Below are 57,671 nucleotides of genomic sequence, written 5' to 3' on the forward strand. Positions count from 1 at the left end.
CGCCGGACCCGTCACGGCGGCGCCGGCCGCCCCGGGGGTGCGCGCGGGGTGGTCGGGCGGCACGGTCAGCCCTGCCCCGGGGCCCGTTCCTCGGCGTACCGCTTGGCGTGGTGCAGCGTGGCCGTGCTGTTGGTGGACAGCGCCGTGTGCACGTACTCCCGGGCGTCCGCGACCGTGGCCCCCTCGCCCAGCACCCGGGCGATGTTCGCGGCGTTGAGGGTGACCGTGTGCTGGGAGGAGGCCAGCGTGCCCGCGGCGTCCTCGGTGAAGGTCCAGTAGCCGGTGTGCAGGGTCATCAGCGCCGGCAGCGTGGTCTGCTTGTAGGCGATCCGGCGCTGCGGGAACGTCACCCGGTACGACTTGGTGGTGTGCGTCGAACCGTCCTTGGCCCGGGTGTCCATCTCCAGCTCCTGGAGGCCCGGGGTGTCCTCGCGCAGCCGCACCGTGGCGACGTGCGGCAGCCGCTCGGACCACTTGTCGGCCTCGTTGACGAAGTCGTAGACGTCCTTGGCGGAGCCGTCGACCCGCACGGTGTCCTCGAAGGAGAACGTCAGCTCCTCCTCGGCGTGCGCCTTCTCGACGTTGGTCTTCAGGGCCGCCAGCTCGGAGCGGGAGTTGCGGTCGACGGCCCGGTCGATCCACTCCAGGCTCGCCGGGTCGTCGTCGACGGCGCGGTAGTCGTGCAGCAGGCGGACCCGGGAGACGGACGCGCCGAGCGGTTCGATGATCCAGGTGCCGCCCATCGCGGCGACGGGCGGGGCGGACACCTCCTGGCGGAAGGTGATCCGCAGCCCCTCCGGGTCCAGGGTGCGGCGCGACGTCCAGTTCTTGGCCTCGCCGTTGGCGGTGGCCCAGATCCGGATGCGCTCCGTGCCCTCGCCGCGCTCCAGGTGGTCGACGTAGATGGTCGGCGGGAAGACGCGCGGCCAGTTGGCCACGTCGGCGATCAGGCGGTACACGGCGGCGGCGGGAGCGTCGACGCTGATCTCGTGCTCCACTTCGCGCAGGCCGGGCTGCGACATGCTCGGACTCCTCGGGTGTCGGTTCGGTACGGCGGTGTGGGCGGGCGCCCCGGCGGCGTGCCGCGGCGGTACGGCGGGCCGTGGGCGCGGCCCGCCGGGCTCAGAAGTTGCCGAGGCCGCCGCAGACGTTGAGGGCCTGGGCGGTGATGGAGGCGGCGGTGTCCGAGGCGAGGTAGCCGACCAGCCCCGCGACCTCCTCCGGCGTGGAGTAGCGGCCGAGCGGGATCTTCGCCTGGAACTTCTCCAGGATCGCGTCCTCGGTGGTGTCGTAGGCGGCGGCGTACCCCTGCCGCACCCGCTGGGCCATCGGCGTCTCGACGTACCCCGGGCAGACCGCGTTGACGGTGATGCCGGTCGGCGCCAGCTCGTTGCCGAGCGCCTTGGTGAAGCCGACCACGCCGTGCTTGGACGCGGAGTACGGGGCGCCCAGCACCACGCCCTGCTTGCCCGCGGTGGAGGCGATGTTGATGATGCGGCCGCGCTCCTTGTGCCGCAGGCCGCCGGTGTTCAGGGCCGCGGTGGTGACCCGGAAGACCGAGTTGAGGTTCGTGTCGATGACGTCGTGCCACAGCTCGGGGTCGATGTCGGCGGTCACGCCGCCGCCGGAGCGGCCCGCGTTGTTGACGACCACGTCGATCGTGCCGAAGCGGTCCACGGCCTGCTGGATCCAGGCGCGCACGCTCTCCTCGTCCCGCACGTCCAGCACCCCGCCGTCGACCTCCAGGCCCTCGCCGGCGAGTTCCTTGACGGTCGCGGCGACGTTGTCCGCGTTGCGGGCTCCGATGAAGACCCGGTGGCGCTGCGCCGCCAGCAGCCGGGCGACGGCCAGGCCGATGCCGCTGGTGGCACCGGTGACGACGGCGACCCGCTTGTCCTGCTCCGACATGTGCTTCCTCCGAAACGCGAAAGGGCGGCCGATGTGGCCGGGGATGACGAGAGAAGAGGGGGAACGCCGTGGCGGGGGGGGTACGGGCGTCGGTGAACACGTCGTCGTCCAGGGTGATCCCGAACTCGCGCTCGATCCGGCCGCCGGTCTCCAGCAACGCCAGCGACTCGTAGCCCAGTTCCTCGAAGTCGGTGTCGAGGATGTCGCCGTCGAGGTCGACGGTCTCGTCCGCGCCGGCCCCTTCCCGCAGGATGCGCTTGAGGTCGTCGATGGTGAACTCCTGCTTGGACACGGTCGGTCCCTTTCTGATGGGGGGACGGGTGGGTGCGGGCCCGGGGCCGGAACGGCACCCGGGAGTTCGGGGCTCCAGGCGGTGCGAGCACCCGGAGGACAAGGGCGCCCGCGGCCGTCCCGGGGGATCGGACGGCCGCGGGCGCGGTGCCGGGCGGTGCCGGCCGGCACCGCCCGGGGGGAGGGGCGGACCGGCCGGCACCGCCGGATCGGGGGCGGGCGGCTCAGTCGACGGCCCGGAGCACCACGGCCGAGTTGAAGCCGCCGTGCCCCCGGGCCAGGACGAGCGCGGTCCGCACCGAGGCGGTCCGGGGCCGCCCGGCGACCAGGTCCAGGTCGCCGGCCGAGCCCGTACCGACGTTGATGGTGGGCGGGATCAGGCCCTCGCGGATGGCGAGGACGGCGGTCACCACGTCCACCGGGGCGCCGCCCGCCAGCAGCCGCCCGATCGTGGTCTTCGGCGCGGTCACCGGCACCCCGCCCGGCCCGAACACCGCGGTGATGGCACGGGCCTCCGCGGCGTCCGGCTCCGGGCTGCCGGCGGCGTCGGCGAAGACGACGTCCACCGCGGCCGGTGTGGTGCGCGCGTCCGCCAGGGCCAGCTCGATCGCCCGGCGCAGCCCCGGCTCCCGCCCGCTGCCCGGCGGCGGGTCGAGCGTCGCGCCGTACCCGGCCAGCTCGGCGTGGAGCGTCCGCGCCCCGCGCTCCCGGGCGCTCGTCTCCTCCTCGAGGATGAGCAGCGCGCCGCCCTCGCCGGGCACGTACCCGCCGGCCGTCGGCTGGAAGGGCGCGTAGGCGCGGTCCGGCCGGTCCGAACGGGACATCAGCCCGGTGGACAGCCGGGCCGCCCAGCCGAGCGGGGTCAACGACGCCTCGAAGCCGCCCGCCGCGACCAGCCGGCTGCCCCGGTTCAGCTCCCGGCGGGCCTGTCCGACGGCGTCGAGGCCGCCGGCCTGGTCGCCGATCAGCACCCCGTTGGGACCTCGGCTGCCCCCGCGGATCGCGAGCTGCCCGGTGTTCACCGCCGGGAACCAGGCGAACGACTGGTAGGCGGAGACATGGCCGGGCCCCAGCTCCCACAGCTCCCGCTCGCCGAAGGCCGCGCCGCCCGCGCCGACGGCGGTCACCACCCCCATGCCGTACGCCGGGAGGTCGCCCGGCGCCAGGCCCGCGTCCCGCAGTGCCCGGTCCGCCGCGACCAGCGCGAGCTGGGTCGTCCGGTCGGTCTGCGGGACCAGCGGGCCGGGCAGGTGGTCCGCGGCCGAGAACCCGGGGATCTCCCCGGCCAGCCGCGCCGGGTAGCCGGAGGCGTCGAACCGGGTCAGCGGGCCGATGGCGTTCCTGCCGACGCGGACGGCGGCCCAGAACTCCTCCACCTCCAGACCGTGCGGAGTGGCCACGCCCATCCCGGTGATGACCGTACGGCCACGGCCGCCGGCGGCGCCGCTCATCCGCCGCTCCGGCCGGGGCGCGTCAGCACCATCGCGCATCGGAAGCCACCGAACCCACTGCCGATGGTGAGCACGGCATCGGTGCGGTGTGCGCGGGCGGTCAGCGGTACAAAGTCGAGATCGCACTCGGGGTCCGGTGTGTGCAGGTTCGCGGTCGGGGGCACCACGTGGTGCTTCATGGCCAGGGCGCGGGCGGCGGTCTCCAGGGCGCCGATCGCCCCCATCGAGTGCCCCACCATCGACTTGATCGAGCTGACCGGTGTGCGGCGCGCGTGCTCCCCCAGAGCCCGCTTCAGCGCGGCCGTCTCGTGCCGGTCGTTCTGCCGGGTGCCCGTGCCGTGCGCGTTGACGTAGTCCACCGCCGTCGCGTCCAGCCGGGCCTCGTCCGGCGCCGCCCCGATCGCGGCCGCCAGGTCGGCGCCGTCCCCGCGCAGCCCCGTCATGTGGAACGCGCTGCCGCGCCGGGCCCAGTTCCTCCGGCACGAACACCGCCGCGCCCTCACCGAGGACGAAGCCCTTGCGGGACGGGTCGAAGGGGCGCGAGGCGGTCTCCGCCTCGTCGTTCAGCGTCGTCGTGGCCCGGATCGCGTCGAACGCCGCCAGCGTCAGCGGGGTGATCGGCGCGTCCACGGCGCCCGCGACCATGACGTCGGCGGTGCCGTCGCGGATCACCTCCACGGCGTGTCCGACCGCGTCGGTCCCCGCCGTGCAGCCGGTGGCGACCACCGTCGCCGGCCCCTGGGCGCCCGCCGTCCAGGCCACCTCGGTGGCGAGCGCGCCGGGCACGAACAGGTCGTACAGCCGGGGGAGGGCACCCCGGAGGCCGGCGGGCCCGCGCCGGCCGTCGTCGCCGAGCGCCCGGTACGCGGCCTCCGGACCGGTGACCGCGCCGAAGGCGGTGCCCACGCTCACGCCGGTCCGGCAGGGGTCGAGCGCGTCCGGGTCGAGACCGCTGTCCGCCACCGCCTGCCGTGCCGTCACCACGCCGAACAGGGCGGCCCGGTCCAGCCGCCCGGTCTCCTCGGACGTCAGCCCGTGCGCCGCCGGATCGAGGTCGACCTCGGCCGCCACCCGGGAGCGGAACGGGGACGGGTCGAAGAAGGTGATCCGGCGCGTCGCCGTGCGGCCCGCGCCGAGCAGGTCCCAGAAGCCCTCGACGTCCGCTCCGCCCGGCGCGAGGACTCCCATCCCGGTGATCACTACCCGGCGTCCCATCGCTTCGCCGCCCTCCTTCCGCTCCGGCCCGGTACTCGTCCACGGTCCGGCGGACAGGTCCTCGGCGGCACGGCCGCCGCGTCCGCCGCGGCCCCCGCGCACACCGCACGGGATCCTGAATCCAAGGTTCTTCGCCCCCGGCCGCCGTTTCAACGGCCCTGGTTCCAGGGCTTCGTCAGGTTCCCCAAGTCCGGGTCGGCACCTTCCCGCCTTCGCAAGGCGAGTGTCAGGAGCGGGTGAAATCCGCCCCGTACGACCGGGCGGAACGCGACAGCCGGCCCGCCGGAGGAGGGGCCGGGACACGGCACACTGCTCCTCGGGGGGCCGGCTGTCGCGGCGGTGCGGCGGTCAGGCCAGCAGCTCCACCTCCGCCAGGGTCGACTCGCCGTCCAGCACGAGCCGGTACTTCGCGTACGTCCCCGGCGTGGCGATGGTGAAGGCACGGGTCTGCCGGTCCCAGGCGAACGCCTCGCCCGAGCGGTGGTCCAGCGTCCGCCACCGCGTGCCGTCGACGGAGCCCTGGAGGGTCCAGCCGGCCGGCGCCTTCGTCCGGTCGGCCCCCGAGGTCAGCGTGTACTGCACGGGCCGTACGGGACCCGGGGCCGGCAGGTCCGCCGAGGTGACTACCGCGCTCGTGGCCGAGGTGTCGTCGAAGAGCGCGCCGTCACCCTTCAGCACGTCCGCGCGCGGTGCCGGCACCTTGTCGTCCCGGGTGACGGAGACCGGCGCCGCGTCCTCGCCCGAGCCCCAGGCCGACGGCTCGGCGCCCATGGAGAAGTCCAGCACCCCGCCCTTGGCCAGCAGCGAGTGGGGCAGCGAAGTCGACGTCCAGGTACGCCCGTTGACCTTCACGCCCTGCACATAGACGTTCTTCGCGCTGTTGCCGGGCGCCCGCACCACCAGATCCCGGCCGTTCTCCAGGTGCACGGTCACCTTCTTGAACAGCGGGGAGCCGATGGCGTACTCGCCGCTGCCCATGACCAGCGGGTAGAAGCCGAGCGCGGAGAACAGGTACCAGGCCGACTGCTCGCCGTTGTCCTCGTCGCCGTGGTAGCCCTGCCCGATCTCGCTGCCGGTGTAGAGCCGGGACAGCGCCTCGCGCACGTACGCCTGCGCCTTCCACGGCTGGCCGGCCGCGTCGTACATGTAGATGACGTGGTGCGCGACCTGGTTGGAGTGGCCGTACATGCCCATCCGGACGTCCCGCGCCTCGGTCATCTCGTGGATGACACCGCCGTAGGAGCCCACGTAGTCCGGGGAGGCCGTCTCCGGGGTGGCGAAGTACTCGTCCAGCTTGTCCGCGAGCCCCTGCCGGCCGCCGTACAGGTTGGCCAGGCCCCGGCTGTCCTGCGGGGCGGTGAAGGCGTAGCCCCAGCCGTTGGTCTCGGTGTAGTCGTGACCCCACACGCGCGGGTCGTACGCGGCGGAGGGCACCCGCCAGTCGCCCCGGGCGTCCCGGCCCTGGAAGAAGCCGGCCTTGGTGTCGAACAGCTTCACGTAGTCCCGCGCCCGGTTGAGGAAGTACTCCGACTCCTCCCGGTAGCGCTTCTCGCCCGTCTCCCGGTAGAGGGCCTCGCCCATCTTCGCGATGCCGTAGTCGTTGACGTAGCCCTCCATCGCCCAGGACAGGCCCTCGTGGGTGTCGGTCGTGGTGTAGCCGAGGAAGGGCGAGGTGGCCATGCCCTTGCGGCCCACGCCCGGCATGGGCGGCACGACGGTCGCGTTCTTCACGGCCGCGTCGTACGCCGCCTTCGCGTCGAACCTCACGCCCTTGACGTAGGCGTCGGCGAACGCCACGTCCGAGGAGGTGCCGGTCATCAGGTCCGCGTAGCCGGGGGAGGACCAGCGGGAGGTCCAGCCGCCGTCCTTGTACTGCTGCACGAACCCGTCGGCCATCTCGCCCGCCTGGGACGGCGTCAGGAAGGAGTACGCCGGCCAGGTCGTCCGGTAGGTGTCCCAGAAGCCGTTGTTGACGTACACCTTGCCGTCCACGATCCTCGCGCCGGTGTGCGTCGGGGTGTCCGGGCCCGGCATGGCGGAGAACGGCGAGGCGTAACGGTCCTCGCCGTCCACCCTCTCGAAGCCGGAGTTGGGGTACAGGTACAGCCGGTACAGGCCGGAGTAGAGGGTGGTGAGCTGGTCGGGGGTCGCGCCCTCCACCTCGACCTTGCCGAGCAGCCTGTCCCACACCTGCCGGGCGTGCGCTCGGACGCTGTCGAAGGAGGCGCCGTCCGGGACCTCCTGGCGCAGGTTGTCCTTCGCCTGGTCGACGCTGATCAGCGAGGTCGCCAGGCGCAGGGTGACCGTGCGGTCGGCGCCCGCGTCGAAGCGCAGGAAGCCCTTCACCCCGCTCGATCCGCCGTCGGTGACCGGCTTGTCGAACGTGCCGTACACGAACAGCCGGGTCGCGCCCGTGGACAGGCCGGACTTCACGTCCGAGTAACCGGTGACGGTCCCGTGCTCCCGGTCGAGGGTGAGACCCGCCTGCTCGGTGACGTTGTCGAAGAGCACGCTCGCGTCGTCACCGGGGTAGGTGAAGCGCAGCACGGCCGCGTGGTCGGTCGGGGTCATCTCGGCCTTGAGGCCGTTCTCGAACCGCACCCCGTAGTAGTAGGGCCGCGCGGTCTCGTGTTCGTGCCGGAAGGCCAGTTCGCGCGCCCGCGGGGCGGTGTCCGGGGTACCGGACGCGGCCGACGGCATCACCTGGAAGGTCTGCCGGTCACCCATCCACGGGCTCGGCTCGTGGCTCGCGCTGAACGCCTGGATCGTCGGCAGGTTGTCAGCGTTGTTCGCACGCGCGTACTCGTACAGCCAGCTCAGCGAGGACGCGTTGGTGACCGGCGTCCAGAAGTTGAAGCCGTGCGGCAGGGCCGTCGCCGGGAAGTCGTTGCCGCGCGAATAGCTGCCGCTGGAGTTGGTGCCGCGGGTGGTCAGCGCGTAGTCCGCCAGGTGTGCCCGGGGCTTCTCGGGCGCCACCGGCTTCAGGGAGACGTCGTCGAGCCAGCCGCGGAACTTCGCCGGGCCGGCGGGGGAGTCGTACGCCACCAGGATGCGGTCGACGGTCCGGCCGGCCGCCACCGCGCCGATCCGCGCGACCACGTCGTTCCACTGGTTGACGTACAAAGCCTTCGACGCGCCCTGTCCGCGCGGGGAGAGCGGGAAGCCGTGCTGGTCCACCGCGCCCAGGTCGCTCAGATAGGTGCCGTCGGTGAAGGCCAGGTCGACGGAGACGTTCGTCGCGTCGTAGTCGCGGTCGCCGTCGGCCATCGACGGGAAGAGACGGTACGAGAGCTGGGTGTCGCGGCCGACCTCGACGTTCACGTCGAAGACCCGGTTGGACGAGTACGCCCGGCCGGCCGCCGTGTGCCGGCCGGCGTAGCGCAGCGCGCGCTTCCCGGTGAACCCGGCGCGCGCCTTGGCGGTCGGGGAGCCGCTCGGGCCCTGGTCGACCAGGGACAGCATGTCCTCGGGCACCGGCCCGCCGCCGCCTCCGGTGGAGAACTGCACGTCCGCGAGTTGGAGGATGTCCGGGGCGCCGTTGTTCCCCGTCACCTCCAGCCGGAAGTGCCGGTAGGCGGCGGGCTCGGCGAGGTCGTAGGACCTGGTCTGGAAGCGCTCGGAGAAGTTCTCGCCCGAGCGGCTGTCCACCGTCTTCCAGTCCTCGCCGTCGGCGGAGCCCTTGAGGGTCCAGTCCCGGGGGTCGCGCGTGTCGTAGTCGTTGGCCGAGGTGAGCGCGTAGGTCGTTATCCTCATCGGCTTGTCCAGGTCGAACTCCGCCCAGCCGGTGGGGGCGAAGGTCAGCCACTTGGTGCCGGGCTCGCCGTCGGCCAGGTTCTCCTTGACCTCGCCGGCGCCCTCGTTCTCGCCGCTCGCCCGGACCCCGGTGACGTGGTCGGTGACGTTGCCCGGGATGCCGGTGCTGTAGCCGCCGTCGACGCCCGAGGCGCGCTTGCCGCCGTCCGGGCCGGTGTCGACGGTGTTCAGCCAGTCCGGTGCCGGCTCGCCCGCCTCGAACGAGGATGCGAACTCCCGGTCCGCCGCCGGGGCGCCGGCGGGCAGGGCGACCGCCGCGCCCTGCGCCCCGACGGCCATGGCAAAGGCGGCCGTGAGGACGACCGCCGGGCCCCATCTGTGCCGCTTTCTCCGCTGCATCTACGGATTACCCCTCCTGCGCCCCATCGGACAACGTTGTCAACTGCGGGCGCAGGAACCAGTAGGTGGTCAAGTGGTGCGTGATGTCAAGGGTGTTGGCTGCGGCATTCAGGGACTTATGTCGCTGGTTCTTCCGGTGCGGCACTCTTCCGGCGCTCATATTTCCGGGAGGTCTCAACTCGGAAAAGACCGATCGTGAACCTTGCATTCGATCTTGTCCGCTGACCGTAAGTGGACTATACCTGTCGGCGTTTCCCGCACGACCCTGCACTACCCGACAGCGGTGCCGGGGAGGATCCGGTTCACCGCCTGAGTCCTGGAGAGGGCGAGGACTTGAGCATGGGATCCACTGGGCACCACGGCGTTGAAGGTGTCGGCCGTCGTGATCTGATCAAGCGCTCGGCGGCGCTCGGTCTGGTCGCCGCGCCGGGGATGGGCCTGCTGTCCGCCTGCGCGAGCAGTGGCGGCGACGGACAGGACAAGGCCAAGGCGGGCAAGAAGACCGCCAAGAACCCGCTCGGGGTCAATGACGGCGCGGGCATGGAATTCGTCCTCTTCGACGGCGGCTTCGGCAAGGAGTACGCCGAGGACGCGGTCAAGATCTACCAGCACGACTTCCCCAAGGCCAAGGTGAAGTTCGCGGCCACGCAGAAGATCCAGTCCACGCTCCAGCCCCGCTTCAACCAGGGCGACCCGCCGGACCTCATCGACAACTCCGGTGCCGAGCAGATGGACATGGGCGTCCTCGTCGGCAAGAACCAGCTCGCCGACCTCACCCCGCTGCTGGACGCGCCGTCGTACGACGACCCGGGCAAGAAGGTCCGCGACACGCTGCGCCCCGGCATCGTGGAGATGGGCCAGTTCGACGGCGACCCGGTCTGGATCCTGTACTACGCCTACACGGTGTACGGCGTCTGGTACTCGCAGAAGGGGCTGGACTCGCTGGACGCGGCGTACCCCGAGACCTGGGACGAGATGCTCGCGCTGTGCGCGAAGGCCAAGAAGAAGGGCATCGCGGGCTGGACCTACGCGGGCAAGTACCCGTACTACATCCCCTTCTCGCTGTACCCGATGATCGGCAAGGTCGGCGGGCGCGAGGTGCTCGACGCCATCGACAACCTGGAGCCCGGCGCGTGGAAGCACCCGGCGGTCAAGGCGTGTTTCGAGGCGTACTACGAGCTGTACAAGAAGGGCTACGTCCTCAAGGGCACCCCGGGCCTCGACCACATCCAGTCGCAGACCGCGTGGGCCAAGGGCAAGGCGCTGTTCCTGCCGAACGGCTCCTGGGTGGAGAACGAGTCGGCCAACGTGATCCCGGCCGACTTCGGCCTCGCCGTCTCCGCGCCCTCCGGGCTCGACGGCTCCGACAAGCTGCCGTTCGGCACCATCTGGGCCTCGGGCGGTGAACCCTTCGTCGTCCCGGCCAAGGCGAAGAACTCCGAGGGCGGGATGGAGCAGCTGCGCATCATGCTCTCCGAGGCGTCCTCGAAGAACTTCACCGCCAAGGTGAAGTCGCTGACCGCGTTCAACGGCGGCACCACCGGCATCACCCTCACCCCGGGTCTGAAGTCGGGCGTGGCGGCCCTGGACAAGGCCGGGACCAACGTGGTGAACCCGCGGCTCCAGGACTGGTACGTGCAGCTCCAGAAGGAGAAGATCGGCGTGGCCGGCCTCGGCGAGATGATGGCCGGCCGGCTCACCCCGGCCGAGGCGATCAAGAAGATCCAGGGCTTCGCCGACGAGGCGGCCAAGGACACCTCCATCAAGCACTACAAGCACCAGTAATCCAGCGTTCCGACAGCACCGGAGTGGCGATGCGGCACGGCAAGTACCGGTTCATCGTGGGGTTTCTGGCACTTCCCCTGGGACTGTACGCGCTCTTCGTGGTGTGGCCGTTCATCCAGTCCATCTACTACTCGTTCACGGACTGGACGGGCCTCAGCCCCGATTTCGAGATGGTCGGGTTCGACAACTACGAGAGGATGCTCGACGACGACATCTTCTGGAAGTCGTTGCAGCACAGTCTGCTCTTCGCTCTCGTGCTGCCGGTGGTGACGATCGGACTGGCGCTGTTCTTCGCCTTCATGATCAATGTGGGCGGACGACGGAGAAAGGGCGGCCCCGTGATCTCCGGGGTCCGGGGCTCGTCCTTCTACAAGATCGTCTATTTCTTTCCGCAGGTGCTCTCGATCGCGATCGTCTCGCTGCTGTTCGCCTTCGCGTACAACCCGGACAGCGGCGCGATCAACTCGCTCCTGCGCGGCATCGGACTCGACGGCGTCCAGCCGCTGTGGCTGGGTGATCCGAACCTCGCGCTGTGGTGCGTGATGGCGGTGCTCGTGTGGTCCACGGTCGGCTTCTTCGTGGTGCTGTTCTCCGCGGGCATGGCCTCCATCCCCGCCGAGCTGTACGAGGCGGCGCTGCTGGACGGCGCGGGCCGGGCCACCACGTTCTTCCGCGTCACCCTGCCGCTGCTGTGGGACACCGTGCAGTCCGGCTGGGTCTACATGGGCATCCTCGCGCTCGGCGCGGAGTCGTTCGCGGTCGTGGGGATCATGACGACGGGACCGGGCGGGCCCGACTACTCGACCACGGTGATGGTCCTGTACGTGTACCAGAAGGCGTTCCGGGACGGTCAGGCCGCCTACGCCACCACCATCGGCGTCGCCCTGCTGGTCGTCACGCTCGCGTTCGCGGCGATCGTGATGCGGCTGGGCCGTCGCGAGCGGCTGGAGTTCTGAACCGATGAAGACGACCGAGACCCCCGTCCCGCAGCCGGCCGAGTCCGGCGCGACCGTCGCCGAGTTGGACGCGCACCCGGCCGCGCGCCGGCCCTCCGGGGGGAGGAAGGAGGGCGGCGTCCTCAACGTCTTCTCCCACGGCGTCCTCGTGATCTGGGCGATCATGGTGGTCATGCCGCTGGTGTGGGCGGTGATGACGTCGTTCAAGGACGACAGCTCCATCTTCGGCTCGCCCTGGTCCCTGCCGGACCGGCTGCACTTCGACAACTGGGCGCGGGCCTGGACCGACGCCAACATGAGCGACTACTTCCTGAACACCGTCCTGGTGGTCGGCGGCTCGCTCGTCGGCACCCTGGTGCTCGGCTCGATGGCGGCCTATGTGCTGGCCCGGTTCGACTTCCCGGGCAACCGCTTCATCTACTACCTGTTCGTCGGCGGCATGAGCTTCCCGATCATGCTCGCGCTGGTCCCGCTGTTCTACGTCGTGAACAACATGGGCATGCTCAACACGATCCACGGCCTGATCGTGGTCTACATCGCCTACTCGCTGCCGTTCACGGTCTTCTTCCTCACGGCGTTCTTCCGCACCCTGCCCGCCTCGGTGGCGGAGGCCGCCTTCGTGGACGGCGCTTCGCACACGCGTACGTTCTTCCAGATCATGCTGCCCATGGCCAAACCCGGCCTGATCAGCGTGGGCATCTTCAACTTCCTCGGCCAGTGGAACCAGTACATGCTGCCCACGGTGCTGAACACCGACCCGGACAAGAAGGTCCTCACCCAGGGCCTGGTCCAGCTCGCGGTGAGCCAGGGGTACAAGGGCGACTGGTCCGGCCTGTTCGCGGGGCTGGTCATGGCGATGCTGCCGGTGCTCGCGGCGTACATCGTCTTCCAGCGCCAGGTGGTGCAGGGACTGACCGCGGGGGCGCTGAAGTAACCGCGGCCGCCGGTGGGGGCGACGCCCCGTGACCCGGTGCGCGCACACCGCTGCCGGGATGTCGGGGCGGTGTGCGTTCCTGTGCCGGGGTACCCGGAAACGGTTCAACCTCTTGACGGAAAGCGCCCCGAACGGCTCAGCTTAGAGTTCACTAGTTGGACATACACGGGGCCTCGCTGAAGCGGCCCCGCGCTCAGGAGGTCGTCGTGGAGACTCCAGGGTCGCAGTCGTCACTGCACCGGGCCAACCTGGAGCGGGTCGTCCGGGCCGTACGCCTGGCCGGGTCCCTCACGCAGGCGGAGATCGCGCGGACGACCGGACTGTCCGCCGCCACCGTCTCCAACATCGTGCGGGAGCTGAAGGACGGGGGGACCGTCGAGGTCACCCCCACATCGGCGGGCGGGCGGCGGGCCCGCAGCGTCAGCCTGAGCGGGGACGCCGGGATCGTCATCGGGGTCGACTTCGGCCACACCCACCTGCGGGTCGCGGTCGGGAACCTCGCCCACCAGGTGCTGGCCGAGGAGGCCGAGCCGCTGGACGTCGACGCCTCCGCCGCCCAGGGCTTCGACCGGGCCGAACAGCTGGTCGAGCGCCTGATCGCGGCGACCGGCGTGGACCGGACCAAGGTGGCCGGCGTGGGGCTCGGCGTGCCGGGCCCGATCGACGTCGAGTCCGGGACCCTCGGGTCCACCGCGATCCTGCCCGGCTGGGGCGGCACCAGGCCCGCCGAGGAGCTGCGCGAGCGGCTCGGGGTTCCCGTGCACGTGGACAACGATGCCAACCTCGGCGCCCTCGGCGAGCTGGTCTGGGGCAGCGGCAAGGGCGTGCGGGACCTGGCGTACATCAAGGTGGCGAGCGGTGTGGGCGCCGGCCTGGTGATCGACGGCACGATCTACCGCGGGCCCGGCGGCACGGCGGGCGAGATCGGCCACATCACCCTCGACGAGTCCGGGCCGGTCTGCCGCTGCGGCAACCGCGGCTGCCTGGAGACCTTCGCGGCGGCGCGCTACGTGCTCCCGCTGCTCCAGCCCAGCCACGGCCCGGACCTGACGATGGAGGGCGTCGTACGGCTGGCCCGGGAGGGCGATCCGGGCTGTCGCCGGGTGATCGCCGACGTCGGCCGCCACATCGGCAGCGGAGTGGCCAATCTCTGCAATCTGCTGAACCCGAGCCGGGTGGTCCTGGGCGGCGATCTCGCCGAGGCCGGTGAGCTGGTGCTCGGGCCGATCCGGGAGTCCGTCGGCCGCTACGCCATCCCCAGCGCCGCGCGTCAACTGTCCGTTCTCCCCGGAGCACTTGGGGGCCGCGCCGAGGTGCTCGGGGCGCTCGCCCTCGCCCTCAGCGAGATGGGCGATTCGACCCTTTTGGAGGGTGCGCTGCCCGCGACGGCCCCCGCCTTCACTTAGAAAACGGATGGCACCGTTGCCATCTCGTTAAGGATTTACTTCTTGACGTCGTACGCGTGGCCGAGTTGACTTCCAGCCACCTCGGCCGCAACGACGCGGCCTCGTCAGGGAGGTTTCCAGAGTGAACACGCGCATGCGTCGTGCCGCCTTTGCTTTCTGTGCCACTGCCATGACCGTCTCGCTCGCCGCGTGCGGCAGCGCGAAGGAGTCCGGCGGCAACGGCGACAGCGGGAAGACGACGACCCACAAGGGTGACGACATCACCGTCGGTCTGCTCCTGCCGGAGAACCAGACCGCCCGCTACGAGAAGTTCGACAAGCCGATCATCCAGAAGCAGATCGCGCAGCTGACGAACGGCAAGGGCAAGGTCGAGTACCTCAACGCCAAGCAGGACGCGACCCTCCAGTCGCAGCAGATCGACACGATGATCACCAAGAAGGTCGACGTGCTGATCCTGGACGCGGTCGACTACAAGGCGGTCGCCCAGGGCGTCAAGAAGGCCAAGGACGCCGGCATCCCGGTCGTCGCCTACGACCGCCTGGCCGAGGGCCCCATCTCCGCCTACACCTCGTTCGACAACGTCGAGGTCGGCAAGACGCAGGGTGAGGCCCTGCTGAAGGCCCTGGGCGACAAGGCCAAGTCCGGCAAGATCGTCATGATGAACGGCTCCGTGACCGACCCGAACGCCGCGCAGTTCAAGAAGGGCGCGCACGACGTCCTCGACGGCAAGGTGAACATCGGCAAGGAGTACGACACCAAGGAGTGGAAGCCGGAGAACGCCAACGCCAACATGGAGGGCGCCATCTCCGCCCTCGGCAAGGACAAGATCGTCGGCGTCTACTCCGCCAACGACGGCATGGCGGGCGGCGTCATCACCGCGCTCAAGGGCGCGGGCCTCAAGACCCTTCCCCCGGTCACCGGCCAGGACGCCGAGCTCGCGGGCGTGCAGCGCATCGTGACGGGCGAGCAGTACATGAGCGTCTTCAAGTCGTACCCGCAGGAGGCCGAGACCGTCGCCAAGATGGCCGTCTCGATCGCCAAGGACGGCAAGGTCGACAGCTCCCTCGACGCCAGCACCGTCGACAGCGGCACCGAGAAGGGCATCCCGGCCGTCATCGTCCCGGTCGTCTCGCTGACGAAGGACAACATCCAGGACACGGTCGTCAAGCAGGGTTACTACACGATCGACGACATCTGCGCGGGCAAGTACAAGGCCGCCTGCGCCAAGATCGGCCTGAAGTAACACCCCCCGGGGGCCGTATCGTCCGCCCCCACCGGCCCGCACGGAGTCACGCGCGCACTGTCCGCGCGATCCGTGCCGGCACGTCCGGCGCCCCGCCGCCGACAGCCCCGCAGCACAACGGCGGGGCGCCGGACGGAACGCCCCTCACTCTTCATGTTCAACCTCCCGCCGGGGTCAGGCTCGGGCGGCGAAGGAGATGGTTCACGTGTCCGCTACGCCCGTGCTGGCGTTGCGCGGGGTCTCCAAGCGATTCGGTGCCGTCCAGGCGCTCACCGACGTAGAGCTTGAGGTCCACGCCGGAGAGGTGGTTGCCCTCGTCGGCGACAACGGCGCCGGCAAGTCCACCCTTGTCAAGACGATCGCGGGCGTGCACCCCATCGATGACGGTGTCATCGAGTGGGAAGGCCGGCCCGTCACGGTCAACCGGCCGCACGACGCCCAGAGCCTGGGCATCGCGACGGTCTACCAGGACCTCGCCCTGTGCGACAACATCGACGTCGTCGGCAACCTGTTCCTCGGCCGCGAGATCAAGCGCCGCGGTGTCCTGGACGAGGTCGAGATGGAGCGCCGCTCGCGCGAACTGCTCCAGACGCTGTCCATCCGCATCCCCAGCGTGCGCATCCCGATCGCTTCGCTCTCCGGCGGTCAGCGCCAGGTCGTGGCCATCGCCCGCTCCATGCTCGGCGAGCCCAAGCTGGTCATCCTCGACGAGCCGACCGCCGCCCTCGGCGTCGAGCAGACCGCCCAGGTCCTCGACCTCGTCGAGCGGCTGCGCGAGCGCGGCCTCGCGGTCATCCTCATCAGCCACAACATGGCCGATGTGAAGGCCGTCGCGGACAAGGTCGCCGTACTGCGGCTCGGCCGCAACAACGGCGTGTTCGAGGTCAAGACCACCTCTCAGGAAGAGATCATCTCCGCCATCACCGGCGCCACGGACAACGCCGTGACCCGTCGTGCGGCGCGCACCACCGCGGAGGCTCAGCAGTGAGCATCGACAAGTCCCAGACGGCGCCCGTCGAAGCGCCCGCCGTCGCGGCCGACGCCGCCCCCGCCGTCGACCCCCGCCTCCTCGTGCGCGAACAGGGTTTCGCGGGCTACGTCACCGAGTTCAAGCGCAAGATGCGCGCCGGCGACCTCGGCGCCCTGCCGGTCGTGGTCGGCCTGATCGCCATCTGCGCGATCTTCCAGAGCCTGAACTCGGCCTTCCTCGGCGCGGAGAACCTCAACAACATCTTCGTCGCCATGGTGGCCACCGGCATGATGTCGGTCGGCATCATCTTCGTGCTGCTGCTCGGCGAGATCGACCTCTCCGTCGGCTCCGTCTCCGGTGTCTCCTCGGCGATCACCGCCGTGATGAGCGTCACGCACGGAGTCAACGAGTGGCTCGCCGTCCTCGCCGCCCTCGCGGCCGGCGCGGTCATCGGCGCCCTGCACGGCTTCTTCTTCGCCCGGATCGGCGCGCCCGCGTTCGCGGTGACCCTGGCCGGCCTGCTGTTCTGGAACGGCTTCATGCTCCAGATCCTGGGCTCGAACGGCACCATCAACCTCGACGGCGACGGCGTGGTCGGCAAGCTCACCACGTACTACTTCTCGGACGTGGCCGCCGCCTACCTGCTGGCCCTCGTCGCGGTCGCCGGGTACTTCCTCTCGGCCTTCCTCGGCAACCGCCGCCGCGCCGCCGCGGGCATCCCGTCCCGCCCGCTCGGCGACATCGTGCTGCGCACCGTGCTGCTCGCGGTCCCCGCGTTCGCCGTCGCGATCATGTTCAACCAGTACAAGGGCCTGCCGCTCGCGGTGCTGCTCTTCGCGATCGTCCTGGTCGGCAGCGACTTCGTGCTGCGCCGCACCGCCTACGGCCGCAAGGTCTTCGCGCTCGGCGGCAGCGTGGAGGCGTCCCGCCGCGCCGGCATCAACGTCACCATGGTGCGCGTCTCGGTCTTCGCCATCGCGGGCCTCTTCGCCTCGGTCGGCGGTCTGTTCTGGGCCTCCAAGATCGCTGCCGCCAACCAGAGCGCCGGCTCCGGCGACCTGCTGATGAACGTCATCGCCGCGGCCGTCATCGGCGGCACCAGCCTCTTCGGCGGCCGGGGCCGCACCTGGAACGCGCTGCTCGGTGTCCTGGTGATCACGTCGATCCAGTACGGCCTCGCCCTCCAGGGCATCGCCACCCCGATCCAGTACATGATCACCGGCGGTGTGCTCCTCGCCACGGTCGTCATCGACTCGATCACCCGCAAGACCCAGAAGTCGGCCGGCCGCGCCTGAGCGCGTCCGACGCGTCCCGCCCTTGCCCGGCACCGTCCCACGGTGCCGGGCAGCGGCGTGTCCGAGGGGCGCCCGCACGGGTACAGCCGTTCGCGTGAGGCAAGTCCCACCGCCCGGCCGTCGGGCGCGCGGACGGAACATTAGACTCGTCCAAGCCCGGCAACAGCTCGATCAGCTCTACTGCAAGGAGGCACGGGTGCCGCTGCTGACCCGCATCAGGGGACCGCGCGATCTGGACCGGCTCAGCCTGGAGCAGCTGGACCAGCTGGCGGAGGAGATCCGGACCTTCCTCGTCCAGGAGGTCTCCAAGACCGGCGGGCACCTGGGCCCCAACCTCGGTGTGGTGGAACTGACCATCGCCCTGCACCGGGTCTTCGAGTCCCCGAAGGACAAGGTCCTGTGGGACACGGGCCACCAGTCCTACGTGCACAAGCTCCTCACCGGCCGTCAGGACTTCTCCCGGCTGAAGATGAAGGGCGGCCTGTCCGGCTACCCGGCCCAGGGCGAGTCCGCGCACGACGTCATCGAGAACAGCCACGCCTCGACCGTGCTCGGCTGGGCCGACGGCATCGCCAAGGCCAACCAGCTGCGCGAGCGGGACAGCCACGTCGTCGCCGTGATCGGTGACGGGGCGCTGACCGGCGGCATGGCCTGGGAGGCGCTGAACAACATCGCCGAGGCCAAGGACCGCCCGCTCGTCATCGTCGTCAACGACAACGAGCGCTCCTACGCCCCGACCATCGGCGGCCTCGCCAACCACCTGGCGACCCTGCGCACGACCGACGGCTACGAGCGCTTCCTCGCCCGGACCAAGGACATCCTCGACCGCACCCCGGTGGTCGGCAAGCCGCTCTACGAGACCCTGCACGGCGCCAAGAAGGGGCTGAAGGACTTCATCGCCCCGCAGGGCATGTTCGAGGACCTGGGCCTGAAGTACGTCGGCCCGATCGACGGCCACGACATCGAGGCGCTGGAGTCGGCGCTGACCCGCGCCAAGCGGTTCGGCGGCCCGGTCATCGTGCACTGCCTCACCGAGAAGGGCCGCGGCTACCAGCCCGCCCTCCAGGACGAGGCCGACCGCTTCCACGCCGTCGGCAAGATCCACCCGGACACCGGCCTGCCGATCGCCTCCTCCGGCGCCGACTGGACCTCGGTCTTCGGCGAGGAGATGGTCCGGCTCGGCGAGGAGCGCGACGACATCGTCGCCATCACCGCCGCCATGCTCCAGCCGGTCGGCCTGGACAAGTTCGCCAAGCGCTTCCCCGAACGGGTGTACGACGTCGGGATCGCCGAGCAGCACGGCGCCGTCTCCGCCGCGGGCCTGGCGTACGGCGGGCTGCACCCGGTGTTCGCCGTGTACGCCACCTTCCTCAACCGCGCCTTCGACCAGGTCCTGATGGACGTGGCCCTGCACAAGTGCGGGGTGACCTTCGTCCTGGACCGGGCCGGCGTCACCGGCACCGACGGCGCCTCCCACAACGGCATGTGGGACATGTCGATCCTCCAGGTCGTGCCCGGGCTGCGGCTCGCCGCGCCGCGCGACGCCGACCAGGTGCGGGCCCAGCTGCGCGAGGCCGTCGCCGTCGAGGACGCGCCGACCGTGGTGCGCTTCTCCAAGGGCGCCGTCGGCCCCGCCGTACCCGCCGTGGGCCGGGTCGGCGGCATGGACGTCCTGCGCGAGCCCGGCACCGACAGCCCGGACGTGCTGCTGGTCTCCGTGGGGGCCCTCGCCCCGATGTGCCTGGAGATCGCCGGGCTGCTGGACAAGCAGGGCATCTCCACCACCGTGGTCGACCCGCGCTGGGTCAAGCCCGTCGACGAGGCGCTGGCCCCGCTGGCCGAGCGGCACCGGGTCGTCGTCACCGTCGAGGACAACAGCCGGGTCGGCGGGGTCGGCTCCGCGATCGCGCAGGCCCTGCGCGACGCGGGCGTGGACGTGCCGCTGCGCGACTTCGGCATCCCGCCGCGCTTCCTCGACCACGCCTCGCGCGCCGAGGTGCTCACCGAGATCGGGCTCACCGCGCCCGACATCGCCCGCCAGGTCACCGGTCTGGTCTCCAGGCTCGACGGCACGGCCGGCCCCGTGGACTCCGTGGAGCCCGCGCGCGACTGACCCGGACCCGAGCGCCCCGACGGGCCGGTCCCGCCCCTCCCCGGTGGCGGAACCGGCCCGTTTGCGTGAACCTGCCTGTGCCGGGGAATCCGCTCCCCGGCCCTCTCGATCATGTCGAGGACGACAAGCGTGGGAGGTGGGCACGTGAGCAACGCGCTCTTCAGGACGAAGAACGTCGAGCAGTCCATCCAGGACACCGAGGAGCCCGAGCACGCGCTCAAGAAGTCCCTGACCGCCCTGGACCTGACCGTCTTCGGCGTCGGGGTCATCATCGGCACCGGCATCTTCGTCCTCACCGGCACGGCGGCCAAGAACACCGCGGGCCCCGCCGTCTCGCTGTCGTTCGTCGTGGCCGGTGTCGTCTGCGCGCTCGCCGCCCTCTGCTACGCCGAGTTCGCCTCCACGGTCCCCGTGGCGGGCTCCGCCTACACCTTCTCCTACGCCTCGCTCGGCGAACTCCCCGCCTGGACCATCGGCTGGGACCTCGTCCTGGAACTGGCGCTGGGCACGGCGGTGGTCGCCGTCGGCTGGTCGGGGTACATCCACTCGCTGCTCGACAACGCGGGCTGGCACCTGCCCGCGGTGCTCAGCGGCCGGGACGGCGCCACCGGCTTCGGCTTCGACATCCTCGCCGCGGCCCTCGTCGTGGGGCTCACCGCCATCCTCGTCGTCGGCATGAAGCTGTCCGCGCGGGTCACCTCCGTGGTCGTCGCGGTCAAGGTGATCGTGGTCCTCGTCGTCATCGTCGCGGGTGCCTTCTTCGTCCGCGGCGCCAACTACGACCCGTTCATCCCGAAGGCGCAGTCCGCCGCGGCCGGCGGCAACCTCAAGGCGCCGCTGATCCAGCTGATGTTCGGGTGGGCACCGCAGAACTTCGGCGTCATGGGCATCTTCACCGCCGCCTCCGTGGTCTTCTTCGCCTTCATCGGCTTCGACGTCGTCGCCACCGCCGCCGAGGAGACCCGCAACCCGCAGCGCGACGTCCCGCGCGGCATCCTGGGCTCCCTCGTCATCTGCACGGCCCTGTACGTCGCCGTGTCGATCGTCGTGACCGGTATGCAGAAGTACAGCTCGCTGTCGGTCGAGGCGCCCCTCGCCGACGCCTTCAAGAGCACCGGGCACCCCTGGTACGCGGGCCTGATCAGCTTCGGCGCCGCCATCGGACTGACCACGGTGTGCATGATCCTGCTGCTGGGCCAGTCCCGGGTCTTCTTCGCCATGAGCCGCGACGGGCTGCTGCCCCGCTTCTTCTCGCACACCCACCCGCGGTTCCGCACCCCCTATCGGTCGACCATCCTGCTCGGCGGGATCATCGCGATCGTCGCGGGCTTCACCAGCCTCAGCGAACTCGCCGAGCTGGTGAACATCGGCACCCTCTTCGCCTTCATCGTGGTCGCGATCAGCGTGATCATCCTCCGCCGCACCCGCCCCGACCTGCACCGGGCCTTCCGCACACCGCTGGTCCCGCTGGTGCCGGTGCTGTCCGTGCTCGCCTCGCTGTGGCTGATGCTGAACCTGCCCGCGGAGACCTGGCTGCGGTTCGCGATCTGGATGGTGATCGGCTTCGTCGTCTACTTCCTGTACGGCCGTTCGCACAGCCGTCTCGGGCAGCGGGAGCGCGGCGCGGCCGGCGGCATCCCGCAGCCGCCGGCCGGGCGCCCCCGCTGACCCGCCGGCACCCCCGTCCCGGCGCCCCCCGGCAACACTCCCGGCCCCCGACGTCCCGCCACCGGGCCCGCGGCTGCGGATAGCGTGCTGCCATGCTCGCCGCCCCACTCGCCCCCGCACGGACCGAGGTCACCCGGACGGCGTACTGGACCCGGCTCGGGCCCCTGCTGGCGGCCCTGGCCTGCGCCACCCGCATCCCCTCCTTCGCCCGCCCGCTGTGGAACCCGGACGAGGGCTACCTCGCCGTACAGGCCCGGCTGCTCGCCCAGGGCGGCCAGCTGTACGAGACGGTGGTGGACCGCAAACCGCCGCTGCTGCCCTGGCTGTACGAGGCCGCGTTCGCGCTCTGCGGCTCCGGCTCCCTCACCCCGCTGAGGGTGCTCGCCGTCCTCGCCCAGCTGCTCACCGCCGCCCTGCTGGCCTCCCTGGCCCGCCGCCGCTGGGGCGACCGGGCCGGCCGCACCGCCGGGGTGCTGTACCTGCTGGTGTCGGTCGGGCTCAACCCCGAGGACGCGCAGGCCGCCACCTTCGAGGTGTTCATACTGCCCGGCACGGCCGCCGCCCTGTGGTGCGCGGACCGCGGCCGGTGGGGCACGGCCGGGGCCGCCGTCGCCGCCGCGTTCCTGACCAAGCAGACCGGCGGCGCGGTGCTGCTGCCGGTGCTCTGGCTGCTGCACCGGCGGGGCGCCACGCGCACCGGGGCGCCCCGGCTCGCGGCCGGGTTCGCCGTACCCGTGCTCGGCGCGGCCCTGGCCACGAACCCGTCCGGCTTCCTGTTCTGGACGGTGACCGGCTCCGCCTCGTACGCCTCCCTCACCGGCTCCGGACCGCACGCCCTCGGCCGCGCGCTGGCCAACACCGCGATCCTGGCGGCGGCTTCGGCGGGGCTGCTCCCCCCGGTCGTACGGGCCCTGCGCGTCGCCCGCGCCGAAACCGCCGACCTCTGGGTGTGGCTGGCCTCCTCGGCCCTCGCCGTGATCGTCGGCTGCCACTTCTTCGGCCACTACTTCCTGCAACTCACCCCGCCGCTCGCCCTGCTGGCCACCGCGGCGCTGCACGTCCTGCCGGCCCGGCGGCGCCCGGCCGCCGTCCTCACCTCCGCCTGCGCCTGCGCCGTCTTCGTCGGCTGGGGCCTGCTCGCCCCGCGCTCCGAACTGGCGCACGCCCAGCGGCTGGCGGCGGCCCTCACCGAGCGCACGGCACCGGCCGACCGGGTCCTGGTGTGGGGCATACACCCGGAGACGTACTGGCTGGCCGGCCGCACCCCCGCCACCCGCTACCTCACCGCGGGCCTGCTCACCAACTACAGCGGCGGCCGGGACGGCCCCCGGGTCGGCGAGGAGTACGCCGTCGCCGGTGCCTGGCCGGTCTTCCGGCGGGAGATGACCGCGCACGCCCCCGCCCTGGTCGTCGACGACTCCCGGGGCGAGCCCTACGCCCCCGACCGCGTCCCCACCCTGCGCCGCCTGCTCGCGGCGGACTACACGGAGGTGGGCCGGGTGGACGGCGCGGTGCTGTACGCCCGGGTGCCGGGAACCCAGGCCGCGTCCGCGTGGCGGGCGCCGGTCAGCCCAGGACCGCGCGCGGCCCGGTCACCTCCGCGCCCAGCTCCGTCACCCGGCGCCGCAGTTCACGGTCGGCGGTCACCACCAGGCGGGCGCGGCCGGCGCTCGCGGCGGTCAGTTCCACGATCCGGTCGTCCCCGCTGCCCGGCGCCGACTCCACCCGCACGCCCGGTACCGACGCCACGCCCCGGGCCGCGCCCTCCACCACGAGCACGATCTCCACCGGCCCCGGGCGCCCGGGCAGGCCCTCGCCCGCCAGCCGGTCCCGCAGCCGCTCGGCCGCCCCCCGGCGGTCCCGCCACCAGCCGTCGGGCCGCGAGCCGACGACGTTCGCGCCGTCCACGATGACGAGCGGCGCGGCGGGGGAGGGCGATGCGTCCAGGGGGCCGGTCATACGGCAAGCCTGCCACGGCCGGGGCAGGGGCCGGGGGCCGGGCCCGGAGGCGGTGCCGGGCGGCTTACAGTGAACCGGTGAACGGCGACTGGCTCCTTCGCGGCCGAGACGGCCGGCTCAGTGTCTACCAGCTGTCGGGCGAAGCCGTCCTGTGCCGGGCGGAGCGCGGCCATGGCGGCCCCTGGTCCGCTCCCCGCAGGGTGGGCGGCGAACAGCGGCTGCACTCCGTCCTGGCCGTCGGCCAGGGCGCCGACGACTACGCCCACCTGGTCTCCTGGCGGCCCACCGTCAAGGGCGAGGCCGGGCTGGTGCACTCCACGCACTTCCGCCCGCATCTGGCGGCCCTGGACTGGCACCCGATCGGCCACCCGAACCGGAAGGGCGACCGCACCGGCACCCCCGCGGTCGCGGTCGACGCGCAGGGCCGCGCCCACGTGTTCGTCCCGAACCAGGGCGGCGGGGTGAGCATGCTCGGGCAGAAGGAGAAGGGCGGCTGGGGCCCCTGGCGGGACCTGAAGGGCCGTGAGGTGCGCGACGGACTGGCCGCGGTCACCGCGGAGTCCGGCACGGTGGAGCTGTACGCGGCCGTCCCCCAGGGCCTGCTGTACTGGCGTCAGGAGTCGCCGGGCGCCGTGCCCGTGCTCCAGGAGGCGCTTCAGGCCCCGGTCCGCCCGGGCACCCTGCGTGCCCTGGCCACCTCCCCGGAGAACACGACCGTCTTCTACACCGACACCTCCGGCGGCCTGTGCGCGTGGCGCCCCGGCGGCAAGCCGGCCACGCTGCTGCCCGCGGCGGGCCCCGGCCCGGTCGCGGCGGTCCGCTGCGACCTGGACGGCTACGACTGCACCCTGCTGCTCCAGCGCTCGGAGGACCGCCGGGTCGCCTTCGCCGCGTACCCGACCGAGGAGGAGTCGGCGGGGGCCTGGTGGACCGAGTCGGGTCCCGAACTGCCGCTGGACGCGCTGGTGTCGCTGACGACGGACGAGACCGGCCGGGTGGTGGCGGCGACGCTGTCCCCGTCGCTCGGACAGCTCCTGCTGACCCGGCGCAAGGACGAGCCGGGCCTGGCGCTGGAGGCGTGGCGGCAGGTCTGACGGCGAACCGCCGACCGGCCGGCCGCACGACCACCTGGCGGAGCACCCCGTGACGCGGGGCCACAACGCCGGTGCCCGGCACACCCGAGGGGTGTGCCGGGCACCGTGGGACCGTGCGCGGAGCCTTACGCCGGGACGCTCGCCACGCCCGGGGCCAGGAACCTCTTGCCGTTCACGCGCTCCGAGACGCCCTCGCGGTCCAGGTACGGCGTGATGCCGCCCAGGTGGAAGGGCCAGCCGGCGCCGGTGATCAGGCACAGGTCGATGTCCTGGGCCTCGGCGACGACGCCCTCGTCGAGCATCAGCCCGATCTCCTGCGCCACCGCGTCCAGCACCCGGGCCCGCACCTGCTCCTCGGTCAGCACCGTGTCGCCCTGCTTGAGCAGCGCGGCGACCTCCGGGTCCAGCTCCGGCTTGCCGCTGTCGTAGACGTAGAAGCCGCGCTTGCCCGCCTCCACGACCGCCTTGAGGTTCGGGGAGACCGTGAACCGGTCCGGGAATGCGCCGTGCAGCGTCTCGGAGACGTGCAGACCGATCGCCGGGCCGACCAGCTCCAGCAGGACCAGCGGGGACATCGGCAGGCCGAGCGGCTCGACGGCCTTCTCGGCGACCTCGACCGGGGTGCCCTCGTCGATGACGTTCTGGATCTCGCCCATGAAGCGGGTCAGGATGCGGTTCACGACGAACGCCGGGGCGTCCTTCACCAGCACCGCGGTCTTCTTCAGCTTCCTGGCGACGGCGAACGCGGTCGCCAGGGACGCGTCGTCCGTCCGCTCGCCGCGGACGATCTCCAGCAGCGGCAGGATCGCGACCGGGTTGAAGAAGTGGAAGCCGACGACCCGCTCGGGGTGCTTCAGCTTCGACGCCATCTCGGACACGGACAGCGAGGAGGTGTTGGTGGCGAGGATCGCATGCGCCGGGGCGACCGCCTCGACCTCCGCGAACACCTGCTGCTTGACCCCGATCTCCTCGAACACGGCCTCGATCACGAAGTCGGCGTCCGCGAAGCCCTCGGCCTTGTCCAGCACACCGGTGACCAGCGCCTTGAGGCGGTTGGCCTTGTCCTGGTTGACCCGGCCCTTGGCGAGCAGCTTGTCGATCTCGGCGTGGACGTAGCCCACACCCTTGTCGACGCGCTCCTGGTCGATGTCGGTCAGCACGACCGGCACCTCAAGGCGGCGCAGGAAGAGCAGGGCGAGCTGCGAGGCCATCAGACCCGCGCCGACCACGCCCACCTTGGTGACGGGACGCGCCAGGTTCTTGTCCGGGGCGCCGGCGGGACGCTTGCCGCGCTTCTGCACGAGGTTGAACGCGTAGATGCCGGACCGCAGTTCGCCGCCCATGATGAGGTCGGCGAGGGCCTGGTCCTCCGCGTCGAACCCCTGCTGGAGGTCCTCGTCGCGGGCGGCGGCGATGATGTCCAAGGCGCGGTACGCGGCCGGGGCCGCGCCGTGCACCTTGCCGTCGGCGATGAACCGGCCCCGGGCGACGGCCTGGTCCCAGGCCTCACCGCGGTCGATCACCGGGCGCTCGACCTTGACGTCGCCCTGGAGGACCCGCGCGGTCCAGATCAGCGACTGCTCCAGGAAGTCGGCGCCCTCGAAGAGCGCGTCGGCGATTCCCAGCTCGAAGACCTGCGCGCCCTTGAGTTGCTTGTTCTGGTTCAACGAGTTCTCGATGATGACCGAGACGGCCTTGTCGGCGCCGATCAGGTTCGGCAGCAGCGTGCAGCCGCCCCAGCCGGGGACCAGGCCGAGGAAGACCTCGGGCAGCGAGAACGCGGGGATCGCCTTGGAGACGGTCCGGTAGGAGCAGTGCAGGCCGACCTCGACGCCGCCGCCCATCGCCGCGCCGTTGTAGTAGGCGAAGGTCGGGACCGCGAGGCCGGAGAGGCGCTTGAAGACCTCGTGGCCGCCCTTGCCGATGGCGAGCGCGTGCTCGTGCTCCTTCAGCAGCTCGACGCCCTTGAGGTCGGCGCCGACCGCGAAGATGAACGGCTTGCCGGTGATGCCGACACCGACGATCCCGCCGTCGGCCGCCTCCTTCTCGACCTGGTCGATGGCGGTGTTCAGGTTCGCCAGCGAGGCCGGGCCGAAGGTGGTCGGCTTGGTGTGGTCCAGGCCGTTGTCCAGCGTGATCAGCGCGAACCGGCCGGCGCCGAACGGCAGCTCGAAGTGGCGTACGTGCGCGCTGGTGACGACCTCGTCGGGGAACAGGTCCGAGGCCTGCTGCAAAAGCTCGGCGGTGGTGCTCACTTGTCCCCCTCGAAGTGCGGGTTCTCCCAGATGACCGTCGCGCCCATGCCGAAGCCGACGCACATGGTGGTCAGGCCGTAGCGGACGTCCGGCTGCTCCTCGAACTGGCGGGCCAGCTGCGTCATCAGGCGGACGCCGGAGGAGGCCAGCGGGTGACCGAAGGCGATGGCGCCGCCGTACTGGTTGACGCGCTCGTCGTCGTCGGCGATGCCGTAGTGGTCGAGGAAGGCCAGGACCTGCACGGCGAAGGCCTCGTTGATCTCGAACAGGCCGATGTCGGAGATGGACAGGCCCGCCTTGGCGAGGGCCTTCTCCGTGGCCGGGATCGGGCCGTAGCCCATGACCTCCGGCTCGACGCCCGCGAAGGCGTACGACACCAGGCGCATCTTGACCGGCAGGCCGTTCTCGCGGGCGAAGTCCTCGCTGGCGATGATGGACGCGGTGGCGCCGTCGTTCAGACCGGCCGCGTTGCCCGCGGTGACCCGGCCGTGCACGCGGAACGGCGTCTTGAGACCGGCCAGGTTCTCCAGGGTGGTGCCCGGGCGCATCGGCTCGTCGGCCGTGACCAGGCCCCAGCCCGTCTCGCCGGCCTCGGGGGTGGTGCGGCGCACCGAGATCGGCACCAGGTCCTGCTGGATCTTGCCGTTGGCGTACGCCTTGGCGGCCTTCTCCTGCGAGCGCACCGCGTACTCGTCGGCGCGCAGCTTGGTGATCTGCGGGTAGCGGTCGTGCAGGTTCTCCGCCGTCATGCCCATGAAGAGGGCCGACTCGTCGACGAGCTTCTCGCTCACGAACCGCGGGTTCGGGTCCACGCCCTCGCCCATCGGGTGGCGGCCCATGTGCTCCACGCCGCCGGCGATGACGGCGTCGTAGGCGCCGAACGCGATCGATCCCGCGGTGGTCGTCACGGCGGTCAGCGCGCCGGCGCACATGCGGTCGATGGAGTAGCCGGGGACGGACGTCGGCAGGCCCGCGAGGATGCCCGCGGTACGGCCGAGGGTCAGGCCCTGGTCACCGATCTGCGTGGTCGCGGCGATGGCGACCTCGTCGATCTTCTGGGGGTCCAGGCCGGGGTTGCGGCGCAGCAGCTCCCGGATCGCCTTCACGACGAGGTCGTCGGCACGGGTCTCGTGGTAGATGCCCTTCGGGCCCGCCTTGCCGAACGGGGTGCGGACGCCGTCGACGAAGACGACGTCCCTGACGGTACGAGGCACGATGGCTCTCCTCCAGGGTGCGGGATGGCACTGCTGCGTTGCGCTGAGCGCGCGCTCAGAACCCATGCTACTTATGAGTAACGTAGCTGCACAGTCCCGGAGGCGGGAGCGGCGAAGGTCACACGAGATCACCACTCCCGGAGAGGGCGCGCTCGACCCCGCCCACGGGGCGGCTTCCGCGTTCCGCCACCCCGTGCCTCCCCCGGCGTCCCCGGGATCTTGGCGCGATCTCGACGTCCCCGCCCGGCCCCGCGGACGTTACGGCGCCTTCGCCGACAGCGCCTCCACCAGGACCGGCGTCACCAGGGCCGCCTGCCACGGACGCGCGCCGTACCCGGCCAGCGCTGCACCCACGGTCCGCTCGTCGGCGGGCGTCGGCGGCTCCCAGCAGATCCGCCGCACCGTGTCCGGGGAGATCACGTTCTCCTGCGGCATGCCGAGCCGCTCGGCCAGCGCCGTCACCCCCGCGCGGGCGGCGGACAGCCGGGCCGCGGCGGCCGGGTCCTTGTCGGCCCACGCGCGCGGCGGCGGCGGTCCGGTGACCGGCTGCCCCGGCTGCGGCAGCGCGCTGTCGGCGAGGCCCTTGGCCCGGTCGACGGCGGCCTGCCACTGCTCCAGCTGCCGCCGTCCCATCCGGTGCCCGAACCCGTTCAGCGCGGCGAGGGCGTGCACATTGCCCGGCAGGGCGAGGGCGGCCTCCACGATCGCCGCGTCGCCGAGCACCTTGCCCGGCGACACGTCCCGGCGCTGCGCGATCCGGTCCCGCGTCTCCCACAGCTCCCGTACCACGGCGAGCTGCCGGCGCCGGCGCACCTTGTGCATCCCGGACGTGCGCCGCCAGGGGTCCTTGCGCGGCTCGGCCGGCGGCGCGCCGGCGATGGCGTCGAACTCCTGGAGCGCCCACTCCAGCTTGCCCTGCCGGTCCAGCTCCTTCTCCAGGGCGTCCCGCAGGTCGACGAGCAGCTCGACGTCGAGCGCGGCGTACCGCAGCCACGGCTCGGGCAGCGGCCGGGTCGACCAGTCGACGGCGGAGTGGCCCTTCTCCAGGACGTAGCCGAGGACGCCCTCGACCATGGCGCCGAGGCCGACCCGGGGGAAACCGGCGAGCCGGCCGGCCAGTTCGGTGTCGAACAGGCGGGTCGGGACCATGCCTATCTCCCGCAGGCAGGGCAGGTCCTGGGTGGCCGCGTGCAGCACCCACTCGACGTCGGACAGGGCCGCGCCGAGGCCGGAGAGGTCGGGGCAGGCCACGGGGTCGATCAGCGCGGTCCCGGCGCCCTCGCGGCGCAGCTGGACCAGGTAGGCGCGCTGGCCGTAGCGGTAGCCGGAGGCGCGCTCGGCGTCCACGGCGACGGGGCCGGAGCCGGCGGCGAAGGCGGCGGTCACCCGGGCGAGGGCCGCCTCGTCGGTGACCACGGGCGGGATGCCCTCGCGGGGTTCGAGCAACGGAGTCGGCGCCCCCGTCACAGAAGATCCGGCGTCGTCCGGAGGAGTGCCTCCGGTGATGCGCAGGGAGCTGTCTGCTGCGGTGTCTTGGGCGTCGGTCACCTGTCAAGGGTATCCGTGTGCGGACCGCGCCCGTCGACGGAACGTTCCGTCGACGGGCGCGGGAGGGACGTAAACCAGTCAGCTCGGGGTTCGGCCTGGTTCACCCCGCGAACACCGGATTGCGCCGAAGGGGGCATCCGGTGGGCTCAGTGGATGATCCCGGTGCGCAGGGCGACGGCCACCATGCCGGCCCGGTCGCCCGTGCCCAGCTTGCGGGCGATACGGGCGAGGTGGCTCTTCACGGTGAGGGCGGACAGGCCCATGGACACGCCGATCGCCTTGTTCGACTGGCCCTCCGCGACCAGCCGCAGCACCTCGACCTCGCGTCCGGACAGCTCCCGGTAGCCGCCCGGGTGGCTCGGGGCGCCCGGGGGACGCCGGTGCATGCGGGCGGCGGCGCCGAGGGGGGCGGCGCCGGGCCGGGCGGGGAGCCCGATGTTGGTGCGGGTGCCGGTGACGACGTAGCCCTTGACCCCGCCGGCCAGCGCGTTGCGGACCGCGCCGATGTCGTCGGCGGCGGACAGCGCGAGCCCGTTGGGCCAGCCCGCGGCCCGGGTCTCGGACAGCAGGGTGAGGCCGGAGCCGTCGGGGAGGTGGACGTCGGCGACGCAGATGTCGCGCGGGTTGCCGATGCGGGGACGAGCCTCCGCGATGGACGAGGCCTCGATGACATCGCGCACGCCGAGCGCCCACAGGTGGCGGGTGACGGTGGAGCGGACGCGGGGGTCGGCCACGACCACCATGGCGGTCGGCTTGTTCGGGCGGTAGGCGACCAGGCTTGCGGGTTGCTCGAGGAGAACGGACACCAGGCCTCCTGGGTGGGGGACGGGGCCGGCTTGTGGGGAGGAAGCCGGGACGAACCGTGCTTTCAAGGTCACAGTCGTCTTCGGCAGCAAACTCGTCCGCCTTTAGGGAATGATCACGATCTAGTGAGTAACAATCTGTGCAATTCGGACACGCGATCGATCATGCGAAGATCGAGTCGGTTCGAGCCGGTGCGATTCGAGTGCGGAAAGTGGCCGTATCGACAAAGAGATGGTCAACACGGCGTTTCGCGGCGACCGCTCAACGGGACTGCGGGCCCCGGCGCTGCGGCAGGGTCACCACCGACGCGTCCCCCGGACCGGCCGGCGGCAGGCCCGCCACCTGCGCCAGCAGATCGCACCACGAGACCAGGTGCGCGGCGGTGTCCGGCACCCCGCCGAGACCCTCGCGCGGCGTCCACGACGCCCGGATCTCGATCTGCGAGGCGGCGGGCCGCTCCGCGAGCCCGCCGAAGTAGTGCGAGGCCGCCCGCGTGATCGTGCCGCTCGGCTCCCCGTACGCCAGCCCGCGCGCCTGGAGCGCCCCGGTCAGCCACGACCAGCACACCTCCGGCAGCAGCGGATCGGCCGCCATCTCCGGCTCCAGCTCCGCGCGCACCAGCGTCACGAGCCGGAACGTACCCCGCCACGCCTCGTGCCCGGCCGGGTCGTGCAGCAGCACCAGCCGCCCGTCGGCCAGCTCCTGCTCGCCGTCGACCACCACCGCCTCCAGCGCGTACGCGTACGGGGCGAGCCGCTGTGGCGCCGGCGTCGGCTCCACCTCGACCTGCGGCCGCAGCCGGCTGCCGCGCAGGGCCTCCACCGCGGCCCGGAAGGCCGGGGGTCCCGGAGTACCGGAACGCCGGTCCGCCTCCTCGCTGTTCTGCACGTCGCCCGTTCCATCAGCGCTGTCCGACATTCGTCCGTGAGCCGCAGCCATGCGGGGAAGGGTAAGGGGAACCGGGGCCCCGCGCAGGGCAAGACACCCCGCGCCGCCGGTCACCGATGTCGTGCGAGACTTGCCCCGTGACCGCGAACGACAGCACGCAGCAGCCCGCGACGTACGACAGCGCCTTCCTCAAGGCGTGCAGGCGCGAACCCGTGCCGCACACCCCCGTGTGGTTCATGCGCCAGGCCGGCCGCTCGCTGCCCGAGTACCGCAAGGTGCGCGAGGGCATCCCGATGCTGGAGTCCTGCACGCGGCCCGAGCTGATCACCGAGATCACCCTCCAGCCGGTGCGCCGGCACGACGTGGACGCGGCGATCTTCTTCAGCGACATCGTGGTCCCGCTCAAGGCCATCGGCCTCGACCTGGACATCAAGCCCGGCGTCGGCCCGGTCGTCGAGCAGCCCGTGCGCACCCGCGCCGACCTGGCCCGGCTGCGCGACCTCACCCCCGAGGACGTGCCGTACGTCACCGAGGCCATCGGCCTGCTCACCCGCGAGCTGGGCGGCACCCCGCTGATCGGCTTCGCGGGCGCGCCCTTCACCCTGGCGAGCTACCTGGTCGAGGGCGGCCCCTCGCGCACGTACGAGAACGCCAAGGCGATGATGTACGGCGACCCCGAGCTCTGGGCCGACCTGCTGGACCGCCTCGCCGACATCACCGCCGCCTTCCTGAAGGTGCAGATCGAGGCCGGCGCGAGCGCCGTGCAGCTCTTCGACTCCTGGGCCGGCGCCCTGGCCCCGGCGGACTACCGGACGTCGGTCATGCCCGCCTCGGCGAAGGTCTTCGACGCGGTCGCCGGGTACGGCGTCCCGCGCATCCACTTCGGCGTCGGCACCGGCGAGCTGCTGGGCCTGATGGGCGAGGCCGGCGCGGACGTCGTCGGCGTCGACTGGCGCGTCCCGCTCGACGAGGCCGCCCGCCGCGTCGGCCCCGGCAAGGCGCTCCAGGGCAACCTGGACCCGACCGTGCTCTTCACCGACAAGGACACCGTGGCGGCCAAGGCCCGCGAGGTGCTCGACGCCGCCGCCGGTCTGGAGGGCCACGTCTTCAACCTCGGCCACGGCGTCATGCCCAGCACCGACCCCGACGCGCTGACCCGGCTCGTGGAGTACGTGCACACCGCCACCGCGCGCTGACGCACCGGCCGGCTCACCAGGAGTAGTGGGGCCGCGCGCGCCTGCCGAACAGCAGGCCGGGCGGCTCCGGCGGGTCGGGCGTGCCCGGCTTGAGCGGCCAGGCGAGCAGCATGCCCGCCACGAAGCCCACCACGTGCGCCGTGTACGCCACCGTGCCGGTGCCGGACACCCCGTGCCCGGACGAGTACACCGCCTGGAGCCCGAACCAGAAGCCCAGCACCAGCCAGGCGGGCAGGCGCAGCGGTAGGAAGACCAGGAACGGCACCAGCACCCACACCCTGGCCTTCGGATACAGCACCAGATAGGCGCCGAGGACCCCGGCGATCGCGCCGGACGCGCCGATCAGCGGGTCGGCGGAGTCGGCGTTGAACAGCGCGAAGCCGTAGCCGGCCGCGTAGCCGCAGACGACGTAGAAGAGCAGGTAGCGGATGTGGCCCATCCGGTCCTCGACGTTGTTGCCGAAGATCAGCAGGAAGAGCATGTTGCCCAGCAGGTGCAGCCAGCCGCCGTGCAGGAACATCGCGGTGAACACCGACAGCGGCGGCGACTTGTCGTAGGACGGCGGCCGCACGACGCAGCCCGGGCCGTGCGGGCCGATGCCGATCTCCCCGGTCGGCACCAGCCGGGGCAGCGAGCCGTGGATCAGCTCCCGCGGCACCGCCGCGTAGTGGTCCATGAACGCCTGGAGGTGGCACAGCCGTGCCAGGTCGCCGCCGGCCACGGAACCGGCTGTGCCGGGCATGGTGAGGAACACCAGCACGTTGGCGGCGATGAGCGCGTACGTCACCCAGGGCGTACCGCGCACCGGGTTCACGTCATGGACGGGGATGACCACACAGGAGTACTGCCCCCGATCGGGCGGGTGAACCGGTGCGCGCGGCCGGCCGGGTGCGGGCGCCCGTCGGCGCGGGAGGCCCTCAGACGTCCCGGACCTTCGCCGTCGCCTTCCTCGCCGCCACCAGCACCGGGTCCCACACCGGGGAGAACGGCGGGGCGTAGCCCAGGTCCAGGGCCGTCATCTGCTCCACCGTCATCTGCGCGGTCAGTGCCACCGCCGCGACGTCGACCCGTTTCGCCGCGCCCTCCCGGCCGACGATCTGGACGCCCAGCAGCCGGCCCGTGCGGGTCTCGGCGAGCATCTTGACCGTCATGGGGGCGGCACCGGGGTAGTAGCCGGCCCGGCTGGTCGACTCGACGGTGACCGTCTCGAAGCGGAGCCCGACCCGGCGGGCGTCCTTCTCCCGCAGGCCGGTGCGACCGATCTCCAGGTCGCAGACCTTGCTCACCGCCGTGCCGACGACCCCGGGGAAGGTGGCGTAGCCGCCGCCCGCGTTGGTGCCGATGACCTGGCCGTGCTTGTTGGCGTGGGTGCCCAGCGGGATGTACTGCTCCTGCCCGGAGACCAGGTTCAGCACCTCCACGCAGTCGCCGCCCGCCCAGATGTCCTCGTGCCCGCGCACCCGCATCGCGAGATCGGTGAGCAGGCCGCCCCGGGCGCCGAGCGGCAGGCCGGCCGCCCGGGCGAGCCCGGTCTCCGGGCGGACGCCGATCCCGAGGACCACCAGGTCCGCGGGGTACTCGGCGTCCGCCGTGGCCACCGCCCGGACCCGGCCGTCCCCGCCGGTGAGGACCTCGGTGACCTCGGCGTCGTTCACCATCGTGATGCCCAGGCCCTCCATGGCCCGGTGCACCAGCCGGCCCATGTCCGGGTCGAGCGTCGACATGGGCTCCTTGCCCCGGTTGACGACCGTCACCTCGAAGCCCCGGTTGATCAGCGCCTCGGCCATCTCGACGCCGATGTAGCCGGCGCCCACCACCACGGCCCTGCGGCCACGCGTGCGGGCCAGCGTGTCCAGCAGCGCCTGCCCGTCGTCGAGGGTCTGCACCCCGTGCACCCCGCGGGCGTCCACGCCGGGCAGATCCGGGCGGACCGGCCGGGCGCCGGTGGCGATGACGAGCTTGTCGTACGGCGTCCACGACTCGGCGCCGGAGTCGACGTCGCGCGCGCGTACCCGCCGCCCGGCCGGGTCGATCTCCGTGACCTCCGTGCGCATCCGCAGGTCGATGTCCCGCCCGCGGTGCTCCTCGGCCGTACGGGCGATCAGCCGGTCCCGGTCCGGGACCTCCCCGCCCACCCAGTACGGGATGCCGCACGCGGAGAAAGAGGTGAAGTGGCCGCGCTCGAAGACCACGATCTCCAGCTCCCCGGGCCCCCTCAGCCGCCGGGCCTGCGACGCCGCGGACATGCCCGCGGCGTCGCCGCCGATCACGACCAGCCGTTCCCTGCCGCCCCGCCCATCGCTGATGCTCATGGGGACACGCTAAGGGGCGTCGGGGCCCCGGCCCCGCCCGGGCCCCCGCGCGGCGTCCGGTTCCGGACGGGCCGCGGGCAGCGGGCCCGGCGCCGCCGTCGCGGGCGCCGCACGGCGCGGCAGCCGCGGGCGGAGGACGCGCCGCCACACCACCGTCACCAGCGCGGCGAGGGCCGCGAACGGCAGGACGGCACCGAGTGCCAGGACGATCCAGCACAGCAGGGCGACGAACACGTGCCAGCCACCCGCCAGCGCGTCCGTGAAGCCGGGGCCGTCGTCCGCCGCCCGTACCGGGGTCCCGGACAGCGTCAGCGTGATGGTGGCCAGACCGGTGCGGTCCCTCAGGGACGCCTGCCGGGCCAGCAGCGCCTCCAGCTCGGCCTGCCGGTCGCTCAGCCCGCCCTCCAGCGCGACGACGTCGCTCAGCCGCTCCGCCTTGTCCATCAGCGCCCGGATCCGGTCGACGCCGGCCCGCTGCGACCTGATCCGGCTGTCCACGTCCACGACCTGGTCGGTGACGTCGGACGCCTTGGCCGTGCGGCGGACCAGCCGGCCGGTGCCCGCCAGCCCGGCGAGGACCTCGTCGTACTTCCCGGTGGGCACGCGCAGCACGACCTCGGTGCGCTCCCGGCCGCCGGAGTCCCGGCTCGTCGTCTCCTCGCCGACGTAACCGCCCGCCTCCTCGGCGCGCGTGCGGGCCTTCGCCAGCGCCCCGGGCACGTCGTCGACCTCGACGGTGAGGGCCGCGGTGCGGATGACCGCGTCCGGCACGAGCCGGGGCGTCCCGCCCGGGGCCGTCCCCTTCTCCGCCGCGCCGCCCGGGGCGCCGGCCCGCGCGGCGGCGGCGTCCGGGCGGGACTTCGCGGAGTAGCCCTTGTCGTCGGCGCCGCCGCACCCGGCGAGCGCGAGGCAGGCGGCGAGCAGAACGGCGGCCACGGCCCGCGGAGGGCGCGCGGAGCGCTGGGCGCGGACGGAGCCCGGTGCCGGGCGTGGTCTGCGGACGGAGCGTGGTGTGCGGCGCATGGGCGGGTACCCCCCGGGGTCTGTGCTCGATGACGCTCCTTCGACGGCGGCGCGGACGGGAACGTTCGGCGCCACCGGTCCCGGAGCGGTCACGGGCCGGTCTCGCCCCGGACACCGGGGCCCGGCGGGACCGTGGTCGCGGTCTGAGAGAGTGGGGTGCATGAGCACAACGGGTAGGGGCCTCGGGCACGTCGTCGTCATCGGGGCCGGCATCGCGGGGCTGGCCGCCGCGCACCGGCTGCTGGGGCGCGGCGCGCGCGTGACCGTACTGGAGGCCGGGGACCGGGTCGGCGGCAAGCTGCTGCCCGGCGAGATCGCCGGCGTGCGCGTCGACCTGGGCGCCGAGTCCATGCTGGCCCGCCGCCCCGAGGCGGTGGAGCTCGCCCGCGAGGCGGGCCTCGCCGAGCAGCTCCAGCCGCCGGCCACCGCCACCGCCTCGATCTGGACCCGGGGCGCCCTGCGCCCCATGCCCAAGGGCCATGTCATGGGCGTGCCGGGCACCGCCGCCGCGCTCGGCGGCGTCCTCACCGCCGAGGGCCTCGCCCGCATCGAGCGCGACGCCGACCTGCCCCGCACCGAGATCGGCGACGACGTCGCGGTGGGGGAGTACGTGGCGGCCCGGCTCGGCCGCGAGGTCGTCGACCGGCTGGTCGAACCCCTGCTCGGCGGGGTCTACGCGGGCGACGCCTACCGCATCTCGATGCGCTCGGCCGTCCCGCAGCTCTTCCAGGCCGCCCGCGCCCACACCTCCCTCACCGAGGGCGTCCGGGAGATCCAGGCCGGGGCCGCCGCCCAACGGCAGACCGGGCCGGTCTTCATGGGCATCGCCGGCGGCGTCGGACGGCTGCCGCTAGCGGTCGCCGAGTCGGTCCGCGCCCGCGGCGGCGAGATCCTGACCGGGACGCCCGCGCGCGCCCTGCGCCGGGACGCGGCCGGCGGCTGGCTGATCACCGCCGGCGAACGCCTGCTGCACGCCGACGCGGTGATCGTCGCCGTACCCGCCCCGGCCGCCGCCGCGCTGCTGCGCGACGAGTCCCCGGGCGCCGCCGCCGAGCTGGCCGCCGTCGAGTACGCCTCCATGGCGCTGATCACCCTCGCCTACCGGCGCGCCGACACGGAGCTGCCCGAGGGCAGCGGCTTCCTGGTCCCGCCCGTGGACGGCCGCACCATCAAGGCGTCGACCTTCGCCTCCCGGAAGTGGGGCTGGATCGCCGAGGAGGACCCGGACGTCGTCGTGCTGCGCACCTCGGTGGGCCGCCACGGCGAGACGGAGGTGCTCGGCTGGGACGACGCCGACCTGGTCGAGGTCTCCCGGCACGACCTGCGGGAGGCCACCGGCCTCACCGCCCGGCCCCTGCGCACCCGGGTCACCCGCTGGACCGACGGCCTGCCCCAGTACCCGGTCGGACACCACGCGCGCGTGGCCCGCGTCCGCGCGCACGTCGCCCGGCTCCCCGGGCTCGCGGTGTGCGGCGCGCAGTACGACGGCGTCGGCATCCCGGCCTGCGTCGCGAGCGCGTACGCGGCCGTCGACCAGCTCGCCGGCGACCTCGGCGGGGTCGAGGAGCTGACGGCCAACCCGGTGCAGAGCCTGCACGGCGGAGCGGGAGAATAGGGGCCATGAGTGACGACGCCCCCATCATTGAGACCGGCAGGATCCCGAACAAGGGCAAGCTGGCCAAGGACCTCAACGAGGTCATCCGCTACACCCTGTGGTCGGTGTTCAGGCTGAAGGACGTGCTCCCGGAGGACCGCACCGGTTACGCCGACGAGGTCCAGGAGCTGTTCGACCAGCTCGCCGCCAAGGACGTGACGGTCCGCGGCACCTACGACGTCTCCGGCCTGCGCGCCGACGCCGACCTCATGATCTGGTGGCACGCCGAGACCAGCGACCAGCTCCAGGACGCGTACAACCTCTTCCGCCGCACCAGGCTGGGCCGCGCGCTCACTCCCGTGTGGTCGAACATGGCGCTGCACCGCCCCGCCGAGTTCAACCGCTCGCACATCCCGGCCTTCCTCGCCGACGAGACGCCCCGCGACTACGTCAGCGTCTACCCGTTCGTGCGCTCCTACGACTGGTACCTGCTGCCCGACGAGGACCGCCGCCGCATGCTCGCCGACCACGGCAAGATGGCCCGCGGCTACCCGGACGTCCGCGCCAACACGGTCGCCTCGTTCTCGCTCGGCGACTACGAGTGGCTGCTGGCCTTCGAGGCCGACGAGCTGTACCGCATCGTCGACCTCATGCGCCACCTGCGCGCCTCCGAGGCCCGTATGCACGTCCGCGAGGAGGTCCCCTTCTTCACGGGCCGCCGCAAGGACATCGGGGACCTGGTGGCGGGCCTGGCCTGACGGGGCACCCCGGCGGGCCCGCCTACCCCCGGCCGGCCTTCCCCATGAGGGCGTCCCGCCGACCCCGGTCGCCGGCCGAGGCGACCGGGCCGGCGGAGGCGACCGGTTCGGGGCGCGGCGCGCAGGACGCGTGCCGCGCCGGCACCCGGCCTTCAAGCAGGTACGCGCTCAGGTGCCCGTCGACGCAGGCGTTGCCGCCGCCGGCGACGCCGTGCGTACCCGCGTCCCGCTCCGTCACCAGCACCGAGCCGGCCAGCCGCCGGTTCATCTCCAGCGCGCCCTCGTACGGCGCCGCGGCGTCCCGCTCGGCCGCCAGGATCAGCACCGGCGGCAGTTCACCCGGCCCGGTCCGCACGTCCAGCGGCCGCTGCCGGGGCGCCGGCCAGTAGGCGCACGGCAGGTTCATCCAGGCGTTGTCCCAGGTCTCGAAGGGCGCCACCCGCGCGAGCCGCGTGTTGTCGCGGTCCCACACCTTCCAGTCCGTCGGCCACGGCGCGTCGTTGCACTCGACGGCCGTGTACACCGCGCCGGCGTTCTCCGCCGCGACGGCCGTCCCCGGGTCCGGCACGGCCAGCCGGACCAGCGGCTTCGGATCGCCGCGCAGGTAGGCCGACAGGGCCGCGGCCCGGCTCGGCCACAGGGCGTCGTCGTATCCGGCCGCCAGGAACACGTTCTGGAGCTGGCCGGGACCGACCTTGCCGTCCGCGGCCCGGGCGGCCAGCCGCTCGCGCGCGATGTCGTAGCCGCGCCGCACCCGCGCGGGCGTCGTACCGAGCCGGTACACGGCGTCGTGCCGGGCGATCCACTCCCGGAAGTCCGCCCAGCGCTCCTCGAACGCCGCCGACTGGACCAGGTTGCCGCGGTACCAGATCTGGCCCGGGTCGGGGTTCACCGCCGAGTCCAGCACCATCCGCCGCAGGTGCGAGGGGAACATCGTCGCGTACAGCGCGCCGAAGTAGGTGCCGTACGACCCGCCCAGGAAGGTCAGCCGGCTCTCGCCCAGCGCCGCCCGCAGGACGTCCAGGTCCCGGGCGTTGTTGAGCGAGTTGTAGTACCGCAGCCGGGCCCCGGAGCGCTGGGCGCAGCCGCGCGCGTACGCCTTCGCCCGCGCGACGCGCTGCCGCTTGTACGCCTCGGACGGGTGCTCCGGCGCGTCGGTGGGCCCCTTGAAGAAGTGCGCGGGGTCCTCGCAGGACAGCGGCGCCGAGCGGCCCACCCCGCGCGGGGCGTAGCCGACGAGGTCGTAGGCGGCGGCGATCCGCTGCCAGTCCGGGACCGCGCCGATCAGCGGGAAGTACATGCCGGAGGCGCCCGGGCCGCCCGGGTTGTAGACCAGGGCACCCTGCCGGGGGACCTTCCGCTTGCTGTTGCGCGGGTCCCGCCCGGTGGCCGGGGCCCGGCTGACGGTCAGGGTGATCCGCTCGCCGCCGGGGTGCGCGTAGTCCAGCGGGACCGACACCGTGCCGCACCGCACACCGGCCGGCGCGCTCGGCACGTCGGCCGCGGCGCACGGCCCGAAGTCGATGCCGTCCGCCCGGGCCCGGGCCGCGGCCACCGCGGTGCCGCGCAGTTCGGCCGCGCGGGCGTCCGGGGCGCCGGGCGCGCCATCCGCCGGGGCCGCGGCCAGGGTGGTCAGCAGCAAGGACGCGGCGGCCGGACGGAGGACGGCAGCTCTCATCGCGTATCCCTTCGGCGCGCGGCGGCGGTGGCGGGGCTGCCACGGCATGGCGGGCACACCAGGGATGTTTCGTTCGGCCGCCGGGGAAGGCAAGCACCTCCCGGCGGGTGTCGGCGGCAGTGCCCCCGATGCGCCCCCGGAGCCGCCCTCACTCCCGCCAGGGCTGGTCGCGGTGGGTGAAGGCCGCGCGCAGTCGCGGCTCGCCGATGGCGCGGACGCCGCGGACGGCGACGGAGGTGAGGAACGACCGCTCGTCCCCGGCCGGCCTCCCGGTCAGCGCGCTCAGCAGCCGCTGCCCGGCCGGGGAGGCCCAGCGCGAGTACGGATGCGCCTCGAACCGGGCGATGGCCAGGCAGCTCAGCGTCAGTGTCAGGGGCAGGGCGAACCACAGGCCCACCAGCAGCCGCGGTGTCCCGGTCGGCACGGGCAGCAGCAGGGCCGTCACGCCCAGCGCCACCACGACCGGCACCGCGGCCCGCACCTGCCGGACGGCGGAACCCACCGTGGTCCCCGTGCCCTCGGGCACCGCGAGCCCGGCGCGCACCAGACCGTCGGACAGCCGGCGCACGGCCTGCGCGCCGGCCGCCCGCGCCCGCACCGGCGCGATCCGCGACTGCCCCTCGGGCCCGATGGCCCCTATGACGGACCGCTCCATCTCGTCGCGGCCGTGCGGGTCCACGACCGTCGCCCAGCCGGTGTGCGCGAGCAGCAGCCGCCGCTCGCGGGCCATCGAGACGAGCGTCACGTCGGCGACCCGCGCGGGGCCCCCGGAGAGGAAGGCCGCCTCGTACAGCGTCAGATCACGCGCGTCGTCGGCCGGAACGCCGGAGGCGTCCTCGGCTGCCGAGCGAACCGCCGTCAGGCACAGCCGGGCACAGGCCGTACCGGCGAAAGCCCAGGCCAGGAGCAGGAGAAGGACCCAGAACATGACGCGTTTCTATGTCAGGGGCCGGGGCGGAGGCCATGCCCTTTCCGGGAATTGAACGCAGTGTGGCCGGTATGTGATCTTCCGTTTCACGGGCCGGTCAGGCGCGGTCAGGGCCCGCCCGTCGTCGGCGTGACCGGTACGGCGGCGCTCGGGTCGACCTCCGGCGGGGCCGGCGCGGCGGACGGGGTGGACGCCAGGTCCCTGGCCAGCGCGCCGAAGTCGACGTACCCCGTCGCCTCCAGGACCTTGATGTGGTCCAGGACGGTCGCGTTCGCGTCGTCGGCGAGATCACGGACCAGGGAGTTCTGGGTACCGGCCCGGACCTCGGCGACCAGGGAGAACACCCGGCCGTGCGCGAGCCGCAGGATTCCGGCGAACCGGCGGTCGAAGTCCTGCCCCTCGGCCGTCTCCAGGGTGGCGAGCCACTGCTTCTGCTGCTCGTTCGGCTCGTTGGGCAGGCCCACGCCGAGCCGGGTGGCGACGGTCCGCACATGGGCGTCCAGGGTGGTGTGGCCGTCGACGAGGTGCCGCCCGGCCGTGCGGACGGCCGGTGTCGTGCCCTTGCGCCGCGCCAGCTCACCGGCCGGCAGCTCCCACAGCCCGGCCAGCCGGACCTTGGTGACGAAGTCGCGGTCCCGCGCCGAGAGCGGTCCGTACGGCGTCGTCACCGTCCGCGTGCTCAGCGGGGTCGCGTCCGCCGGGTCCGACGAGCCGGAGTACGACCAGAGCGGCGCCAGCAGGGCGACGGCCGTCACCGCGAGCGCGGTGACGATGAGCCAAGTGCCACCGAGGATGCCCCGGCCGGGAACGGGGGGACGCGCTCGCATGCTGCCTCCTGCCCCGCACACCGGGGGCGCCTGGCGGCGGGTGCGGGGTTGGCATGGTAACCGGGGCGCGGGGGACGGCTTTCGGGTGCGGGTACGGGGGCGGCGACTTTCGGGTGCGGGGGCCCGGCGGGAGCTGCGGGTGCGGGTGCGCTTGCCGGTGCCGGGGCGGCCTTCGGTTCGGGGTGCCCGTACGGTCCGGCTCTGGTTCGGGGTGCCCGTACGGTCCGGCTCTGGTTCGGGGTGGCCGTTCGGGTCGGTCGGTTCGGGCGGTCGCCGTGGGCCGCGGTCGTTCAGGGGTGGCGGCGCAGGGCTCCCCGCAGCCGGGCCGTCCATCGCGGCCTCGGCTTCCGGGGGGCCGGTCCCGCCCGGTCCAGCCACCACTCCCGCAGCTCCCGCCGGGCCCCGGCGTCCGCCGGTCGCCCCAGCTTCAGCAGGTGCCCGGCGAAGTCCAGCGCGTCCCGCCGGTACCCCCCGCTCATCGGCCGCTGCCGGGCGTACGCCAGGAACGCCTCCCGGTACCCGGCCCCGAGGATCCCCGGCAGCTCGGGAGCCACCTTCGCCACCACGCCCGCCCGCTTCGCCGCCAGCGCCCGCGCCTGCACCCGCATCCGCGCCCGGTCGAACCCCTCCGGCACCGGCGTCCCCGCCACCAGGGACGACAGCACGGCGGCCTGGGCCACCCCGAGCCGGTCCCGCACCTCGGCCACCGGCCGCGCCAGCACACCGACGCCCCCGGCCCCGGTGCGCGCGGCGCCCCCCGACGCCGTACCCGCCGTCGCCGGGCCCCGCCCCGAGCGCGCCCGGCCGGCCGCCACGGCCTTCCGGATCGTGCCCAGCTCCCGCTCCAGCTCGGCCGGTGCGGGGAAGTTCTCGTCCCGCTCCAGCAGCACCCCCGGCGGCGCGACCCGGGCGGCGAGGGCGGTCAGGATGTCGAGCACCGGGCGCGGCACCGGGTGGGCGTGGCTGTCGTGCCAGACGCCGTCGCGTTCGAAGCCGCCCGCGACATGGACGTAGGCGATCGCCTCCAGCGGCAGCCCGGCCAGCGCCTCGGCCGGGTCCTCGCCCCGGTTGACGTGGTTGGTGTGCAGGTTGGCCACGTCGATCAGCAGCCGTACGCCGGTCCGCTCGACCAGCTCCGACAGGAACTGCCCCTCGGTCAGTTCCTCGCCCGGCCAGGAGAACAGCGCGGCGATGTTCTCCACGGCCAGCGGTACCGGCAGTGCCTCCTGGGCGATGCGGACGTTCTCGCACAGCACGTCCAGCGCGTCCCGGGTGCGCGGCACGGGCAGCAGGTGGCCGGCCTCCAGCCGCGGGGAGGCGGTGCGCGGGCCGCCCGCCCGGACGAAGGCGATGTGCTCGGTGACCAGCGGGGAGCCGAGGGCCTCCGCCCGCTCGGCGAGCGCGACGAGCCGCCCCTCGTCGGGGCGGTCGGCGCCGCCGAGGCCGAGGGAGACGCCGTGCGGGACCACCGTCACACCCCGCTCGCGCAGCCGCAGCAGCGACGGCGGGAGGTGACCGGGGCAGACGTTCTCCGCCACGACCTCCACCCAGTCGATGCCCGGCATCCGCTCCACGGCGTCCGCGATCTCCGGCCGCCAGCCGATCCCCGTCCCCAGTCGCCGCATGGCGCCTCCCCCTCCTCGGCCGGTGCTCGTGCGCCGGGTGACGGGGATATGGCCCCGCCGGACGAGGGCGAATCCCCGCCCGCCGCGTTCAGAGCAACATTTGAGGTTGGGCCCGCCCGGCCCCCGTCAGCGCAGCGCGGGGTGGTCGGCGACGACCGTGCAGGAACCGGGCGCGATCTCCGTGAAGCCGGCGTCGCGGACCAGCGGCAGACCGCTGCCGGTGAGCCGGGGCCAGTCGGCCGGGCCGGCCGTGCGGACGGCCAGCGGGAAACCCGCCTCCCGCCACGCCGTGCGCTCCGCGTCGGACAGGGCCCACCACGCCAGCTGGGCGCCGTGACCGGCCTGGGCCATCGCCTTGCCGGCCGACATCTCCAGCTCCGGGTTGAGCCAGAGCACCGGCTGGGCCCGGTCGGCGGCGGCGGGCGGCTCCGGGTCGTCCAGCTCGGTGCCCGACACCTGGAGCTTCGCCAGGTCCTTGGGCCAGCCGTCCAGCGGGACCGGCGGGAAGACGCGGACCTCGGCGGACTTGCCGGTCACCGTGATGCCGGGCAGCGCCTCGGCACGCCGCCACTCCGCGCCCCGGGCCCGCCGGACGACCTTGCGGATCCGCGCGTCCTCCCAGTTCCGCACCGCCTCGGCCCACTCCCCGTCGCCGTGCGCGCGCTCGTCGCCGAGCAGGAGCAGCACGGCCCGGGCGGCCGTCTCCAGCGCGTCGGTCCGGGCGGGCGGGGCGCTGCGTTCGAGGCGTACGACGAGCGGCAGCACGAACTGCGGCGCCTCGTCGCGCGTGTCGTGCTCGGACCGGAAGGGACTGTCGGCGGAATCCGCTGGAACTTGGCTCACGGGAGCCCAGCCTACGAAGCCGTGGCCGGGCCGATCAACGCGCGGTCCGCGCGGAGGGGATTTGCGGCGGCCCGGCTCACCGGCCGCCGGTCACCCCGAGCAGGCGGTGCGCTGGGCCTCCTGCCACTCGCACACCGGGCACAGCGTGACGCCCTTGTACGACTCCGGGTACTCGGTCGGCTCCCGGCACAGCACGCACTCGGCGTACGGCGGGCCGTCGGCCGTGGCCGGCTTCACCGCGTCGGTGATCGTGCAGTAGTCCTCGTCGCTCATGCCTCCAGCCTACGGCGGTCAGCGGCCGGTGCCGGTCTGGCCGATCAGCTCGGAGACCTTCACGAACCGGTAGCCCTTCCGGCGCAGTTCCGGCACCACCGTGCGCACGACCCGCTCGGTCGTCGGAGCGGCGCTGCGGGTGCAGTGCAGGACGACCACCGAGCCCGGCCGCACCCCGTCGAGCACTTGCCGGACCACCGCGTCGGCGTCCGTGGCGAACGCGTCACCGCTCACCACGTCCCACTGCACCGCGGTGACCCCGAGCCCGCTGAGCGACCGCAGCGCCCGCTGGTCGTAACAGCCGCCGGGGAAACGGAAGTACGGCATCGCGTGCGGCACGCCGGCCGCGCGCAGTGAGGCGTACGCCCGCTCGACGTCCGTCCGCATCCGGTCGGCGTCCACGGTGGGCAGGCCGTAGCAGTCGGCGGTGAAGGCGTAGTGGCTGAAGGAGTGGTTGGCCACCTCGAACTGCGGGTCGTGGCCCAGTTCGCGGGCCTCGGCCGGGTACTGGTCGGCCCACTTGCCGGTCATGAACACGGTGGCCGGCACCTTCAGTTCGCGCAGCGCGCGGATCAGGCCCGGGTTGTCGAAGTGCTCGCCGGAGGCCGCGCGGGGTCCCTGGTCGGCGGTCATGTCGGCGTCGAAGGTGAACGCGACGGTCTTCCCCCGGGTGCGCGGGCCGTGTTCGAAGACCGGGGTGAGACCGCCGGGGCCCGGCGCGAGCACGGGCGTATGGGTCGAGGAGGGGGAAACGGAGGGGGAGGAGCGGGAGGCGGGGGAGGCGGGGGTACGGGAGGCGGCCGGGCCGGGACGTTCACCGCCCGGGGTGCCGCAGGCGGTGAGCGCCGCGCCCAGGACACAGAGGGCGGCGCAGGCGTTGGTGACACGACGTGCTGATGAGATCACGATACGAACGTAAGTCGATAAATACGATTATCAGACTAGTTGTACCGTCACTTGGGGTATCCGGTCACCCTCCCGGTGGACGACCCCCGCCCCTCAGTCCAGCTCCCGGGGCTCCAGCGGCCTGACCGCCGGGCCCTGGAGCACGGTGCCGTCCACGGCGAAGCGCGAGCCGTGACAGGGGCACTCCCAGGCGCGTTCGGCGCGGTTGAACGCGACCAGACAGCCGAGGTGGGTGCAGCGGGCGGACACCGCGTGCAGGGCGCCCTCCTCGTCGCGGTGCACGGCGAGCCGCTCACCGCCGGACCGCACCAGCGCACCGTCACCGGGCGCCAGGTTCTCCACCGAGCCCGGCGGCTTCAGCCGGTCGCCGACGAAGTGCCGGGCCACCTCCGCCTGGGTCTTCAGCAGCGACCCGGCCTCGCGCACCACCGGCTTCAGCCGGCGCGGGTCGTACAGGTCCCGCCAGGGGCGGTCCCCGCCGGTGATCAGCGAGGTCAGCAGCAGCCCGGACATGATCCCGCCGCTCAGCCCCCAGCCGCCGAACCCGGTGGCGACATAGGTGTGCCGGGCGCCCGGGTGGAAGGGGCCGATCAGCGGGACGGTGTCGGTGGACTCGTTGTCCTGGGTGGCCCAGGCGTGATCCAGCGTCACCCCGGGGAAGTGCGCCTCGGCCCAGGCGGCGAGCCGGGCGAAGCCGGCCTCCGGATCGCCGGTGCCGGGCGTGAAGTGCTCGCCGGTCACGACGAGCAGCCGCCGCCCGTCCGGACCGCGGGGCGCGGCGCGCACCGAGCGGGTGTTCTCCTCGGGCGTGATGTACATGCCGTGCGGGTCCGGGCCGTCGCCCAGGGGTCCGGCGACCACCAGTTCCCGGCGCGGCGACAGCCGGGTGAACAGCAGCGCCCGGTCGAACACCGGGTAGTGGGTGGCGATCACCACGTCCCGGGCGGTCACCGTGGCGCCCGCCTCGGTCGTCAGCCGGCACGGCTCGCCCTCCGTCAGACCGGTGACCCGGGTGTGCTCGAACACCTGGCCGCCGTGCGCGAGCAGGTCGGCGGCGACCGCCCGCAGGTACCTCACCGGGTGGAACTGCGCCTGCCCCGTCACCCTGACCGCGCCCGCCACCGGGAACGGCAGCCCGGTCTCCGTGGTGAACGAGGCCGGCAGTCCCGCCTCCCGGGCGGCCTCCGCCTCGGCCCGTACCTCCGCCACCCGGTCGCGGTCCCGGACGTAGGTGTACGCGTCCCTCGTCTCCCACTCGCAGTCGACGCCCAGCTCGGCCACGAGCGCCGCCGCGTGCTCGATCGCCTCCGACTGGGAACGCGCGTACAGCCGGGCGGCGTCCGGGCCCCGGGTGCGCCGCAGTCGGTCGTAGACCAGGGTGTGCTGGGCGGTCAGCTTCGCGGTGGTGTGGCCGGTGACCCCGGCCGCCGCCCGCCCGGCCTCCAGCACCGCCACCCGCCGCCCGGCCCGGGCCAGCTCGTGGGCCGTGCTCAGTCCCGCGATGCCCGCGCCGACGACCGCCACGTCCACGTCGAGGTCCGCGTCCAGGACGGGGTGGTCCGGCCCGGGGGCGGTCCGCAGCCAGTACGACTCGGTGACCTTCCGCTGCTCACGCATGACCGCCGGGTACCCCGGCCGGAGCCGCTCACGTTTCCCGCCGGCCGTCCCGGCCTCCCCGGCCGGAGCCGCTCACGTCTGCTTCAGCAGCCGCTCCCGGCACTCCGCGACGTCGAAACCGGCCTCCGGGTAGCGCGGGTCCAGCTCCCGCAGGTGTTCCAGCAGCAGCCGGCTGATGGCCCAGTTCCGGTACCACTTGTGGTCCGCCGGGACCAGGTACCAGGGCGCGTACGGCGCCGCGCAGCGCTCCAGGGCCAGCTCGTACGCCTCCTGGTAGGCGGGCCACAGGGCCCGTTCGTCGATGTCGGACGGGGCGAACTTCCAGTGTTTGTCGGGCCGCTCCAGCCGGCGCAGCAGCCGGCGCTTCTGCTCCTCGTAGGAGATGTGCAGGAAGCACTTGACGAGGGTCACCCCCTCCTCGGCCAGCTCCCGCTCGAAGTCGTTGATCAGCCCGTAGCGGCTGCCCACCTCGGCGGGCGTGGCGAGGTGCCGGACCCGGGCGATCAGCACGTCCTCGTAGTGCGAGCGGTCGAAGATGCCGATCTCGCCGGGCGCGGGCAGCGCGCCGCGCACCCGCCACAGGAAGTCGTGTTGCCGCTCCTCCTCGGTGGGTGCCTTGAACGCCCTGATCCGGCAGCCCGACGGGTTGAGCTGGCCGATCACGTGCTTGACCGTGCCGCCCTTGCCGCTGGTGTCCATGCCCTGGAGCACGAGCAGCACCCGGCGGTGGTCGCCCGCGGTGCCCGCCGCCCAGAGCCGCTCCTGGAGCCTGGCCAGCCGTCGGCCGGTGTGCGCCGTGGCGGCCTGCGCCGCCTGCTTGCCGTCCCGGGCGCCGGGGGTGGTCCGGGCGTCGTGCCCGGCCAGGTCGACCCGCTCGCCCGGCGGGAGCCGCAACAGCTCCCGCAGTGTCTCGCTCCGCCTCCCGACCGGGTGTTTCGGCACAGGCGCTCCTTCCGTCCGCGGTGGTGCGGGATGCCGTACGGGTGCCCGGCCGGCTAACCGGGATGCGGACCGCCGTCGGTGTGCGGCTCGGGCCGCGGTTCGGGCCGTGGTTCGGGCCGTGGCTCGGACCACGCCTCCCGGTCCGGCTCCGCGGGCGGTGACTGCCCGCCCCGCTCCAGGAAGTGCAGCAGCTCCACGGGGATCGGCAGCACCAGGGTGGAGTTCTTCTCGGCCGCCACCGCCATCACCGTCTGGAGCAGCCGCAGCTGGAGCGCGGCCGGTGTGCCCGACATCTGCTGGGCGGCCTCGGCGAGCTTCCGGGAGGCCTGGAGTTCGGCGTCGGCGTTGATGATCCGGGCCCGGCGCTCGCGGTCCGCCTCGGCCTGGCGGGCCATCGACCGCTTCATCGTGTCCGGCAGGGACACGTCCTTGATCTCCACCCGGTCGACCTGGATGCCCCAGCCCACCGCGGGGCTGTCGATCATCAGCTCCAGGCCCTGGTTGAGCTTCTCCCGGTTGGAGAGCAGATCGTCCAGGTCGCTCTTGCCGATGATCGACCGCAGGGAGGTCTGCGCCATCTGCGACACCGCGAACTTGTAGTCCTCGACCTTCAGCAGGGCGCTCGCGGCGTCGACCACCCGGAAGTAGACCACCGCGTCCACCCGGACGGTGACGTTGTCGCGGGTGATGCCCTCCTGGGCCGGGATCGGCAGCGTCACGATCTGCATGTTGACCTTGTGCAGCCGGTCCACGAAGGGGATGACCAGATTCAGGCCCGGCGACCGTTCCTCCCCGGTCACCCGGCCGAGCCGGAACAGCACACCGCGTTCGTACTGCTTGACCACCCGAGCGGCCGCCGCCAGGTACACCACGGCTGCGGAGCCGGCCGCCGCCACCGCCGCGAGAAGCAAGTCGACCATGGTGACCTCCTCGTACAGAGGTCGGTTTTGTCTGCTGTTGCCACGATAGGCCCATGGGGCCGGGATGCCGAGAGATCCCGGCGTCCCGGCCCCACGGGGAGTGCTCAGGCGGCCTTGACCAGCCGCACCGGCTCTATGCCCGCCGCGCTGTGCCGCGCCGCCCAGTTCTCCAGGGCCGTACGGCAGGCGTGATCCAGGTGGTGCAGCCCGGACAGGTCCAGCCGGACCGGACGGTCCTGCGGCAGCGACTCCAGGCTGTCCAGGATCTTCGGCAGCCGCAGGAACGTCGCGTTGCCCGACAGCCGCGCCTCCACCGGGCCCGCACCCCCGTCCACGACCTCCAGCCTGATGTGCGAGGCCTCCCAGGCGGTCTTCACCACGGCCAGTGCCAGACCGATCAGCACGCCCTCGAACATGCTGACCGCCACGATGGAGACGGCCGTGACGGCGAGGACCAGCGCTTCCCCGCGGTGCTCCCGCCACAGCCCGGCCAGCGCCCGGACCGGGATCAGCTTGGCGCCCGCGTGGATCAGGATGCCCGCGAGGGCCGGGATCGGGATGTGGGCGAGCACGCCGGGCAGCAGCGCCGCGAACAGCAGCAGCCACACGCCGTGCAGCACCCGGGAGGCCTTGGTGCGGGCCCCGGCCTGCACGTTGGCCGCGCTGCGCACGATCACCGCGGTCATCGGCAGGGCGCCGAGCAGCCCGCACACCGTGTTGCCGGCGCCCTGGGCGATCAGCTCCCGGTTGTACTGGGTGCGCGGACCGGAGTGCAGCCGGTCCACGGCCGCCGCGCTGAACAGCGACTCGGCGGACGCGATCAGGGTGAAGGCGACGACCGTGCCCAGCAGCCCCGGACCGGCCAGTTCGGCGAAGGCGCTCAGCGGCGGCGGCTGGACGGAGTCCAGCAGGCCGCGCACCTCCACCATGGCCACGGGCAGGTCCAGCGCGAACGCGGCCAGCGTGGCGAGCCCGACCGCGGCCAGCGGACCGGGCACCGTACGCACCTTCGCCGGGGCGTGCCGCCACAGCAGCAGCACCGCGACCGTGCCCGCGGCCACCGCGAGCGAGGCCAGGGCGCCGCCGTCGCCGAAGGCGTCCCAGAACGCGCCGGGCAGCCCGGCGATCTTGCCCAGCCCGGAGTCGGGGGCCTTCGCGGCCAGCGCCGGGTAGAGCTGCCCCGCGATGATGACCAGACCGATTCCGGCCAGCATGCCCTCGACGACGGAGACGGAGATGGCCCGGAAGTAGCGACCGAGCCGCAGCAGGCCCATGGCCACCTGGAGCAGCCCGCTGGCGAGCACGATCACACCGAGTGCCGGCAGGCCGAACTCCTTGACCGCCTCGAAGACGAGCACGGTCATGCCGGCCGCCGGACCCGACACCTGGAGGCTGCTGCCGCGCATCAGCCCGGTGACGAGACCGCCCACGATGCCGGTGACCAGGCCGAGTTCGGCCGGCACCCCGGAGGCGACGGCCACGCCCACGCACAGCGGCAGCGCGACCAGGAAGACGACGAGCGAGGCCGCGAAGTCCTGCCTCAGGTGGGGGAATCGGGATATGAGGGAGCGGTTGTCGGTCATCGGCGCGCTCACAGGGCTTCGAAGGTGTCGGTCCGCGGGCGGTGCGTCCGTACGGTGCCGGTGTGCACCTCGTAGTACCAGGCGTGCAGGTCCAGCCGGCCCTCCGTCAGCTTCCGCTCCACGCAGGGGTAGGAGCGCAGCCGCAGCAGCTGGGTCAGGACGTGGCTCTGCACGCCCTCGGCGACCTCCGGGTCCTCGGCCGCGCCGTCCGGGCGCGGGGTGGCGTGCGCCAGCCAGTCGCGCACGGCCGGTACGGCGGTCAGGTCGTCCCCGCGCACCAGCGCGCCGACGGCGCCGCAGTGCGAGTGGCCGCAGACCACGATGTCCCGGACGCCGAGCACCTCCACGGCGTACTCGATGGTGGCGGCCTCGCTGGTGGGATGCTCGGAGGCGTACGGCGGGACGATGTTGCCCGCGGTGCGCAGCTCGAACAGCTCGCCGGGGCGGGCGCCCGTGATCAGGGCCGGGACGACCCGGGAATCGGAGCAGGTGATGAACAGCACCTGGGGGGACTGGCCTTCGGCGAGCTTGGCGAACTCCTCAGGGCGTTGTCCGAACGTACGGGCGTGGTCGATGAGGGGCTGCATGTCTGTGGTTCCTCCTGGCGCGCCTGCCTGGCGCGTCGGACTTGAACGGGTTGTGGGGGAGAGCGGAGCGGCGGCTCTCAGCAGCGGAAGACCTGGAGCGCTGCCGGTGCGTGGGCCGCGGCGGCTCTGGAGGCGGGATGGTGCGGGGCACCCCCGGGGTACGACGGGTCGGCCTCCGCCTCCCGGCCGGATATCAGGGGGTGTTCCCGCGGTTCGCCCGTCGCCGGGCCGCGGTGCCGGTCACGCACGGGCGGGAGGCTCAGGGATGCACCCGGCCGGCCGGGGACGCGGATCGTGTCCGCTCCCTCGCGGGCCCACTGTGCGGAGAGGGGTGTTCCGGTCTCGGTCTTGGCCAGGGCCTGACCGAAAGTGTGCGCGGGTGTGAAGGTTCCCGTGGGGACGAAGAGCTGGAAGGCGAGCAGGGTCACGCTGAGGAGGGTGAGCAGGCAGCGCACCGTCGTACCTCGCAACATGAGCCTCCCCCCGCCCTCTTCATGTCTCTAGTCCAGACCAAGCGATGGTCAACGAATGGTCAAGAAATACGTTAGCGCGGCGCGGCCCTTTGCAGGGTTAACTGCGCGTTACGAAACGAAGAGAGCGTGAAAAGTGCGGTGGCATGGCCGGAATTCGCCCTTGACGCGCGCCGGCGCGAGCGACTCCCGCGCTGGCGCGCGAGGTGGCTGACGGCCCGTCGGGGCCGGTCAGGGGGCGACGAGCCCCTTCGCGTCCCGGGCCAGCGCGGTGAGCCGGGATATCGCGCGGAAGTACTTCTTGCGGTAGCCGCCGTTCAGCATCTCCTCGCTGAACAGCCGGTCGAACGGCAGCCCCGAGGCCAGCACCGGGACCTCGCGGTCGTAGAGCCGGTCGGCGAGCACCACCAGCCGCAGCGCCGTCGACTGGTCCGGCACGGGCCGCACACCCGTCAGGCAGACCGCCCGCACCCCGTCGGTCAGCGCGCCGTACCGGCTCGGGTGCACCTTGGCCAGGTGCTCCAGCAGGCCCGGGAAGTCGTCCAGCGAGGCGCCCTCGGTGGCGAACGCCGTCGTCCTGACCTCCTCGTCGGAGAAGGGCGCCGGGGCCTCGGGCAGGCCGCGGTGGCGGTAGTCCTCGCCGTCGATGCGCAGGGCGCGGAAGTGGGCCGACAGTCCCTGGATCTCGCGCAGGAAGTCGGCGGCGGCGAAGCGGCCCTCGCCCAGCTTGCCGGGGAGCGTGTTGGAGGTCGCGGCGAGCGCCACGCCCGCCTCGACCAGCTTGCCGAGCAGGGTCGACACGAGGACCGTGTCGCCGGGGTCGTCCAGCTCGAACTCGTCGATGCAGAGCAGGCTGTGCCCGGACAGGGTCCGCACCGTCTGCTGGAAGCCGAGCGCGCCGACCAGGTTGGTCAGCTCCACGAAGGTGCCGAACGCCTTGCGGGCCGGTTCGGCCGGGGCGGCGTGCCACAGGGAGGCGAGCAGATGGGTCTTGCCGACGCCGTACCCGCCGTCCAGGTACACCCCGCGCGGGCCCGCCGGGGTCTTGGGTGCCTTCGCCCTGCCGAACCCGAGGAAGCCGCGCAGACCGCCGCCGGAGGGCGCGGGCGCGGCGCCCAGCCCGGCGGCGAAGCCCTCCAGGACCCGCACGGCCTCCGTCTGGCTGGGCTGGTTCGGGTCCGGGATGTACGTCGCGAAGCGGACCGAGTCGAAGCGCGGCGGCGGCACCATCTCGGCGACCAGGCGGTCCGCGGGGACGTGCGGCTCGCGGGCGCACAGGGAGAGGGGACCCGCGTCGGTCACGGGGCCGGAACCGGGGGCGGTGGAGGAGGACGACACGGTTGTCCATGCTAAGCGCCGTGTCACACTGCACGAATGCGACGCCTCTTCCCTGTGACCGAAGAAACAGCAGCCCAGGCACTCACGGAGGCAGCCGGGCGGGAGACGGAGGGGCCGGCCCCGGCCCGCGCGGACGGCCCCGCCGGGACGTCCGGGGCGCATTCCGGGGCTTCCGGGACGGGTGGTGCCGGGGCCGCCGACGCCCTGGTGGACCGGGAGTGGGGCCTCGCCGAGCTGGCCGCCGCCTACGCCTACCCGGAACCCGGCGCCGGCGCCCCGCGGCCGTGGCTGCGGGCCAACATGGTCTCCTCCCTCGACGGCGCCGGTCAGCACGATGGCCGCTCGCAGCCCATCTCCGGCGCCGCCGACATGCGGATCTTCGGCACCTTGCGGGCGCTCGCGGACGTCGTCGTGGTCGGTGCGGAAACGGTACGGACGGAGGGGTACCGCCCCGCCCGGGTGCGGGCCGAGTTCGCCGGGGCCCGCGCGGCCGCCGGACAGACCCCGGTGCCGGCCGTCGCCGTCGTCAGCGCGAGCCTGGACCTGGATTTCACCCTGCCGCTGTTCACCTCGCCCGTGGTGCCGACGCTCATCCTGACCGGAGCCGCCGCCGCGCCCGACCGGGTAGCCGCCGCCGAGAAGGCCGGCGCCCGGGTGCTGGTCGCCGGTGCGGGGACGGGCGTGGAGCCCGCGCGCGCGGTGCGGGTTCTCGCCGGCCTCGGACACACCCGGCTGCTCACCGAGGGCGGCCCCCGGCTGCTCGGTCAGCTGATCGCCGCGGAGGTGCTGGACGAGCTGTGTCTGACCATCTCGCCGATGCTCACCGCGGGGAGCGCGCAGCGCATCGCCGTGGGGCCGTCGGTCGCCGTCCCACACCGGTTCGCGCTCGTGTCCCTGCTGGAGGAGGAAGGGTTCCTGTTCAGCCGCTACCGGCGGCGCTGAGCCGCCGCTCGGCTGAATCCGCCGTTGTCCGCCGTTGTCGGACGCTATGCGCCGTTCCGCTCCACTCCCGGCGGGCATGCCCAGACCCGCACCACCCGTGTGATCATGGGGAAGGATGGTTTTCGCGGGGCCCTGCCGGGCCCTCCGAGGAGAGGAGGCGCCTGGTGTTCACAAGCGTTCTGATGATCGAGAAGGCTCTGACGTCTGCCGACGTGGAGTTCGTCACCACCCTGCACGGGGACGAGCCCGTCTCCTTCTACGTGCTGCTCCAGCCGCGCGGTGACCAGGCGGACCGGCTGCTGCGGGCCATCGACGACATCGCGCTCGGCGAACTCGACGAGGCGGTGCGCGAAGGGGAGACCCCCGAGGGGAACGAGGCGCGCAGCGTGGGGCGGCAGGCCCTCGACGTGTCGCTCCAGGCGCTGCTCGGCGCGGGCAGCCGGGCGGAGGGGCGGCTGGTGGAGGACCACCCGCTGGAGGCGCTGAAGGCGCTGGTGGCCGAGGTGGGCGCGGACGAGGTGATCGTGCTGACCGATCCGCACTACGTGGAGGAGTTCTTCCACCGGGACTGGGCCTCGCGGGCGCGGCACAAGGTCGGCGTCCCCGTGCTGAAGCTCTTCTCGCACAGCAAGGCGTAGGGTTCCGCCCCCGGGCGGGCCCGCGCGCCCCTTGCGAGGCCGCCCCCGCCCCAGCGCATAGGCTAGGCGAGCTTCAGCTCGTACCGTCTCTGGGGAGAAACGCATGGCACCCGGCCTTCCTACCGCCATGGACCGACCGCACTTCATCGGCATCGGCGGCGCCGGGATGTCGGGCATCGCCAAGATCCTGGCGCAGCGCGGGGCGGAGGTGGCCGGCAGCGACGCCAAGGAGTCGGCGACCGCCGAGGCGCTGCGGGCACTGGGCGTCACCGTGCACATCGGGCACGCCGCCGCCCACCTCGCGGACGACGCGAGCTGTGTGGTGGTGTCGTCGGCGATCCGCAGCGACAACCCGGAGCTGGCCCGCGCCGCCGAGCTGGGCATCCCGGTGGTGCACCGCTCCGACGCGCTGGCCGCGCTGATGGAGGGCCTGCGGCCGATCGCCGTGGCGGGCACGCACGGCAAGACCACGACCACCTCCATGCTGGCCGTCTCGCTGGCCGAGCTGGGGCTGAAGCCGTCGTACGCCATCGGCGGAGACCTGGACGCACCCGGCTCCAACGCGCTGCACGGCGAGGGCGACATCTTCGTCGCCGAGGCCGACGAGTCGGACCGCAGCTTCCACAAGTACGCGCCCGAGGTCGCCATCGTCCTCAACGTCGAACTGGACCACCACGCCAACTACGCCTCCATCGACGAGATCTACGAGTCCTTCGAGACGTTCGTGGACCGCGTCACCGAGGGCGGCACCCTGGTCGTCTCCGCCGACCACGAGGGCGCCCGGGAGCTGACCCGCCGGGTGCGCGCGGGCCGGGTGCGGGTGGTGACCTACGGCGAGGCCGAGGACGCCGGCGTACGCGTGCTCTCGATCGTCCCGCAGGGGCTGAAGAGCCAGGTCACCGTGGTGCTCGACGGCCAGGAGCTGACCTTCCAGGTCTCCGTGCCCGGCCGGCACTACGCCCTCAACGCGGTCGCCGCGCTCGCCGCCGGTGCCGCCCTCGGCATCCCGGCCGCCGAGCTGGCGCCCGCGCTCGCCGCCTACACCGGCGTCAAGCGGCGCCTCCAGCTCAAGGGCGAGGCGGCCGGCGTCCAGGTGATCGACTCCTACGCCCACCACCCGACCGAGATGACCGCCGACCTGGAGGCCATGCGCGCCGCCGCCGGCGACGCCCGCATCCTCGTCGTCTTCCAGCCGCACCTCTTCTCCCGCACCCAGGAGCTGGGCAAGGAGATGGGGCAGGCGCTCGCCCTCGCCGACGCCTCGGTGGTCCTGGACATCTACCCGGCCCGCGAGGACCCGATCCCCGGCGTCACCAGCGAGCTGATCATCGAGGCGGCACGCGCGGCCGGCGCCGACGTGACCGCCGTGCACGACAAGACGGAGATCCCGGCGGTGATCGCGGGAATGGCGAAGCCCGGTGATCTCGTTCTCACCATGGGCGCGGGAGATGTGACCGACCTGGGCCCGCTGATCCTGGACCGTCTTTCGCAGTAAAGGGGCTGAAGCACATGTCGTACGACGTCGTGAAGCCGGACGAGCAGTGGCGCGCGGAGCTGAACCCGGCCGAGTACGCCGTGCTGCGCCAGGCCGCCACCGAGCCGGCCTTCACCGGTGAGTACACCGACACCAAGACCAAGGGCGTGTACTCCTGCCGTGCCTGCGGCGCCGAACTGTTCACCTCCGACACCAAGTTCGAGTCGCACTGCGGCTGGCCGTCCTTCTTCGACCCGAAGGACACCGACGCCGTGGAGCTGATCGAGGACCGTTCCCACGGGATGGTCCGCACCGAGGTGCGCTGCGCCCGCTGCGGTTCCCACCTCGGGCACGTCTTCGCGGGCGAGGGCTACCCGACCCCGACCGACCAGCGCTACTGCATCAACTCGATCTCCCTGCGGCTGGCCCCCGAGGAGAACTGAGCACCGGCCGCCCCGGCGCCTCGGGGCGGCCTGCCGGGCGTCCCCGGCCCGCCTCGACGCCCGGCACGCGGAGGGCGACGCCCCCTCCGCGCGGCCCCGCCGCACCAGATCGCGACGGGGACGCGTGGTCCGCCGAAAAGCGGGCAGACGGACGGTCGGCCCGGTACGGACCGGCTCGCCGGCATGCGGCTCCGCCGCCGAACAGCCGGAAGAGGCGCCGTCTAGACTCTCCCCGCACCAGCCCAGAATCGGTCGGACCCGAAGGGTACGCGGCGTTTTGATACGGATAGATGCAGTAACGAAGCGGTACCCGGACGGCACGGTCGCCGTCGACCGGCTGTCGCTGGAGATACCGGACCGTGCGATCACCGTCCTCGTCGGTCCCTCCGGCTGCGGCAAGACGACGACCCTGCGGATGATCAACCGGATGGTCGAGCCCACCGAGGGCGCCATCCTCCTCGACGGCCGGGACATCCGGCAGCAGCCGGTCAACACCCTGCGCCGGTCGATGGGGTACGTCATCCAGAACGCCGGGCTCTTCCAGCACCGCACCATCCTCGACAACATCGCCACCGTGCCCCGTCTGCTCGGTCGGTCCAAGCGGGAGGCCCGGGCCCGGGCCGCCGAGCTGATGGAGCGGGTCGGCCTGGACTCCGCGTTCGCCAAGCGGTACCCGTACCAGCTCTCCGGCGGCCAGCAGCAGCGCGTCGGCGTGGCCCGCGCTCTCGCCGCCGACCCGCCGGTGCTGCTGATGGACGAGCCGTTCTCCGCTGTCGACCCCGTCGTCCGCAAGGGGCTCCAGGACGAACTCCTGCGCATCCAGGACGAACTGGGCAAGACCATCGTCTTCGTCACGCACGACATCGACGAGGCGATCAAACTGGGCACCCGGGTCGCCGTGCTGCGCACCGGAGGCCGGCTCGCCCAGTACGCGCCGCCCGCCGAACTGCTCAGCGCGCCCGCCGACTCCTTCGTGGAGGACTTCCTCGGCGCCGACCGCGGCATCCGCCGGCTGTCCTTCTTCCCCTCCGCCGGTCTGGAGTTGCAGACCGCGCCCGTCGTCCCGATCGACGCCGACGCCGCCCGGCTCGCCGCCCGCGCCGAAGCCCCCTACCTCCTCGTCACCGACCCCGAGGGCAGACCGCTCGGCTGGAGCGAGCCGGACCGGCTGACCGCCGGCGCCGTCGACCGGGACCGGCTGCTGGACTTCGGGCGGCCCTTCGTGCCCGGCACCGACTCGCTGCGCACCGCGCTCGACGGCGCCGTGCTCTCGCCGACCGGGTGGGCGGTGGCCGTGGACGGCGAGGGCCGCGCGGTCGGCGTCGTCTCCCAGCAGGTCATCGGCGAGGCGATCCGCGACGCGCACAGCCGGGTTGCGGAGCGGGCCGAGGCGAAGGCCGGGCTGTGAGCGGCTTCTTCGACCTCCCGAGCGACCTCCAGCACAGTTGGTCCGGCCTCGTCGGGCTGCATCTGCGCGAGGCACTGCTGCCGGTGCTGGCCGGACTGCTGATCTCGTTGCCCGTGGCCCAGCTGTGTGTGCGGTTCCGGTGGATCTACCCGCCCGTCCTCGGCGTCGCCACCGTGCTCTACGCCATCCCGTCGCTG

Annotated in this window: 47 protein-coding genes and 3 pseudogenes (1 of these 50 running past the window's edge); 20 read left to right on the forward strand and 30 right to left on the reverse strand. The window is 73.0% G+C overall.

Features of this window, described 5'->3' with window-relative positions; translation table 11 throughout:
- Positions 1-65: 65 nt before the first annotated feature.
- The 7 genes and pseudogenes from IF37_RS0114190 to IF37_RS0114210 form a co-directional block, all read right to left on the reverse strand.
- Entirely contained in the window at positions 66-1,022 is a 957-nt protein-coding gene (locus IF37_RS0114190; protein WP_030741655.1) for an aromatase/cyclase, read from the reverse strand.
- Between the two features lie 100 nt (positions 1,023-1,122).
- Entirely contained in the window at positions 1,123-1,908 is a 786-nt protein-coding gene (gene fabG / locus IF37_RS0114195; protein WP_030741658.1) for a 3-oxoacyl-ACP reductase FabG, read from the reverse strand.
- A gap of 76 nt (positions 1,909-1,984) precedes the next feature.
- A pseudogene (locus tag IF37_RS41995) lies at positions 1,985-2,200 on the reverse strand (acyl carrier protein); the annotation flags it as partial.
- 223 nt (positions 2,201-2,423) lie between these two features.
- Positions 2,424-3,650, reverse strand: coding sequence for a beta-ketoacyl synthase N-terminal-like domain-containing protein (locus tag IF37_RS0114200; RefSeq protein ID WP_030741661.1), 1,227 nt, complete (start codon positions 3,648-3,650; stop codon positions 2,424-2,426).
- Complete coding sequence (locus IF37_RS46610) at positions 3,647-4,093, reverse strand: hypothetical protein (RefSeq protein ID WP_367647069.1); 447 nt, start codon at positions 4,091-4,093, stop codon at positions 3,647-3,649. The genes IF37_RS0114200 and IF37_RS46610 overlap by 4 nt, the downstream gene beginning before the upstream one ends.
- An 88-nt stretch (positions 4,094-4,181) precedes the next feature.
- Positions 4,182-4,865, reverse strand: a pseudogene (locus IF37_RS46615) (beta-ketoacyl synthase); the annotation flags it as partial.
- Between the two features lie 348 nt (positions 4,866-5,213).
- Positions 5,214-9,017, reverse strand: coding sequence for a GH92 family glycosyl hydrolase (locus tag IF37_RS0114210; RefSeq protein WP_030741664.1), 3,804 nt, complete (start codon positions 9,015-9,017; stop codon positions 5,214-5,216).
- Between the two features lie 339 nt (positions 9,018-9,356).
- Between IF37_RS0114210 and ngcE the strand changes: the two genes are divergently transcribed.
- From ngcE to IF37_RS0114265, 10 genes and pseudogenes are all read left to right on the forward strand, one after another.
- Complete coding sequence (ngcE, locus tag IF37_RS0114220; protein WP_030741667.1) at positions 9,357-10,802, forward strand: N-acetylglucosamine/diacetylchitobiose ABC transporter substrate-binding protein; 1,446 nt, start codon at positions 9,357-9,359, stop codon at positions 10,800-10,802.
- A 29-nt stretch (positions 10,803-10,831) separates the two neighbouring features.
- Positions 10,832-11,758 carry a carbohydrate ABC transporter permease gene (locus IF37_RS0114225; RefSeq protein WP_030741670.1) on the forward strand — a complete coding sequence of 309 codons (927 nt, stop codon included), beginning with the start codon at positions 10,832-10,834 and terminating at the stop codon, positions 11,756-11,758.
- A 4-nt stretch (positions 11,759-11,762) separates the two neighbouring features.
- Positions 11,763-12,692, forward strand: coding sequence for a carbohydrate ABC transporter permease (locus IF37_RS0114230; protein WP_030741672.1), 930 nt, complete (start codon positions 11,763-11,765; stop codon positions 12,690-12,692).
- 206 nt (positions 12,693-12,898) lie between these two features.
- Positions 12,899-14,098 carry an ROK family transcriptional regulator gene (locus tag IF37_RS0114235; protein WP_030741674.1) on the forward strand — a complete coding sequence of 400 codons (1,200 nt, stop codon included), beginning with the start codon at positions 12,899-12,901 and terminating at the stop codon, positions 14,096-14,098.
- Positions 14,099-14,219: 121 nt separating this feature from the next.
- Entirely contained in the window at positions 14,220-15,341 is a 1,122-nt protein-coding gene (locus IF37_RS0114240) for a sugar ABC transporter substrate-binding protein (RefSeq protein WP_030741677.1), read from the forward strand.
- A gap of 196 nt (positions 15,342-15,537) precedes the next feature.
- Entirely contained in the window at positions 15,538-16,329 is a 792-nt protein-coding gene (locus IF37_RS0114245) for an ATP-binding cassette domain-containing protein (RefSeq protein WP_030741680.1), read from the forward strand.
- Positions 16,326-17,606 carry a sugar ABC transporter permease gene (locus IF37_RS0114250; protein WP_030741683.1) on the forward strand — a complete coding sequence of 427 codons (1,281 nt, stop codon included), beginning with the start codon at positions 16,326-16,328 and terminating at the stop codon, positions 17,604-17,606. Before IF37_RS0114245 ends, IF37_RS0114250 begins: the two co-directional genes overlap by 4 nt.
- A gap of 196 nt (positions 17,607-17,802) precedes the next feature.
- A complete protein-coding gene (gene dxs / locus IF37_RS0114255; protein WP_030741686.1) occupies positions 17,803-19,719 on the forward strand; it encodes a 1-deoxy-D-xylulose-5-phosphate synthase in 1,917 nt (638 codons plus the stop codon).
- A gap of 144 nt (positions 19,720-19,863) precedes the next feature.
- Positions 19,864-21,387 carry an amino acid permease gene (locus IF37_RS0114260; protein WP_030741688.1) on the forward strand — a complete coding sequence of 508 codons (1,524 nt, stop codon included), beginning with the start codon at positions 19,864-19,866 and terminating at the stop codon, positions 21,385-21,387.
- Positions 21,388-21,479: 92 nt separating this feature from the next.
- A pseudogene (locus IF37_RS0114265) lies at positions 21,480-22,913 on the forward strand (ArnT family glycosyltransferase); the annotation flags it as partial.
- 40 nt (positions 22,914-22,953) lie between these two features.
- Here the strand turns inward: IF37_RS0114265 and IF37_RS45745 are convergent.
- The gene (locus tag IF37_RS45745) at positions 22,954-23,346 is read right to left on the reverse strand and encodes an NTP pyrophosphohydrolase (protein ID WP_079165729.1); all 393 of its coding nucleotides are present in this window, start codon (positions 23,344-23,346) and stop codon (positions 22,954-22,956) included.
- 77 nt (positions 23,347-23,423) lie between these two features.
- On the opposite strand from IF37_RS45745, the gene IF37_RS0114270 reads away from it, so the two are divergent.
- Positions 23,424-24,440, forward strand: a complete 1,017-nt coding sequence (locus IF37_RS0114270) for a hypothetical protein (protein WP_030741696.1) — start codon at positions 23,424-23,426, stop codon at positions 24,438-24,440.
- Positions 24,441-24,565: 125 nt separating this feature from the next.
- Here IF37_RS0114270 and IF37_RS0114275 read toward each other — a convergent pair whose 3' ends face one another.
- The 5 genes from IF37_RS0114275 to IF37_RS0114295 form a co-directional block, all read right to left on the reverse strand.
- Positions 24,566-26,695 (reverse strand): 3-hydroxyacyl-CoA dehydrogenase NAD-binding domain-containing protein, encoded by a 2,130-nt coding sequence (locus tag IF37_RS0114275; RefSeq protein WP_030741699.1) that lies wholly within the window; start codon positions 26,693-26,695, stop codon positions 24,566-24,568.
- A complete protein-coding gene (locus IF37_RS0114280; protein ID WP_030741702.1) occupies positions 26,692-27,909 on the reverse strand; it encodes an acetyl-CoA C-acyltransferase in 1,218 nt (405 codons plus the stop codon). Before IF37_RS0114280 ends, IF37_RS0114275 begins: the two co-directional genes overlap by 4 nt.
- 258 nt (positions 27,910-28,167) lie before the next feature.
- Positions 28,168-29,457 carry a ribonuclease D gene (locus tag IF37_RS0114285; protein WP_079165730.1) on the reverse strand — a complete coding sequence of 430 codons (1,290 nt, stop codon included), beginning with the start codon at positions 29,455-29,457 and terminating at the stop codon, positions 28,168-28,170.
- A gap of 146 nt (positions 29,458-29,603) precedes the next feature.
- On the reverse strand, positions 29,604-30,263 hold the full coding sequence (locus IF37_RS0114290; protein WP_014675646.1) for a response regulator transcription factor: 660 nt from the start codon (positions 30,261-30,263) through the stop codon (positions 29,604-29,606).
- A gap of 259 nt (positions 30,264-30,522) precedes the next feature.
- Entirely contained in the window at positions 30,523-31,200 is a 678-nt protein-coding gene (locus IF37_RS0114295) for a DUF3000 domain-containing protein (RefSeq protein ID WP_079165731.1), read from the reverse strand.
- A 65-nt stretch (positions 31,201-31,265) separates the two neighbouring features.
- Between IF37_RS0114295 and hemE the strand changes: the two genes are divergently transcribed.
- The gene (gene hemE / locus IF37_RS0114300) at positions 31,266-32,345 is read left to right on the forward strand and encodes a uroporphyrinogen decarboxylase (RefSeq protein WP_052845185.1); all 1,080 of its coding nucleotides are present in this window, start codon (positions 31,266-31,268) and stop codon (positions 32,343-32,345) included.
- Between the two features lie 13 nt (positions 32,346-32,358).
- Here the strand turns inward: hemE and IF37_RS0114305 are convergent, their stop codons facing one another.
- From IF37_RS0114305 to IF37_RS0114315, 3 genes are all read right to left on the reverse strand, one after another.
- Complete coding sequence (locus tag IF37_RS0114305; RefSeq protein WP_030741718.1) at positions 32,359-33,180, reverse strand: rhomboid family intramembrane serine protease; 822 nt, start codon at positions 33,178-33,180, stop codon at positions 32,359-32,361.
- 82 nt (positions 33,181-33,262) lie between these two features.
- Positions 33,263-34,657, reverse strand: a complete 1,395-nt coding sequence (locus IF37_RS0114310) for an FAD-dependent oxidoreductase (protein WP_030741720.1) — start codon at positions 34,655-34,657, stop codon at positions 33,263-33,265.
- 9 nt (positions 34,658-34,666) lie between these two features.
- Positions 34,667-35,680 (reverse strand): DUF4349 domain-containing protein, encoded by a 1,014-nt coding sequence (locus IF37_RS0114315; protein ID WP_037856501.1) that lies wholly within the window; start codon positions 35,678-35,680, stop codon positions 34,667-34,669.
- Between the two features lie 160 nt (positions 35,681-35,840).
- Between IF37_RS0114315 and hemG the strand changes: the two genes are divergently transcribed.
- Positions 35,841-37,295: a protoporphyrinogen oxidase gene (gene hemG, locus IF37_RS0114320; RefSeq protein ID WP_030741725.1), complete on the forward strand. Its 1,455-nt coding sequence runs from the start codon at positions 35,841-35,843 to the stop codon at positions 37,293-37,295.
- A gap of 5 nt (positions 37,296-37,300) precedes the next feature.
- Positions 37,301-38,032 (forward strand): hydrogen peroxide-dependent heme synthase, encoded by a 732-nt coding sequence (gene hemQ, locus IF37_RS0114325; protein ID WP_030741728.1) that lies wholly within the window; start codon positions 37,301-37,303, stop codon positions 38,030-38,032.
- A 22-nt stretch (positions 38,033-38,054) separates the two neighbouring features.
- On the opposite strand, the gene IF37_RS0114330 is transcribed toward hemQ, so the two are convergent.
- From IF37_RS0114330 to zapE, 14 genes are all read right to left on the reverse strand, one after another.
- Positions 38,055-39,710, reverse strand: a complete 1,656-nt coding sequence (locus tag IF37_RS0114330) for an alpha/beta hydrolase (RefSeq protein ID WP_030741731.1) — start codon at positions 39,708-39,710, stop codon at positions 38,055-38,057.
- A gap of 148 nt (positions 39,711-39,858) precedes the next feature.
- Complete coding sequence (locus IF37_RS0114335) at positions 39,859-40,638, reverse strand: TIGR04222 domain-containing membrane protein (protein ID WP_030741734.1); 780 nt, start codon at positions 40,636-40,638, stop codon at positions 39,859-39,861.
- Positions 40,639-40,745: 107 nt separating this feature from the next.
- Positions 40,746-41,465 carry a DUF4142 domain-containing protein gene (locus tag IF37_RS0114340; protein WP_030741738.1) on the reverse strand — a complete coding sequence of 240 codons (720 nt, stop codon included), beginning with the start codon at positions 41,463-41,465 and terminating at the stop codon, positions 40,746-40,748.
- A 290-nt stretch (positions 41,466-41,755) separates the two neighbouring features.
- On the reverse strand, positions 41,756-43,090 hold the full coding sequence (locus IF37_RS0114345; RefSeq protein WP_030741740.1) for a DUF692 domain-containing protein: 1,335 nt from the start codon (positions 43,088-43,090) through the stop codon (positions 41,756-41,758).
- A 126-nt stretch (positions 43,091-43,216) separates the two neighbouring features.
- Positions 43,217-43,933 carry a peptidyl-tRNA hydrolase gene (locus IF37_RS0114350; protein WP_030741743.1) on the reverse strand — a complete coding sequence of 239 codons (717 nt, stop codon included), beginning with the start codon at positions 43,931-43,933 and terminating at the stop codon, positions 43,217-43,219.
- Positions 43,934-44,023: 90 nt separating this feature from the next.
- Positions 44,024-44,206 carry a hypothetical protein gene (locus tag IF37_RS0114355; protein WP_030741746.1) on the reverse strand — a complete coding sequence of 61 codons (183 nt, stop codon included), beginning with the start codon at positions 44,204-44,206 and terminating at the stop codon, positions 44,024-44,026.
- 18 nt (positions 44,207-44,224) lie between these two features.
- On the reverse strand, positions 44,225-45,115 hold the full coding sequence (locus IF37_RS0114360) for a polysaccharide deacetylase family protein (protein ID WP_173456813.1): 891 nt from the start codon (positions 45,113-45,115) through the stop codon (positions 44,225-44,227).
- A gap of 90 nt (positions 45,116-45,205) precedes the next feature.
- A complete protein-coding gene (locus tag IF37_RS0114365; protein WP_030741752.1) occupies positions 45,206-46,729 on the reverse strand; it encodes an FAD-dependent oxidoreductase in 1,524 nt (507 codons plus the stop codon).
- Between the two features lie 72 nt (positions 46,730-46,801).
- On the reverse strand, positions 46,802-47,671 hold the full coding sequence (locus IF37_RS0114370) for a phosphate--nucleotide phosphotransferase (RefSeq protein WP_030741754.1): 870 nt from the start codon (positions 47,669-47,671) through the stop codon (positions 46,802-46,804).
- Positions 47,672-47,724: 53 nt separating this feature from the next.
- A complete protein-coding gene (locus IF37_RS0114375; protein ID WP_030741757.1) occupies positions 47,725-48,591 on the reverse strand; it encodes a slipin family protein in 867 nt (288 codons plus the stop codon).
- A 104-nt stretch (positions 48,592-48,695) separates the two neighbouring features.
- Entirely contained in the window at positions 48,696-50,174 is a 1,479-nt protein-coding gene (locus IF37_RS0114380) for a SulP family inorganic anion transporter (RefSeq protein WP_030741759.1), read from the reverse strand.
- Between the two features lie 8 nt (positions 50,175-50,182).
- Positions 50,183-50,761 (reverse strand): carbonic anhydrase, encoded by a 579-nt coding sequence (locus IF37_RS0114385; RefSeq protein ID WP_030741762.1) that lies wholly within the window; start codon positions 50,759-50,761, stop codon positions 50,183-50,185.
- A 77-nt stretch (positions 50,762-50,838) separates the two neighbouring features.
- Entirely contained in the window at positions 50,839-51,234 is a 396-nt protein-coding gene (locus IF37_RS0114390) for a hypothetical protein (RefSeq protein ID WP_030741765.1), read from the reverse strand.
- 228 nt (positions 51,235-51,462) lie between these two features.
- Positions 51,463-52,569, reverse strand: a complete 1,107-nt coding sequence (gene zapE, locus IF37_RS0114395) for a cell division protein ZapE (protein WP_030741767.1) — start codon at positions 52,567-52,569, stop codon at positions 51,463-51,465.
- 36 nt (positions 52,570-52,605) lie between these two features.
- Between zapE and IF37_RS0114400 the strand changes: the two genes are divergently transcribed.
- From IF37_RS0114400 to IF37_RS0114425, 6 genes are all read left to right on the forward strand, one after another.
- On the forward strand, positions 52,606-53,511 hold the full coding sequence (locus IF37_RS0114400; RefSeq protein ID WP_079165732.1) for a pyrimidine reductase family protein: 906 nt from the start codon (positions 52,606-52,608) through the stop codon (positions 53,509-53,511).
- A gap of 164 nt (positions 53,512-53,675) precedes the next feature.
- Positions 53,676-54,149, forward strand: coding sequence for a hypothetical protein (locus IF37_RS0114405; protein ID WP_030741771.1), 474 nt, complete (start codon positions 53,676-53,678; stop codon positions 54,147-54,149).
- 103 nt (positions 54,150-54,252) lie between these two features.
- Positions 54,253-55,644 carry a UDP-N-acetylmuramate--L-alanine ligase gene (murC, locus tag IF37_RS0114410; RefSeq protein WP_030741773.1) on the forward strand — a complete coding sequence of 464 codons (1,392 nt, stop codon included), beginning with the start codon at positions 54,253-54,255 and terminating at the stop codon, positions 55,642-55,644.
- A 14-nt stretch (positions 55,645-55,658) separates the two neighbouring features.
- Complete coding sequence (msrB, locus tag IF37_RS0114415; protein ID WP_030741775.1) at positions 55,659-56,066, forward strand: peptide-methionine (R)-S-oxide reductase MsrB; 408 nt, start codon at positions 55,659-55,661, stop codon at positions 56,064-56,066.
- 277 nt (positions 56,067-56,343) lie between these two features.
- Positions 56,344-57,474 (forward strand): ABC transporter ATP-binding protein, encoded by a 1,131-nt coding sequence (locus IF37_RS0114420; protein ID WP_030741777.1) that lies wholly within the window; start codon positions 56,344-56,346, stop codon positions 57,472-57,474.
- Positions 57,471-57,671: the 5' portion of an ABC transporter permease gene (locus tag IF37_RS0114425; protein WP_030741779.1), read on the forward strand. Its footprint extends 453 nt past the window's final position; only the first 201 of its 654 coding nucleotides appear in the window; its start codon is at positions 57,471-57,473; the stop codon falls past the right edge of the window. The genes IF37_RS0114420 and IF37_RS0114425 overlap by 4 nt, the downstream gene beginning before the upstream one ends.

Origin of the sequence: Streptomyces sp. NRRL S-31 (genome assembly GCF_000718775.1) — a bacterium.
GTDB lineage: Bacteria > Actinomycetota > Actinomycetes > Streptomycetales > Streptomycetaceae > Streptomyces.

Coding starts and splice junctions, on each gene's coding strand:
- fabG (WP_030741658.1), bottom strand. CDS start 1,908: ATGTCGGAGCAGGACAAGCGGGTCGCCGTCGTCACCGGTGCCACCAGC.
- IF37_RS0114375 (WP_030741757.1), bottom strand. CDS start 48,591: ATGGTCGACTTGCTTCTCGCGGCGGTGGCGGCGGCCGGCTCCGCAGCC.
- IF37_RS0114380 (WP_030741759.1), bottom strand. CDS start 50,174: ATGACCGACAACCGCTCCCTCATATCCCGATTCCCCCACCTGAGGCAG.
- IF37_RS0114200 (WP_030741661.1), bottom strand. CDS start 3,650: ATGAGCGGCGCCGCCGGCGGCCGTGGCCGTACGGTCATCACCGGGATG.
- IF37_RS0114345 (WP_030741740.1), bottom strand. CDS start 43,090: ATGCGGCGACTGGGGACGGGGATCGGCTGGCGGCCGGAGATCGCGGAC.
- IF37_RS0114330 (WP_030741731.1), bottom strand. CDS start 39,710: ATGAGAGCTGCCGTCCTCCGTCCGGCCGCCGCGTCCTTGCTGCTGACC.
- hemG (WP_030741725.1), top strand. CDS start 35,841: ATGAGCACAACGGGTAGGGGCCTCGGGCACGTCGTCGTCATCGGGGCC.
- IF37_RS0114390 (WP_030741765.1), bottom strand. CDS start 51,234: ATGTTGCGAGGTACGACGGTGCGCTGCCTGCTCACCCTCCTCAGCGTG.
- IF37_RS0114385 (WP_030741762.1), bottom strand. CDS start 50,761: ATGCAGCCCCTCATCGACCACGCCCGTACGTTCGGACAACGCCCTGAG.
- IF37_RS0114225 (WP_030741670.1), top strand. CDS start 10,832: ATGCGGCACGGCAAGTACCGGTTCATCGTGGGGTTTCTGGCACTTCCC.
- IF37_RS0114230 (WP_030741672.1), top strand. CDS start 11,763: ATGAAGACGACCGAGACCCCCGTCCCGCAGCCGGCCGAGTCCGGCGCG.
- hemQ (WP_030741728.1), top strand. CDS start 37,301: ATGAGTGACGACGCCCCCATCATTGAGACCGGCAGGATCCCGAACAAG.
- ngcE (WP_030741667.1), top strand. CDS start 9,357: ATGGGATCCACTGGGCACCACGGCGTTGAAGGTGTCGGCCGTCGTGAT.
- murC (WP_030741773.1), top strand. CDS start 54,253: ATGGCACCCGGCCTTCCTACCGCCATGGACCGACCGCACTTCATCGGC.
- IF37_RS0114400 (WP_079165732.1), top strand. CDS start 52,606: ATGCGACGCCTCTTCCCTGTGACCGAAGAAACAGCAGCCCAGGCACTC.
- IF37_RS0114340 (WP_030741738.1), bottom strand. CDS start 41,465: ATGCGAGCGCGTCCCCCCGTTCCCGGCCGGGGCATCCTCGGTGGCACT.
- IF37_RS0114245 (WP_030741680.1), top strand. CDS start 15,538: ATGGTTCACGTGTCCGCTACGCCCGTGCTGGCGTTGCGCGGGGTCTCC.
- IF37_RS0114190 (WP_030741655.1), bottom strand. CDS start 1,022: ATGTCGCAGCCCGGCCTGCGCGAAGTGGAGCACGAGATCAGCGTCGAC.
- IF37_RS0114210 (WP_030741664.1), bottom strand. CDS start 9,017: ATGCAGCGGAGAAAGCGGCACAGATGGGGCCCGGCGGTCGTCCTCACG.
- IF37_RS0114335 (WP_030741734.1), bottom strand. CDS start 40,638: ATGTTCTGGGTCCTTCTCCTGCTCCTGGCCTGGGCTTTCGCCGGTACG.
- IF37_RS46610 (WP_367647069.1), bottom strand. CDS start 4,093: ATGACGGGGCTGCGCGGGGACGGCGCCGACCTGGCGGCCGCGATCGGG.
- msrB (WP_030741775.1), top strand. CDS start 55,659: ATGTCGTACGACGTCGTGAAGCCGGACGAGCAGTGGCGCGCGGAGCTG.
- IF37_RS0114355 (WP_030741746.1), bottom strand. CDS start 44,206: ATGAGCGACGAGGACTACTGCACGATCACCGACGCGGTGAAGCCGGCC.
- IF37_RS0114310 (WP_030741720.1), bottom strand. CDS start 34,657: ATGAGCATCAGCGATGGGCGGGGCGGCAGGGAACGGCTGGTCGTGATC.
- IF37_RS0114295 (WP_079165731.1), bottom strand. CDS start 31,200: ATGGCTGCGGCTCACGGACGAATGTCGGACAGCGCTGATGGAACGGGC.
- IF37_RS0114365 (WP_030741752.1), bottom strand. CDS start 46,729: ATGCGTGAGCAGCGGAAGGTCACCGAGTCGTACTGGCTGCGGACCGCC.
- IF37_RS0114315 (WP_037856501.1), bottom strand. CDS start 35,680: ATGCGCCGCACACCACGCTCCGTCCGCAGACCACGCCCGGCACCGGGC.
- hemE (WP_052845185.1), top strand. CDS start 31,266: ATGTCGTGCGAGACTTGCCCCGTGACCGCGAACGACAGCACGCAGCAG.
- IF37_RS45745 (WP_079165729.1), bottom strand. CDS start 23,346: ATGACCGGCCCCCTGGACGCATCGCCCTCCCCCGCCGCGCCGCTCGTC.